Annotated in this window: 40 protein-coding genes and 2 pseudogenes; 13 read left to right on the top strand and 29 right to left on the bottom strand. The window is 70.4% G+C overall.

Going from position 1 to position 45,249, the window contains the following annotated elements:
- On the top strand, positions 1-1,168 hold a 1,168-nt coding region (locus EFK10_RS45565; protein WP_164836463.1), incomplete at its 5' end, for a galactose oxidase.
- Here the strand turns inward: EFK10_RS45565 and EFK10_RS45560 are convergent.
- The 20 genes from EFK10_RS45560 to EFK10_RS45465 all read right to left on the bottom strand — a co-directional run bounded on the left by EFK10_RS45560 (position 1,158) and on the right by EFK10_RS45465 (position 24,651).
- On the bottom strand, positions 1,158-2,054 hold the full coding sequence (locus EFK10_RS45560; protein ID WP_127361508.1) for an ABC transporter permease: 897 nt from the start codon (positions 2,052-2,054) through the stop codon (positions 1,158-1,160). The genes EFK10_RS45565 and EFK10_RS45560 overlap by 11 nt on opposite strands.
- Positions 2,041-2,988 carry an ABC transporter ATP-binding protein gene (locus tag EFK10_RS45555; RefSeq protein WP_127361507.1) on the bottom strand — a complete coding sequence of 316 codons (948 nt, stop codon included), beginning with the start codon at positions 2,986-2,988 and terminating at the stop codon, positions 2,041-2,043. The genes EFK10_RS45560 and EFK10_RS45555 overlap by 14 nt, the downstream gene beginning before the upstream one ends.
- Before the next feature lie 36 nt (positions 2,989-3,024).
- Positions 3,025-4,215: a LolA family protein gene (locus EFK10_RS45550; RefSeq protein ID WP_127361506.1), complete on the bottom strand. Its 1,191-nt coding sequence runs from the start codon at positions 4,213-4,215 to the stop codon at positions 3,025-3,027.
- A 240-nt stretch (positions 4,216-4,455) separates the two neighbouring features.
- Entirely contained in the window at positions 4,456-5,478 is a 1,023-nt protein-coding gene (locus EFK10_RS45545; RefSeq protein ID WP_127361505.1) for a polyprenyl synthetase family protein, read from the bottom strand.
- A 575-nt stretch (positions 5,479-6,053) separates the two neighbouring features.
- Entirely contained in the window at positions 6,054-7,250 is a 1,197-nt protein-coding gene (locus EFK10_RS45540; RefSeq protein ID WP_127361504.1) for an NAD(P)-binding domain-containing protein, read from the bottom strand.
- Entirely contained in the window at positions 7,247-8,425 is a 1,179-nt protein-coding gene (locus EFK10_RS45535; protein WP_240677872.1) for a carboxylate--amine ligase, read from the bottom strand. Before EFK10_RS45535 ends, EFK10_RS45540 begins: the two co-directional genes overlap by 4 nt.
- Before the next feature lie 270 nt (positions 8,426-8,695).
- The gene (gene nuoN / locus EFK10_RS45530; protein WP_164836461.1) at positions 8,696-10,345 is read right to left on the bottom strand and encodes an NADH-quinone oxidoreductase subunit NuoN; all 1,650 of its coding nucleotides are present in this window, start codon (positions 10,343-10,345) and stop codon (positions 8,696-8,698) included.
- The gene (locus tag EFK10_RS45525) at positions 10,342-11,937 is read right to left on the bottom strand and encodes an NADH-quinone oxidoreductase subunit M (protein ID WP_127361502.1); all 1,596 of its coding nucleotides are present in this window, start codon (positions 11,935-11,937) and stop codon (positions 10,342-10,344) included. The genes nuoN and EFK10_RS45525 overlap by 4 nt, the downstream gene beginning before the upstream one ends.
- A gap of 94 nt (positions 11,938-12,031) precedes the next feature.
- Entirely contained in the window at positions 12,032-13,930 is a 1,899-nt protein-coding gene (gene nuoL, locus EFK10_RS45520; protein ID WP_127361501.1) for an NADH-quinone oxidoreductase subunit L, read from the bottom strand.
- Between the two features lie 13 nt (positions 13,931-13,943).
- Positions 13,944-14,243: an NADH-quinone oxidoreductase subunit NuoK gene (nuoK, locus tag EFK10_RS45515; RefSeq protein WP_127361500.1), complete on the bottom strand. Its 300-nt coding sequence runs from the start codon at positions 14,241-14,243 to the stop codon at positions 13,944-13,946.
- The gene (locus EFK10_RS45510) at positions 14,240-15,064 is read right to left on the bottom strand and encodes an NADH-quinone oxidoreductase subunit J (RefSeq protein WP_206305845.1); all 825 of its coding nucleotides are present in this window, start codon (positions 15,062-15,064) and stop codon (positions 14,240-14,242) included. The genes nuoK and EFK10_RS45510 overlap by 4 nt, the downstream gene beginning before the upstream one ends.
- Positions 15,061-15,678 (bottom strand): NADH-quinone oxidoreductase subunit NuoI, encoded by a 618-nt coding sequence (gene nuoI, locus EFK10_RS45505; protein WP_127361499.1) that lies wholly within the window; start codon positions 15,676-15,678, stop codon positions 15,061-15,063. The genes EFK10_RS45510 and nuoI overlap by 4 nt, the downstream gene beginning before the upstream one ends.
- Complete coding sequence (gene nuoH, locus EFK10_RS45500) at positions 15,671-16,984, bottom strand: NADH-quinone oxidoreductase subunit NuoH (protein ID WP_127361511.1); 1,314 nt, start codon at positions 16,982-16,984, stop codon at positions 15,671-15,673. The genes nuoI and nuoH overlap by 8 nt, the downstream gene beginning before the upstream one ends.
- 32 nt (positions 16,985-17,016) lie before the next feature.
- Positions 17,017-19,479, bottom strand: a complete 2,463-nt coding sequence (locus EFK10_RS45495; RefSeq protein ID WP_127361498.1) for an NADH-quinone oxidoreductase subunit G — start codon at positions 19,477-19,479, stop codon at positions 17,017-17,019.
- Positions 19,476-20,807 (bottom strand): NADH-quinone oxidoreductase subunit NuoF, encoded by a 1,332-nt coding sequence (gene nuoF, locus EFK10_RS45490; protein WP_127361497.1) that lies wholly within the window; start codon positions 20,805-20,807, stop codon positions 19,476-19,478. Before nuoF ends, EFK10_RS45495 begins: the two co-directional genes overlap by 4 nt.
- A gap of 2 nt (positions 20,808-20,809) precedes the next feature.
- Complete coding sequence (gene nuoE, locus EFK10_RS45485; RefSeq protein ID WP_206305846.1) at positions 20,810-21,625, bottom strand: NADH-quinone oxidoreductase subunit NuoE; 816 nt, start codon at positions 21,623-21,625, stop codon at positions 20,810-20,812.
- Between the two features lie 26 nt (positions 21,626-21,651).
- The gene (locus EFK10_RS45480; protein ID WP_127361495.1) at positions 21,652-22,986 is read right to left on the bottom strand and encodes an NADH-quinone oxidoreductase subunit D; all 1,335 of its coding nucleotides are present in this window, start codon (positions 22,984-22,986) and stop codon (positions 21,652-21,654) included.
- A complete protein-coding gene (locus tag EFK10_RS45475; protein WP_127361494.1) occupies positions 22,983-23,720 on the bottom strand; it encodes an NADH-quinone oxidoreductase subunit C in 738 nt (245 codons plus the stop codon). Before EFK10_RS45475 ends, EFK10_RS45480 begins: the two co-directional genes overlap by 4 nt.
- Positions 23,717-24,271: a NuoB/complex I 20 kDa subunit family protein gene (locus EFK10_RS45470; protein ID WP_127361493.1), complete on the bottom strand. Its 555-nt coding sequence runs from the start codon at positions 24,269-24,271 to the stop codon at positions 23,717-23,719. The genes EFK10_RS45475 and EFK10_RS45470 overlap by 4 nt, the downstream gene beginning before the upstream one ends.
- Before the next feature lie 20 nt (positions 24,272-24,291).
- Positions 24,292-24,651: an NADH-quinone oxidoreductase subunit A gene (locus EFK10_RS45465; RefSeq protein ID WP_127361492.1), complete on the bottom strand. Its 360-nt coding sequence runs from the start codon at positions 24,649-24,651 to the stop codon at positions 24,292-24,294.
- A 555-nt stretch (positions 24,652-25,206) separates the two neighbouring features.
- On the opposite strand from EFK10_RS45465, the gene EFK10_RS45460 reads away from it, so the two are divergent.
- The 7 genes from EFK10_RS45460 (at position 25,207) to EFK10_RS45430 (ending at position 33,338) form a co-directional block, all read left to right on the top strand.
- Positions 25,207-26,013 (top strand): C40 family peptidase, encoded by an 807-nt coding sequence (locus tag EFK10_RS45460; RefSeq protein WP_127361491.1) that lies wholly within the window; start codon positions 25,207-25,209, stop codon positions 26,011-26,013.
- A gap of 116 nt (positions 26,014-26,129) precedes the next feature.
- Positions 26,130-27,239, top strand: a complete 1,110-nt coding sequence (locus EFK10_RS45455; protein ID WP_127361490.1) for a baeRF3 domain-containing protein — start codon at positions 26,130-26,132, stop codon at positions 27,237-27,239.
- Between the two features lie 260 nt (positions 27,240-27,499).
- Positions 27,500-28,744, top strand: coding sequence for a cytochrome P450 (locus tag EFK10_RS45450; protein WP_127361489.1), 1,245 nt, complete (start codon positions 27,500-27,502; stop codon positions 28,742-28,744).
- A gap of 19 nt (positions 28,745-28,763) precedes the next feature.
- Positions 28,764-29,972, top strand: coding sequence for an aminotransferase class I/II-fold pyridoxal phosphate-dependent enzyme (locus EFK10_RS45445; protein ID WP_127361488.1), 1,209 nt, complete (start codon positions 28,764-28,766; stop codon positions 29,970-29,972).
- Entirely contained in the window at positions 29,969-31,138 is a 1,170-nt protein-coding gene (locus tag EFK10_RS45440; protein ID WP_127361487.1) for a GNAT family N-acetyltransferase, read from the top strand. The genes EFK10_RS45445 and EFK10_RS45440 overlap by 4 nt, the downstream gene beginning before the upstream one ends.
- A 10-nt stretch (positions 31,139-31,148) precedes the next feature.
- Entirely contained in the window at positions 31,149-32,054 is a 906-nt protein-coding gene (locus EFK10_RS45435) for an NAD-dependent epimerase/dehydratase family protein (RefSeq protein WP_127361486.1), read from the top strand.
- A 24-nt stretch (positions 32,055-32,078) separates the two neighbouring features.
- Positions 32,079-33,338 carry a condensation domain-containing protein gene (locus EFK10_RS45430; protein WP_127361485.1) on the top strand — a complete coding sequence of 420 codons (1,260 nt, stop codon included), beginning with the start codon at positions 32,079-32,081 and terminating at the stop codon, positions 33,336-33,338.
- Here the strand turns inward: EFK10_RS45430 and EFK10_RS45425 are convergent.
- Entirely contained in the window at positions 33,304-34,590 is a 1,287-nt protein-coding gene (locus EFK10_RS45425) for a geranylgeranyl reductase family protein (protein WP_127361484.1), read from the bottom strand. The genes EFK10_RS45430 and EFK10_RS45425 overlap by 35 nt on opposite strands.
- A 62-nt stretch (positions 34,591-34,652) precedes the next feature.
- Positions 34,653-35,345: a demethylmenaquinone methyltransferase gene (locus EFK10_RS45420; RefSeq protein ID WP_127361483.1), complete on the bottom strand. Its 693-nt coding sequence runs from the start codon at positions 35,343-35,345 to the stop codon at positions 34,653-34,655.
- 72 nt (positions 35,346-35,417) lie between these two features.
- Between EFK10_RS45420 and EFK10_RS45415 the strand changes: the two genes are divergently transcribed.
- Positions 35,418-35,603, top strand: a complete 186-nt coding sequence (locus EFK10_RS45415) for a hypothetical protein (protein ID WP_127361482.1) — start codon at positions 35,418-35,420, stop codon at positions 35,601-35,603.
- Positions 35,604-35,802: 199 nt separating this feature from the next.
- Here EFK10_RS45415 and EFK10_RS45410 read toward each other — a convergent pair whose 3' ends face one another.
- From EFK10_RS45410 to EFK10_RS45395, 4 genes are read right to left on the bottom strand one after another with little or no spacing between them, the layout of a single operon-like run.
- Positions 35,803-36,318: an imidazolonepropionase-like domain-containing protein gene (locus tag EFK10_RS45410; protein ID WP_127361481.1), complete on the bottom strand. Its 516-nt coding sequence runs from the start codon at positions 36,316-36,318 to the stop codon at positions 35,803-35,805.
- 17 nt (positions 36,319-36,335) lie between these two features.
- Positions 36,336-37,535, bottom strand: coding sequence for a cyclic dehypoxanthinyl futalosine synthase (gene mqnC / locus EFK10_RS45405; protein ID WP_127361480.1), 1,200 nt, complete (start codon positions 37,533-37,535; stop codon positions 36,336-36,338).
- A 52-nt stretch (positions 37,536-37,587) separates the two neighbouring features.
- On the bottom strand, positions 37,588-39,105 hold the full coding sequence (locus tag EFK10_RS45400; protein WP_127361479.1) for a serine/threonine-protein kinase: 1,518 nt from the start codon (positions 39,103-39,105) through the stop codon (positions 37,588-37,590).
- Positions 39,105-39,956, bottom strand: a complete 852-nt coding sequence (locus EFK10_RS45395) for a menaquinone biosynthetic enzyme MqnA/MqnD family protein (RefSeq protein ID WP_127361478.1) — start codon at positions 39,954-39,956, stop codon at positions 39,105-39,107. The genes EFK10_RS45400 and EFK10_RS45395 overlap by 1 nt, the downstream gene beginning before the upstream one ends.
- Positions 39,957-40,243: 287 nt before the next feature.
- Here EFK10_RS45395 and EFK10_RS45390 point away from each other — a divergent pair, with 287 nt between their 5' ends.
- On the top strand, positions 40,244-40,447 hold the full coding sequence (locus tag EFK10_RS45390) for a cold-shock protein (protein ID WP_003984261.1): 204 nt from the start codon (positions 40,244-40,246) through the stop codon (positions 40,445-40,447).
- Between the two features lie 59 nt (positions 40,448-40,506).
- Here the strand turns inward: EFK10_RS45390 and EFK10_RS45385 are convergent.
- The 3 genes and pseudogenes from EFK10_RS45385 to EFK10_RS45375 all read right to left on the bottom strand — a co-directional run.
- Positions 40,507-41,211 (bottom strand): annotated as a pseudogene (locus EFK10_RS45385) (AMP-binding protein); the annotation flags it as partial.
- Positions 41,212-41,270: 59 nt separating this feature from the next.
- The gene (locus EFK10_RS45380) at positions 41,271-41,564 is read right to left on the bottom strand and encodes a DUF4229 domain-containing protein (RefSeq protein ID WP_127361510.1); all 294 of its coding nucleotides are present in this window, start codon (positions 41,562-41,564) and stop codon (positions 41,271-41,273) included.
- An 84-nt stretch (positions 41,565-41,648) separates the two neighbouring features.
- Positions 41,649-42,176: a GNAT family N-acetyltransferase gene (locus EFK10_RS45375; RefSeq protein WP_127361476.1), complete on the bottom strand. Its 528-nt coding sequence runs from the start codon at positions 42,174-42,176 to the stop codon at positions 41,649-41,651.
- Between the two features lie 391 nt (positions 42,177-42,567).
- Between EFK10_RS45375 and EFK10_RS45370 the strand changes: the two genes are divergently transcribed.
- The 3 genes and pseudogenes from EFK10_RS45370 to EFK10_RS51680 all read left to right on the top strand — a co-directional run.
- Positions 42,568-43,884 carry a DUF6716 putative glycosyltransferase gene (locus EFK10_RS45370; protein WP_127361475.1) on the top strand — a complete coding sequence of 439 codons (1,317 nt, stop codon included), beginning with the start codon at positions 42,568-42,570 and terminating at the stop codon, positions 43,882-43,884.
- A complete protein-coding gene (locus tag EFK10_RS45365; protein ID WP_127361474.1) occupies positions 43,881-45,077 on the top strand; it encodes an acylneuraminate cytidylyltransferase in 1,197 nt (398 codons plus the stop codon). The genes EFK10_RS45370 and EFK10_RS45365 overlap by 4 nt, the downstream gene beginning before the upstream one ends.
- Positions 45,074-45,249: pseudogene (locus EFK10_RS51680) on the top strand (N-acetylneuraminate synthase family protein); the annotation flags it as partial. The gene EFK10_RS45365 and the pseudogene EFK10_RS51680, both read left to right, overlap by 4 nt.

Genomic DNA, 45,249 nt, shown 5'->3' with positions numbered 1-45,249 from the left:
GGCCTTTGCGGCCGGGGCCGCGGCCGCGCCCTTGGTGGGGGCCGGGGCCGCTAGCCCGGCGGCGGCCGCCGCCGAGGGCACCGGCAGGCCCGCGTTCCGCCGGTTGCCGGACCTGCCGCCGAACAGGACGGCATGTAACGCGGCGATCCCGGTCCGGGAGGACTACTGGCGGCAAATCGGCCTCGCCGGAATGGTGGTGGGCGCCCACGGCGGCTACCTGATCGCGGCCGGAGGGGCCAACTTCCCGGAGCCGGCGCTCACGGCGAGCAGGGCGAATACGTTGGGCAAGATCTATTGGGCCGACGCCTTCGTGATGGGCCCGGACCGGACGTGGCTGGACCGGAGCCTGAGCCTGCCGGACGCGCTGGCATACTCCGCGTGCGTCAGTACGGCCGACGGGGTCCTGGTGGTCGGAGGCGAGGGCTTCCGTGGCGGCCCGAACGGCGCGTCGCTCGCGACGGTGACGAAGTTCGCGGACGTGTTCCGGCTCCGCTACGACCCGGCCGCGCACCGGCTCGTACGGGAGAACCTGCCGGACCTCCCCCGCCCGATGTCGTACGCCGTGGCCGCGCTGATCGGAAGGAAGCTCTACGTCGCGGAGGGCGCCGACTTCTACTCCCTCGACCTGGCCCGCCCGGGCGACGGCTGGCGCACCCTCCCCACCTGGCCGGGGCCGGCCAGGAGCGTGGCCGTCGGAGCGGCGGTCGGCGGCAGGTTCTACCTGCTGAGCGGCCGTGCCGCCGACGCCGACGGCACGTGGCACTTCTACCGTGACGCCTACGCCTACGACCCCCACACCGCCACCTGGCGCACCCTCACCGAGCTGCCCTGGTGTGTCACCGCGGGCCTTGCGTGGCCGGTGGGCGACGGCCGCCACCTCCTCCTCGCGGGCGGCGACAAGGACCTGGCCCGCTGGAATCTGATCCAGCGGCAGACGGCGGCAGGCCACAAGGACGTGGTGACCTGGATCTACGACCATCACACCGGCTTCAACCGCGAGCTGCTGCTCTACGACACCCACCGCGACCGCTGGCGCGTCGTGGGCGACTTCCCCGGCCCCTCCCAGGTCACCACCCCCGCCGTGCGGTGGGGCGACGACCTCGTCATCGTCAGCGGCGAGGTCCGGCCCGGCATCCGTACGCCCGCGGTGTGGGCCGTCAGGCCGTGATGTCGCGGGTGGTGAAGCGCGCCCAGGCGGCCGACCCGAAGACGGCCACGTACAGGCCCTGGAGTCCGAAGTTGCGCCGCAGTTCGTCCCAGTAGACGGGGTCGCGGAGCAGGTCGGCGAAGCTGAGCCAGTAGTGGGGGAAGAGGTAGGGCTGGATGGCGTGCAGCTGGGGGATCTGGTCGACGATCTGGACGGTGATGAGGAGGCCGACGGTGGTGGCCATGGCGGCGATGCCGCTGTTGGTGAGGGTGGAGATGAACAGGCCGAGGGCGGCTATGCCAGTGAGCGAGAGGGCGACGGTGGCGGCGATGAGGAGGGCGCGCCAGAGGCCTTCGGTGAAGGAGATGGTGGTCCCGGACAGGAGGGTGACGTCGCCGAGCGGGAAGAGGATGGCGCCGACGATCAGCCCGGAGGCGGCTACGACGAGGGTGGCGACGACGCAGAAGGCCAGTACGGAGGCGTATTTGGCGAGGAGCAGGCGGGTCCGGCCGGCCGGGGCGACGAGTAGGTAGCGCAGGGTGCCGGAGTTGGCTTCACCCGCGATGGAGTCGCCCGCGATGACGCCGATGGCCATGGGGAGGAAGAAGGGGAGGGTAGCGGCCAGACCGGTGAAGACCAGGAAGAGGCCGTTGTTGGTGATCTGGGCGATGAAGGCGGGGCCGCCGCCGTCACCGCCGCTTCCACCTCCGCCGGCTCTGCCCCCGCCGCCGTTGGTGTCGATCTTGACCGCGATGCCGATGAGGACGGGCACACCGGTGAGGACGGCCAACAGCGCGAGGGTGCGCCAGCGGCGCATGACGGTGATGAATTCACTGCGGAAGAGACCGAGCTGCCAGAGAACGCCGGGCCTTGGCGCCGGCGTGGGCAGCGTTTCAGCCTGCGACATCGAAGCCCTCCCCGGTCAGGGCGAGGAACGCGTCCTCCAGCGAGGCCCGTTCAAGGCCGAAGCCACGCACGCGGACGCCGGCGGCGACCAGGGCGGCGTTGAGGTCGGCCAGGTCGGGTACGGGGTCGGGCGGGAGGTCGCCGGTTACCTTGCCGTCGGCGGTGGTCTCCAGGTCCGTCACGCCGAGCTCCTTGAGGACCCGTACAGTGTCGGCGGTGTCCGGCGTGGTGACGGCGAGGCGGCTGCGCGCCGCGAGGGCGTCGACGGGGCCTTGGGTGATGAGGCGGCCGCGTGTCATGACGGCGGCGTGGGTGCAGACCTGCTCGATCTCGTCGAGGAGATGCGAGGAGAGGAAGACGGTCGTGCCGTCGGCGGCCAGGCTTCTGACCAGGGAGCGGATCTCCCGCATGCCCTGCGGGTCCAGGCCGTTGGTGGGCTCGTCCAGGACCAGCAGGTCGCGCGGCCGCAGCAGGGCGGCGGCCAGCCCGAGACGCTGCTTCATGCCGAGCGAGTAGGCGCGGGCCTTCTTGCTCGCGGCCGCCGCGAGTCCGACCCGGTCCAGCGCCTCGCCGACCCGGTCCCGGCGGGTGCGGGGGTCGGCGGTGGGGTCGGCGGAGTCGTAACGCAGCAGATTGTCGCGGCCGGAGAGGAAGCCGTACAGGGCGGGGCCCTCGATGAGGGCCCCGACTCTGGGCAGTACGGTGCGCACCGCGCGCGGCATGGGTTCGCCGAGGACGCGCGCGGTGCCGGAGGTCGGCTCGATCAGGCCCATCAGCATGCGGATGGTCGTGGTCTTGCCCGAGCCGTTGGGGCCGAGGAAGCCGAAGACGCTGCCGCGTGGCACGGTCAGGTCGAGCCCGTCGACGGCGAGCTGCCCGCCCCGGTAACGCTTCGTGAGCCCATGGGTTGAGATCACGGCGGGCAACTCCTCCATCGCGCTCCTTCGTCCGTGCCTGCTAGGCCATTGGGCCTACTTGCTCGCGGCCTTGACCAGCGCGTCCTGGCTCACCGCGCCGACGTAGACCTTGCCGCTGTCGGTGATCAGGGCGTTGACCACGCGGGTGCTGACGAACGTGCCCGAGCCGAAGCTGCCCTTGACCGTCTTGCCGAAGCTGCTGATCAGGGACTGGGTGTCGAAGGTGCTGCCCTTGGTGTTGCTCTGTTGCCCGGTCAGGCTGCCCTTGGGGGTCTTCAGTTCGGCGATCGAGTCCCAGCCGGTGCCGATGACGTTCAGACCGTCGAGGGCGGACTTGGCGTTGTCCTGCGCCTTCGTGCCGTCCTTCTTCGCCGCGTCCGCGCCGGACTTCTCCGTGGTCACCTTGGCGCCCTTGGGCGGGGTGAAGGTGAACGTACTCGCCGCGGGCTTGCCGAAGTCCACCTTCGTGAAGCCGATGTCGACGGCCGGCTTCGCGCTGCCCTTGGGCGTGAGCGTGAACTTCAGCGGGACACCCGTCGCCGAGTCGACGGCGATACGGATCGAGCCGACCGTCGTGTCGGCCTGCGTCGGCTTGATGAGCAGTTGGTACGCGTCCCGTCCGGCGACCTTCGCCGTGCCGTCGACGGTGACGGAGGTGGTGCTGTCCACCGCCTTGAGCGCCTGGTCCGCGGCCTGCTGCGGGGTGAGCGTGGAAGACGTGTGGTCCGTCCCGGCGCCGCTCTTGGCCCCCTGCGGGGCGGTCGAGTGGTACGCCTGGTTACTGCCGCTGTCGTACGCCCACACATCGTTGCCGTTGTGGATGACGCTGTACTCGGCGGCGGACTCGACGATCGAGACCTTCTGCCGGTCCGGGCCGTCGGCCGCCACCTGGAGCGTGTGCGTGCCGGTGAGCAGCTTGGTGAGCTGGTCGTTCGGGTTGGCGCTCGCGCTGCCGCCCGTGCCGCTGCCGCCCAGACTGCTCCCGAACGCACTTGCGATGGCCGGGAGTCCGAAGTCCGTACTGAACTTCACCGAGCCGGAGATCGTCTGCGTATCGGAAACCGCGATCTTCTCGATCAGCTTCTTCGCGGTGATGTCCGGCAGATTCGGGCTGCCCGCGCTGGCAAGTGCCGGTACGAGTCCGATCGTCGCCGCCGCCACACCCGCCGCGAGGACGGGTACGGCGTAACGTATCGCCTTCCTTCGCCTCTCGGGGCTGTCGTCTGTCGCTGGGATTCGTGCCATTGCTGTCCGTCCCTACCTTCGTCGTCGCCGGCGGGCCTGCTTGCGTCGCACTCGTCCACCTCTAGGGCCCATTGTCACCCGATCCGCCGTGTGATGGTGGTTCCATCACACCAAACCGGCCGGACCCGCGCATCAGCCGACGGGATCAACCACGCGTACGCCCCTGGGATGACAGACCCCCAGGAACGTATGGGGGTTGGGCTGTTGCCGCGTCGTCGGGGGCGAGCCGGGCGGGCGGCTTCAGCCTGCGCGATGGACCACCGCGTCGCACAGGCCTTCGAGGGCGAGCTTGGCCGCACAGGCGGGCAGCGGCGCCAGGCTCGCCCGGGCCTCGTCCGCGTACCGGATCGTGTCCCGGCGGGCCTGCTCCAGCGCGGGGTGGGCGCGCAGCAGCGCGAGCACCTCCGCGTGCCGGGCGTCGTCGCTGAGGTCGCCGTCGAGCAGCTCGCAGAGCCGGCTGTCGTCGGCGGAGGCGGAACCGTTGGCCTTCGCGACCTGCGCACGCAGGTGCAGCACAGGCAGCGTCGGCACACCCTCGCGCAGATCCGTGCCGGGGGTCTTGCCGGACTCGTGCGAGTCGCTGGCGATGTCGAGGACGTCGTCGGCCAGCTGGAAGGCGATACCGAGCCGCTCTCCGTACTGGGTGAGGATGTCGACAACCGTCTCGTCCGCACCGGACATCATCGCGCCGAACCGGCAGGACACAGCGACCAGCGAGCTCGTCTTGCCGGCCAGGACGTCGAGGTAGTGCGCGATCGGGTCCCGCCCGTCCCGCGGCCCGACGGTCTCCAGGATCTGGCCCGTGACCAGCCGCTCGAAGGCCTCCGCCTGAATACGGACGGCCTCCGGCCCGAGGTCGGCCAGTATGTGCGAGGCCCTCGAGAACAGGAAGTCGCCGGTCAGAACCGCCACCGAGTTGTCCCACCGGGCGTTGGCGCTCGGGACGCCACGGCGCACCTCGGCCTCGTCCATCACGTCGTCGTGGTACAGCGTCGCGAGGTGGGTCAGCTCCACGACCACAGCCGACGGCACGATCCGCGGTGCGTGCGGGTCGCCGAACTGCGCGCTCAGCATCACCAGCAACGGCCGGAACCGCTTGCCGCCAGCCTGCACCAGGTGCCGGGCCGCTTCCGTGATGAACGGGACGTCGCTCTTGGTGGCTTCCAGCAGGCCTTCCTCGACGGCCGACAGCCCGGCCTGGACGTGGGCCTCTAGGGCCTGGTCCCGCACGCTCAGCCCGAAGGGCCCGACGACGGTCGTCACGAGGGATTCTCCTGTCGCTGAGATCGCTTCCGCGGCTTCTGGCGTGGCGCTGTCTACACCGGCAGCGTAACCCGTCGCTTCTCGATCGCTGCGGGGGCATGGCCCCCTCGCCTCGCTACGTCCGCATTTGCCCCAACGCCCGCCGCTCCTAAGCCTGCCCCGCCCTCCACCGCGCATGCCCCCGGCTCGTCCTCAGGGGTTCCGTCCCCCACCCCACCCCTTCCCGAAACCGGGGGGGCTCTCCCCCAAACCTTCGTTTGGGTGGGGGAGTGCCCCCACCCCCTGGACCCTCCCCCAGAGGGGGTACCCCCAGGGTCCTCAAACGCCGGACAGGCTGAATTTGCCCGTCCGGGTTGTGGGTAGGCCGTCCGCCTGAGGAGGAACGGCTGGCACAACCCGGCCACGGACCCGCACCCGACAGCGCACGCGCCTGGGGGTACCCCCTCTGGGGGAGGGTCCAGGGGCAGCGCCCCCGGTTTCGGGAAGGGGCGGGGTGGGGGAAACGAACCCTGCCACGGGCCCGCAGCCGCCCACGGACCGCAACCACCCACCCGGCAGGGGCGCGGAGGCGGGAATCAGCCCGCGGCCACCGCCTTCGCGAGCCGCGGGGACGCCCACTCCGTGCCGCAGACAAACCGCAGCACGGGCCCGAACGTGGCGGCGGCCGGGAGCCCCGTGAAGTAGAGGCCGGGGACGGAGGAGGCGAGGTCGGGGCGGAGCCGGGGGGAGGCGCCGGTGCGGGTGAGGGCGGTGCGGAGGGAGGGGGCGAGGAAGCCGAGGGCTTCGAGGTCGACGCGGTAGCCGGTGGCGGCCAGGACGTGGTCGGCGGCGAACTCGGCGGCGCGGCCGCCCGGGGCGGCGGTGGAGAGGACGACCTTGCCGGAGGCGGAGTCCACGCGGGCACCCCGCAGCGCGTGGCCGGAGGACACCCGGACGCGCCCCTCGAAGCGCTCACGGAGCCACCACGCGCCCAGGGGACCGAGTACGCGCCGCACCAGGTAGAGCCGGGTCGGCGCCGGCAGGTAGCGGAAGGCCTGCGCGTAGTAGCTGAAGGCGTACAGCGAAAAGGCCCGCCCGAAGGGGGAGCCGGGGCGGAAGCGGGGCTGATGGTCGGGGGCGTCGCCGAAGCCGACGGCGCCCCGGCGGCGGGCGAGCAACCGGACCTGGGCGCCGGATTCCGCGAGCAGCGCGGCGGACTCGAGCGCGGACTGGCCGGCGCCGACCACGATGACCTCGCGCCCGGCGAAGCGCCGCAGGTCGGGGTGGTGGGAGCTGTGCGAGACGGGGCCGACCGCCGACGGCCCGTCGGGGGCGAGGCTCCGCAGCGGCTCGGGGACGTATGCGAAGCCGTGCAGCCCGGTGGCGACGACCACCGCCCGCGCCTGGAACTGCTCGCCCGAGTCGAGCTTCAGGTCGAAGCCGGGGCCGCGCTGGTCGACGGAGACGACCCGCACCTGCTCCAGGTCCGGCACCAGGCGCTCCTGGAACCACTGTCCGTAACGGATGAAGGTGTCGACCGGGATGATGTCCCAGTCCGACACCAGCGGCTGCTCCCCCATCGCGCGCCCGAAGTCCCCCAGGGTGTGGCCCGGCTCGGCCGCGGAGATGTTCGAGGCGGCCGGAGTGGACTTCAGCAGCATCCCGGTCGGCATCTGCTCCGCCCAGCTCACCATGGGGCTGCCGAAGACCCGTACGGAGACGCCGAGCGCCCGCAGGTGAGCGGCGGTCGAGAGGCCGTAGGGTCCGGCCCCGATCACAGCTACGGGGTTCATGTGCCGTCCTTTCGAGAGCGGTGAGAGCGGTGAGAGCGGCGTGAGCGGTACATGTGCAACAGGTGCGCGGCGCCCGGCCGCACGAACCGGGCGAGCATCACGGCGAAGGGCTTGAGGTCGTCCCGGGCCAGCCACGCCAGCTCCGTGCCGGAGGCCCGGGCGGGGGCGTGCGGGGTCGTGTAGCCGCTGCGGCGGTACGCGAGCAGCGCGGGCAGGTCGATGTTCTCGACGACGAAGCGGCGGCCCTCGCGCTGCGGGGCGCGCGGGATGTCCCGCCCGGTCAGATCCAGGTGCTGGGCGCGTACGACATCGATCCCGGCTGCCGATTCGAAGAGCCGGAACTGTGCGCCCATACGGGGGTTGAAGTCGAGCAGCTTGTAGCGGCCGTCGCGGCGGTCGTAGCGCCAGTCGAGGTCGGCGATGCCCTGGAAGCCGATCGACTTGCAGAACTGGGCGGCCAGCTCGGCCAGTTCGGGGTTGGCCACGACATACGCGCAGGCGGTCATCCCGGCGTGCGGCGGCCAGGAGCGGACCTTCACGCCGGTGAAGAGCACGGGCTCCCGGGAGCCGAAGTAGGCGTGCACGATCCAGTCCTCGGCATGCTCGCGCGGCAGATACTCCTGCAGGATCACCCCGGGCCGCCGGCCCCACCCCCGGGCGAGTTCCAGCAGCTCGCGTGCCCCGGCGATCCTGGTGGTCCCCCGCACGGCCGGCGCACGGCGGCGTTCGAAGGCCTCGCGGTTCTTGGCCACCACCGGGAAGCGGGCGGTGGCGGCGTACGTCTCGATCTCGGCGTACGAGTCGGGAAAGGCGGCCCTCGGCGACGGCACCCCGTACTGCGCGCACAGCTCGTGCAGCCCGCGCTTGCTCGCCAGCCGACGCGACAGGCCCGGGTCGTCCATCCGGGGGAAGAGAAAGTGCGGCGACAGCTCGTCGGCGTGCTCGGCGATGAGGACCGCGGCCTCTTCGTCGGTCGGTATCAGCACCGCAGTCCGTCCGATGGCCCGCCCGATCCGCCGTAGCCCCTCGACCAGCTTCTCCGCCGGCTCGAGCCCTGTCGTCGGCCACACGAAGCGGCCGCGCAGATAGCGGGAGGCGGCGGCGGGCGTATGTCGGTCCTCGGTGACGGCGTACATCGGCACGCCCAGCCGCCCCAGGCTGCGGATCGCCCCCACGCCGCCATGGTGCAGCGGATAGTTACCGATTTTTACGATCAGCCCAGGAACGGAAGCATTGATCGCAAACGCGGAACTCCGCACTCTTCCCCCCAATGGTCATGGTATCCACGGCCCCACCCCGACCATGACCACTAAGGAAGTTAAGCCCGAATTGAGCATTCCGGCAAGACTTTTTCGGACATTGCGAGCTCTTTAGACACGCACGGCGCCCCGGGATCCACGGATCCCGGGGCGCCAACACGCCTGTGCCACAAGGCGGTTACTTCACTACCTCACGAACACGCCCGCCTGGCCCGCCAGGTCCAGGAAGTACTGCGGCGCGAGCCCGAGCGCCAGCGTCACCGCGACGCCGACCGCGATGGCCGTGGAGGTAAGAGCCGAGGGCACGGCGACGGTCGGGCCGTCGGCCTTCGGCTCGCTGAAGAACATCAACACGATCACCCGGATATAGAAGAAGGCCGCGATCGCCGAGGAGATCACACCGACGATCACCAGCGGCACCGCCCCGCCCTGCGCCGCCGCCTTGAAGACGGCGAACTTACCCGCGAAGCCGGAGGTCAGCGGAATGCCCGCGAAGGCCAGCAGGAACACCGCGAAGACCGCCGCCACCAGCGGCGAGCGCCGGCCCAGCCCCGCCCACTTGGACAGGTGTGTGGCCTCGCCGCCCGCGTCGCGGACCAGCGTGACGACGGCGAAGGCACCGATCGTCACGAAGGAGTACGCGGCCAGGTAGAACAGCACCGAGGAGACACCGTCCGGCGAGGCTGCGATGACGCCGGCCAGGATGAACCCGGCGTGCGCGATGGAGGAGTACGCGAGCATGCGCTTCACATCGGTCTGGGTGACGGCGATGATGGCGCCGACCAGCATCGTCAGGATGGCGACGCCCCACAGCACCGGCCGCCAGTCCCAGCGCAGGTCCGGCAGGACCACGTACAGCAGTCGCAGCAGCGCGCCGAAGGCCGCGACCTTGGTGGCCGCCGCCATGAAGCCGGTGACCGGCGTCGGGGCACCCTCGTAGACGTCGGGGGTCCACATGTGGAAGGGGACGGCGCCGACCTTGAAGAGCAGGCCCATGCCGACCAGCGCCGTGCCGATGAGCAGCAGGGCGTCGTTGGCCGAGGAACTGGCCAGGGCCGGGGTGAGCTTGGCGGTGCCGTCGATGACGGAGGCGATCCCGGAGTACGTGACCGTGCCCGCGTAGCCGTAGAGCAGGGCGATCCCGAAGAGCAGGAAGGCCGAGGAGAAGGCGCCGAGCAGGAAGTACTTGACCGCCGCCTCCTGCGACATGACGCGCCGGCGGCGGGCCAGAGCGCACAGCAGGTAGAGCGGGAGGGAGAAGACCTCCAGGGCGACGAACAGGGTCAGCAGGTCGTTGGCGGCCGGGAAGACCAGCATGCCGCCCACCGCGAAGAGCAGCAGCGGGAAGACCTCGGTGGTGGTGAACCCGGCCCTGACCGCTTCCTTCTCCTGCTCGCTGCCGGGGATCGCCGAGCCCTGCGCGGCGAAGGAGTCGACGTGCCGGCCGTGGGCCTTGGGGTCGAGCCGCCGTTCGGCGAAGGTGAAGACGCCGACGATGCCGACCAGCAGGATCGTGCCCTGCAGGAAGAGCGCCGGGCCGTCGACCGCGACCGCGCCCATGGCCGCGATGTGCGCCTTCTTGCTCGCGTAACCGTCGGCCGCGAGCGCCACGACGGCGGCGAAGGCGGCCGCCATGCCGAGGACGCTGACGCCGATCTGGGCGAGGTAGCGGGAGCGGCGCGGCAGGAAGGCCTCGACCATGATCCCGACGACCGCCGCGCCGAAGACGATCAGCACGGGGGCCAGTTGGGCGTACTCGATCTTGGGGGCCGGGATCTTGTCGGCGGTGGTGGCCGCCGTTGTCCACAGGCTGTGGACAGCCATGGTGCTGCTCACTTGGAGGCCTCCAGCGGCGGCTTGGGGTCGGTCTTGTGCACATCGGAGAGCGTCTGCCGGACCGCCGGGTTCACGATGTCGGTCACCGGCTTCGGGTACACGCCGAGCAGGAGCAGCAGCGCGATCAGCGGTGCCACGACGGCGAGTTCACGGACCTTCAGATCGGGCATCCCCGCGACCCCGGCCTTCACCGGGCCCGTCATCGTCCGCTGGTAGAGGACGAGGACGTACAGCGCGGCGAGGACGATGCCGACGGTCGCGATGATCCCCAGGGCCGGATAGCGGCTGAAGGTGCCGACCAGGACCAGGAACTCGCTGACGAAGGGCGCGAGCCCCGGCAGCGACAGGGTGGCCAGACCGCCGATCAGGAAGGTCCCGGCCAGCACCGGGGCGACCTTCTGCACGCCGCCGTAGTCCGCGATGAGGCGGGAGCCGCGCCGGGTGATCAGGAAGCCCGCCACCAGCATCAGGGCGGCCGTGGAGATCCCGTGGTTGACCATGTAGAGGGTCGCGCCGCTCTGGCCCTGGGAGGTCATGGCGAAGATGCCCAGGATGATGAAGCCGAAGTGCGAGATGGAGGCGTACGCGACCAGTCGCTTGATGTCCCGCTGGCCGACGGCGAGCAGCGCACCGTAGATGATGCTGATCACCGCCAGCACCAGGATCACCGGCGTCGCCCACTTGCTGGCCTCCGGGAAGAGCTGGAGGCAGAAACGGAGCATCGCGAAGGTGCCGACCTTGTCGACGACCGCGGTGATCAGGACGGCGACGGGGGCGGTGGACTCCTGCATCGCGTTCGGAAGCCAGGTGTGCAGCGGCCACAGCGGCGCCTTGACGGCGAAGGCGAAGAAGAAGCCGAGGAACAGCGCCCGTTCGGCCGTCGACGACATGTTCAGCTTGCCGGCGGCCCGCGCCTGCAGGATCTCCTGGAGGGAGAAGGTTCCGGTGCCGAGCTGGTTGGCGGTGACGGCGTACAGCCCGATGACGGCGGCCAGCATGATCAGGCCGCCGGCCAGGTTGTAGAGCAGGAATTTCACGGCCGCGTACGAGCGCTGGCGGGCCGCCTCCTCTTCCCCGTGCTCATGGGCACGGTCCCCGAAGCCGCCGATGAGGAAGTACATCGGGATGAGCATGGCCTCGAAGAAGATGTAGAAGACGAAGACGTCGGTGGCCTCGAAGGAGATCAGCACCATCGCCTCGACCAGCAGGATCAGCGCGAAGAAGCCCTGCGTCGGCCGCCAGCGGCGGTTGGGGTTGGCGTCTTCGAGCGGGTCCGCGTCATGCCAGCCGGCGGCGATGACGAAGGGGATCAGCAGTGCGGTGAGACCGATCAGCGCGACCGCGATGCCGTCGACGCCCAGCTCGTAGCGGACTCCGAAGTCCTTGATCCAGGCGCGCGATTCGGTCAGCTGGTAGCGCGCCCCGCCCGGGTCGAACCGTACGACGACGATCGCGGCCAGCACGAGCGTCGCCAGCGAGAAGCCCAGCGCCAGCCACTTGGCCGCTACGCGGCGAGCGGCTGGTACGGCGGCCGTGGCGATCGCGCCTACCGCCGGCAAGGCGGCGGTAGCCGTCAGAAGGGGGAAAGACATCACGCCACCGTCCTGTTGCGGGCGTTGTTAAAGCGGATCGGCCACCGCGATGCCGGGGGGCGGGTGGCCCCCGCGGCGGACAGTTCGGCCCTCATCACGCCACCCCCCTCATCAGCAGCGTCGCGGCGATCAGCACGGCGGTCCCGCCGAGCATCGACACGGCGTAGGACCGTACGTAACCGTTCTGCAGGCGGCGCATGCGCCCCGACAGGCCGCCGACGGAGGCGGCGGTGCCGTTCACCACGCCGTCGACGACGCTGTGGTCCAGATAGACGAGGCTGCGGGTGAGGTGCTCGCCGCCGCGCACCAGCACCACGTGGTTGAAGTCGTCCTGGAGCAGGTCGCGGCGTGCGGCCCGGGTCAGGAGCGAGCCGCGCGGAGCCGTACGCGGGACGGGCCGGCGCCCGTACATCAGCCAGGCCAGGCCCACACCGAGGACGAGGACGACCATGGTGCCGGCTGTGACCGTAGCGGCACTGACCGGCGAGTGGCCCTCCGCGTGCCCGGTGACGGGCTCCAGCCACTTCAGGAAGGACGAGTTGAGGCTGAACAGCCCGCCCGCGAAGACCGACCCGAAGGCCAGCACGATCATCGGGATCGTCATGGACTTCGGCGACTCGTGCGGGTGCGGCTCGTGGCCCTCGGCGTCGGGCTCCCAGCGCTTCTCGCCGAAGAACGTCATCAGCATCACGCGGGTCATGTAGAAGGCCGTGATGGCCGCGCCCAGCAGGGCCGCACCACCCAGGATCCAGCCCTCCGTACCGCCCTTGGCGAAGGCGGCCTCGATGATCTTGTCCTTGGAGAAGAAGCCGGAAAGACCCGGGAAGCCGATGATCGCCAGATAGCCGAGCCCGAAGGTCACGAAGGTGACCGGCATGAACTTCCGCAGGCCGCCGTACTTGCGCATGTCGACCTCGTCGTTCATGCCGTGCATGACCGAACCAGCGCCGAGGAAGAGCCCGGCCTTGAAGAAGCCGTGCGTGACCAGGTGCATGATCGCGAAGACGTAGCCGATGGGGCCCAGCCCGGCCGCCATGATCATGTAGCCGATCTGCGACATCGTGGAGCCGGCCAGCGCCTTCTTGATGTCGTCCTTGGCACAACCGACGATCGCACCGAAGAGCAGCGTGACCGCGCCGACCGTGACGACCGCCGTCTGCGCGTCCGGGGCGGCGTTGAAGATGGCACCCGAGCGGGTGATCAGATACACGCCCGCCGTCACCATCGTCGCCGCGTGGATCAGCGCCGAGACGGGGGTCGGGCCCTCCATCGCGTCGCCGAGCCAGGACTGCAGCGGCACCTGGGCCGACTTGCCGCACGCGGCGAGCAGAAGCATGAAGCCGATGCCGGTGAGGATCCCCGTGTGCGCCTTGCTCACGGCGTCGAAGACCGGCCCGAAGGAAAAGGTCCCGAAGGTCGTGAACATCAGCATGATCGCGATCGACAGGCCCACGTCGCCGACGCGGTTGACGATGAAGGCCTTCTTCGCCGCCGTCGCCGCGCTCGGCTTGTGCTGCCAGAAGCCGATCAGCAGGTAGGAGGCGAGGCCGACGCCCTCCCAGCCGACGTACAGCAGCAGGTAGTTGTCGGCGAGGACGAGCAGCAGCATCGCCGCGAGGAAGAGGTTGAGGTAGCCGAAGAAGCGGCGGCGCCGCTCGTCGTGCTCCATGTAGCCGATCGAGTAGATGTGGATCAGCGTGCCCACACCCGTGATCAGCAGGACGAAGGTCATCGACAACTGGTCGAGCCGGAAGGCGACATCCGCCTGGAAGCCGCCGACCGGCACCCAGCTGAAGAGGTGCGACTGCAGTGTCCGGCCTTCGCCGGAGCGTCCGAGCATTCCGGCGAAGAGGACGACGCCGATCACGAAGGACGCGGCCGCCAGCGCGGTGCCGATCCAGTGGCCCGTGCGGTCCAGCCGCCGGCCGCCGGTCAGCAGCACACCGGCGCCCAGCAGCGGGGCCAGGACGAGCAGTCCGATCAAGTTCTCCACTTTGCGCTACCCCTCAGAGCTTCATCAGGCTGGCGTCGTCGACCGAGGCCGAGTGGCGGGAGCGGAAGATCGTCACGATGATCGCCAGTCCCACGACCACTTCGGCGGCGGCGACGACCATCGTGAAGAAGGCGATGATCTGGCCGTCCAGATTTCCGTGCAGCCGGGAGAAGGTGACGAACGCCAGGTTGGCGGCGTTCAGCATCAGCTCGACGCACATGAAGACCACGATCGCGTTGCGCCGGATGAGCACCCCGGCCGCGCCGATGGTGAACAGCAGCGCCGACAGATACAGGTAATTGACCGGATTCACTTCCCGACCTCCTTACGCGAGGGCTTGCGGCCCAGTCGCTCCGCCGTACGCTGCTCCAGCTCGGCCAGATCGCTCAGCGCCTCGCCCGACACATCGCGGACCTGCCCGCGTGCCCGCAGCGTGTCGCTGACCGTCAGCGCGGACGGCGTGCCGTCCGGAAGCAGCCCGGGGATGTCCACCGCGTTGTGCCGGGCGTACACACCCGGGGCGGGCAGTGGCGGGACCTGCCGGCCCTCGCGCACCCGCTGCTCGGACAGCTCGCGCTGGGTCGACCGGCGCTCGGTCCGCTCGCGGTGGGTGAGGACCATCGCGCCGACGGCCGCGGTGATCAGCAGCGCGCCGGTGATCTCGAAGGCCCATACGTACTTGGTGAAGATCAGCGCCGCCAGGCCCTCGACATTGCCCTTGGCGTTGGCCTGGCCGAGCCCGGTGAAGTTGCCGAGCGAGGCATTGCCGATGCCGACCATCAGCAGGATGCCGAAGCCGATGCCGGTGAGGGCCGCGAGCCAGCGCTGGCCCTTCAGCGTCTCCTTGAGCGAGTCGGCGGCGGTGATACCGACCAGCATCACGACGAAGAGGAAGAGCATCATAATCGCGCCCGTGTAGACCACGATCTGCACGACCCCGAGGAAGTACGCGCCTTGTGCCAGGTAGAAGACGGCCAGGACGATCATCGTCCCCGCCAGCGACAATGCGCTGTGCACCGCCTTCTTCATCAGTACGGTCCCGAGCGCGCCCAGCACCGCGACGGTGCCGAGCACCCAGAACTGGAACGCCTCCCCGGTGGAGGTGGTGTACGCGGCGGCGAGTGGGGTGATCATGCTTCGCCTCCCGTTCCGGCGGGTGTGGTGTCCCCCGTGGCGGGCACCGACACCTCGTCGGGCTTCTCGCCCTTGCTCCGCGCCACCTGGCGCTCGGTGCCGGGCGCGGCCTCGGTGACCAGGCCCCGGTAGTAGTCCTGCTCGTCCGTCCCTGGAAAGATCGAGTGGGGGCTGTCGACCATGCCCTCTTCGAGGCCCGCGAGCAGCTGCTCCTTGGTGAAGATCAGGGATTCGCGGCTGGAGTCGGCGAGTTCGTACTCGTTCGTCATCGTCAGCGCCCGCGTCGGGCAGGCCTCGATGCACAGGCCGCACAGGATGCAGCGGGCGTAGTTGATCTGGTAGACGCGGCCGTAGCGCTCGCCCGGGGAGTAACGCTCCTCCTCGGTGTTGTCCGCGCCCTCGACGTAGATGGCGTCCGCCGGGCAGGCCCACGCGCACAGCTCGCAGCCGATGCACTTCTCCAGCCCGTCCGGGTGGCGGTTGAGCTGGTGCCGCCCGTGGAAGCGCGGCGCCGTGGGCTTCTTCTCCTCCGGGTACTGCTCGGTCAGCCGCTTCTTGAACATGGCCTTGAAGGTCACGCCGAAGCCTGCGACCGGGCCGAGGAACTCAGGCATCGTCGGCCTCCTTCTCGTTGTCGGCGGCGCCGACGAGTTGGCGTTCCGCACGCGAACGGCGACGCGGCACCGGCGGCAGGGTCTGCCCCGGCAGTGGCGGCACGGGGAAACCGCCCGCCAGCGGGTCGAACTCCTGTGGTGGCGCGTCCTTCTCGGCCGCCGCCCGTTCCTTGCCCTCGCGATCGTGGAACACGTCGAACACGAGCGAGGCCAGGAGTACGAGGACCACCGCCCCGCCGACGTAGAGCACGATCTGCTGGAAGTCGTAGTTCTCGTTGCGCAGCGCCCGCACGGTGGCGACCAGCATCAGCCAGACCATCGAGACCGGGATCAGGACCTTCCAGCCGAGCTTCATCAGCTGGTCGTAGCGCACGCGCGGCAGGGTGCCGCGCAGCCAGATGAAGAAGAACAGCAGCAGCTGCACCTTCACCACGAACCACAGCATCGGCCACCAGCCGTGGTTGGCCCCCTCCCAGAAGGTGCTGATGGGCCACGGGGCCCGCCAGCCGCCCAGGAAGAGCGTGGTCGCGACGGCCGAGACCGTCACCATGTTCACGTACTCGGCGAGCATGAAGAGCGCGAACTTGATCGACGAGTACTCGGTGTTGAAGCCGCCGACCAGGTCGCCCTCGGACTCCGGCATGTCGAAGGGAGCGCGGTTGGTCTCGCCGACCATGGTGCCGATGTAGATGATGAACGACACCGGGAGCAGCACGATGTACCAGCGGTTCTGCTGCGACTCGACGATCGTCGAGGTCGACATCGATCCGGAGTAGAGGAAGACCGAGGCGAAGGCGACGCCCATCGCGATCTCGTACGAGATCATCTGCGCGCACGAGCGCAGGCCACCCAGCAGCGGATACGTCGAGCCCGACGACCAGCCGGCGAGCACGATGCCATAGATCCCGATCGAGGCCGTGGCCAGGATGTAGAGGATGCCGATCGGCAGGTCGGTGAGCTGGAGCGCCGTGCGGTGCCCGAAGATCGACACCTCGTTGTCCGCGGGGCCGAAGGGGATCACCGCGATCGCCATGAAGGCCGGGATCGCGGCGACGATCGGCGCCAGGATGTAGACGACCTTGTCGGCGCGCTTGACGATGATGTCTTCCTTGAGCATCAGCTTCACACCGTCGGCGAGCGACTGGAGCATGCCCCAGGGGCCGTGACGGTTGGGGCCGATGCGCAGCTGCATCCAGGCGACGACCTTGCGCTCCCAGACGATCGAGAACAGCACGGTCACCATCAGGAACGCGAAGCAGAAGACCGCCTTGACGACCACCAGCCACCACGGGTCGGTGCCGAACATCGTCAGGTTCTCTGCGGCGAGTGTGTGCGTGGTCACCGCTGCACCTCCAGCTTGACGACCTGGCCGGGGACGGCGCCGGTGTCGGACGCCACTCCCCCGCCCACGGAGTTGAGCGGGAGCCAGACGACGCGATCGGGCATCGCCGTGACCTGGAGCGGCAGCCGTACGGACCCGGCCGGTCCGGACACCTCCAGCACCTGGCCGTCGGCCACGCCGACCTCCTCGGCCGTGGCGGCGGAGAGCCTGGCCACCGCCGGATGCCGGGTGCCGGCCAGCGCGTCGTCGCCGTCCTGCAGCCGCCCCTGGTCCAGGAGCAGCCGGTGGCCGGCGAGCACCGCCTCTCCGGGCCCCGGCTGGGGCAGGGTGGCGGGCGTCTCCAGCGGCGGCGAGGCGTGCGGCCCGTCGTAGGGCGCGAGCCGCGAGAGCTCGGCCCGGGTGGACGCCACGTCCGTCAGGCCCAGGGATACGTCGAGCGCGTCGGCCAGCATGGTCAGCACTCGCGCGTCCGGCATCTGGAGCCGGCCGACCGCCTGGTCGGGCTTGAGCGCGGCCTCGAAGAGCCGGGCGCGGCCTTCCCAGTTGAGGAAGGTGCCGGCCTTCTCGGGGACGGCGGCGACCGGGAGGACGACGTCGGCCCGGTCGGTCACCTCGCTCGGCCGCTGTTCGAGGCTGACGACGAAGCCGACCTCGTCCAGGGCCTTGCGGGCGAGCACCGGGTCGGGCAGGTCCGCGAGTTCGACGCCGCCCACGAGCAGCGCCGCCAGGTCGCCCTTGGCCGCCGCCGCCAGGATCGCGCCGGTGTCCCGGCCGAAGCGGTGCGGCAGCAGGTCGACGCCCCAGACCTGGGCGACCTCGTCCCGGGCCCGGGGGTCGGTGACCGGGCGGCCGCCGGGCAGCAGCCCGGGCAGGGCGCCCGCCTCCACGGCGCCGCGCTCACCGGCACGGCGGGGGATCCACGCGAGGGTGGCGCCGCTGGCCTGGGCGAAGCGGATGGCGGCGGTCAGCGCGCCGGGGATGGCGGCCAGCCGTTCGCCGACCAGGATCACCGCGCCCTCGGCCCGCAGCGCGTCGGCGGCCTGCTGGCCCAGCTCGTCCAGTCCGACGCCACCGGCAAGCGCGTCCAGCCACTCCGATTCGGTGCCCGGCGCGGCCGGCAGCAGCACGCCGCCCGCCTTCTGCAGGCCCCGGGTAGTGAACGGCGCCAGCGCGTAGGCCTGCTGGCGGCGCTTGCGGTGGGCCTTGCGCAGCCGGAGGAAGACCCCGGGCGCCTCCTCCTCGGCCTCGAGCCCGGCCAGCAGCACGGCCGGTGCGGCCTCCAGCAGGCGGTACGTGACCCCGCTCCCGTCCAGATCACGCCCGCGGCCGGCCACAGCGGCAGCCAGGAAGTCGGCCTCCTCGGCGGAGTGCGTACGGGCCCGGAAGTCCACGTCGTTCGTGTCGAGCACGACCCGGGCGAACTTGGCGTACGCGTACGCGTCCTCCACCGTCAGCCGCCCGCCGGGCAGGACGCCGGTCCGCCCCCGCTGGAGGCCGCGTGCCGCCGCCTCCAGGGCCTCGGGCCAGCTGGCGGGCTCCAGCTCCCCGCTCTCGGCGTTCCGTACCAGCGGATGCGAAAGGCGCTCCGGCCGCTGCGCGTAGCGGAAGCCGAAGCGGCCCTTGTCGCAGATCCACTCCTCGTTGACCTCCGGGTCGTCGGCGGCCAGCCGCCGCATGACCTTGCCGCGCCGGTGGTCCGTACGCGTGGCGCAGCCGCCGGCGCAGTGCTCGCAGACGCTGGGCGACGAGACGAGGTCAAAGGGCCGCGAGCGGAAGCGGTAGGCCGCCGACGTCAGCGCCCCGACCGGGCAGATCTGGATGGTGTTGCCGGAGAAGTACGACTGGAAAGGGTCGCCCTCGCCGGTACCGACCTGCTCCAGCGCGCCGCGCTCCAGCAGCTCGATGAAGGGGTCACCGGCGATCTGCTGCGAGAAGCGGGTGCAGCGCGCGCACAGCACGCACCGCTCACGGTCGAGCAGCACCTGCGTGGAGATGGGCACCGGCTTCTCGTACGTCCGCTTCTTTCCCTCGAAGCGGGTGTCGGACTGGCCGGCGCTCATCGCCTGGTTCTGGAGCGGGCATTCGCCGCCCTTGTCGCAGACCGGGCAGTCCAGCGGGTGATTGATGAGCAGCAGCTCCATCACCCCGCGCTGCGCCTTCTCGGCGACGCCGGACGTGAGCTGCGTCTTGACGACCATCCCGTCCGTACAGGTGATGGTGCAGGACGCCATGGGCTTGCGCTGGCCCTCGACCTCGACGATGCACTGCCGGCAGGCGCCGACCGGGTCGAGCAGCGGGTGGTCGCAGAAGCGCGGGATCTCGATGCCGAGCAGCTCGGCGGCCCGGATCACCAGGGTGCCCTTGGGTACGGAAAGCGGGATGCCGTCGATGGTGACGGACACCAGGTCTTCGGACGGTACCGCCGCCTCTCCGGAGGGGGCGTTGGTCGTGACGGTCACGCGGTCACCTCCAGGTGAGACTTGTCGGCCCACACGGTGGACTTGGCCGGGTCGAAGGGGCACGCGCCGAGCTCGATGTGGTCCTCGTACTCCGCGCGGAAGTACTTGAGGGAGGAGAAGATCGGGCTGGCGGCGCCGTCGCCGAGGGCGCAGAAGGACTTGCCGTTGATGTTGTCGGCGATGTCGTAGAGCTTGTCGAGATCGGAGAGCGCGCCCTTACCGGCCTCGATGTCGCGCAGCAGCTGGACGAGCCAGTACGTGCCCTCGCGGCAGGGCGTGCACTTGCCGCAGGACTCGTGGGCGTAGAACTCGGTCCATCGGGTCACGGCCCGCACGACGCAGGTCGTCTCGTCGAAGCACTGCAGCGCCTTGGTGCCGAGCATGGACCCGGCGGCGCCGACGCCCTCGTAATCCAGCGGGACGTCCAGGTGCTCGTCGGTGAACATCGGGGTCGAGGAGCCGCCCGGCGTCCAGAACTTGAGCCGGTGGCCCGCCCGGATGCCGCCGCTGATGTCGAGCAGCTGGCGCAGGGTGATGCCGAGCGGGGCCTCGTACTGGCCGGGGTTGGTGACGTGGCCGCTGAGCGAGTAGAGCGTGAAGCCCGGGGACTTCTCGCTGCCCATCGAGCGGAACCACTCCTTCCCCTTGACCATGATGGCCGGGACGGACGCGATGGACTCGACGTTGTTCACCACCGTCGGGCACGCGTACAGGCCCTCGACCGCCGGGAAGGGCGGCCGCAGGCGGGGCTGGCCGCGCCTGCCTTCGAGGGAGTCGAGCAGCGCGGTCTCCTCGCCGCAGATGTACGCGCCCGCGCCGGCGTGGACGGTCAGCTCCAGGTCGAAGCCGGAGCCCTGGATGTTCGGGCCGAGGTAGCCGGCCTGGTAGGCCTCGGCGACGGCGTGGTGCAGACGGCGCAGCACCGGGACGGTCTCGCCGCGCAGATAGATGAAGGCGTGGTTGGAGCGGATCGCGTGGCAGGCGATGACGATGCCCTCGATCAGCGCGTGCGGGTTGGCGAACAGGAGCGGGATGTCCTTGCAGGTGCCCGGCTCGGATTCGTCCGCGTTGACCACGAGGTAGTGCGGCTTGCCGTCACCCTGCGGGATGAACTGCCACTTCATGCCGGTCGGGAAGCCTGCGCCGCCACGGCCGCGCAGCCCGGCGTCCTTCACGAAGGCGATAACGTCGTCGGGCGGCATCGCGAGGGCCTTCTTCAGCCCTTCGTAACCCTCGTGACGGCGGTAGGTCTTCAGGGTCCAGGACTGCGGGTCGTCCCAGAACGCCGACAGAACCGGCGAGAGCAGCTTCTCTTCCGAGTCCACCATGGTCACTTGTCCTCCCCGTCCTCTTCCGTGACCGGCCCAGCCTGGTGGTCCGGGTCGGAGACCGCGGACCGTAGCGGGGCATCGTGCGAGCTGGGGTGGGCCGGCGGCGTCTCGTCCTGCGGCGGCGACGAGGGCTGGCGCGGTACGCCCGCCCCGGCACCCGGCAGCGATTCGCCGCGGGCCAGCCGCAGTCCGGCGAGGGAGGCGTGGCCCGCCCCGCCGGTGGCTTCGACGGCGCCGGGGCGCTCGTCGGGGAACCCGGCGAGGATCCTGGACGTCTCCTTGTATGTGCACAGTGGAGCGCCCCGGGTCGGTTCGACGGTTCGGCCTGCCAGGAGGTCGTCGACGAGCCGCTTGGCGGACTCCGGGGTCTGGTTGTCGAAGAACTCCCAGTTGACCATCACCACGGGCGCGAAGTCGCAGGCCGCGTTGCACTCGATGTGCTCCAGCGTGACCTTGCCGTCCTCCGTGGTCTCGCCGTTGCCGACGGAGAGGTGCTGCTTGAGCTCGTCGAAGATCTGGTCGCCGCCCATGACGGCGCACAGCGTGTTGGTGCAGACCCCGACCTGGTAGTCGCCGCTCGGCTTGCGGCGGTACATGGTGTAGAAGGTCGAGACCGCCGTGACCTCGGCCGTCGTCAGCTCCAGCAGCTCGGCGCAGAAGCGGACGCCGGTGCGGGTGACATAGCCCTCCTCGGCCTGCACGAGGTGCAGCAGGGGCAGCAGGGCGCTTCGGCTGCTCGGATAGCGCGCGATGATCTCGCGGGCGTCGGCTTCGAGCCGCTGCCTTACGTCGGCCGGATAATCCGGCGCGGGCATCTGCGGGATGCCCAGGCTCACGTCTGTCACCGGTCGACGCCTCCCATCACGGGGTCGATGGACGCGACGGCGACGATGACGTCAGCGACCTGGCCGCCCTCGCACATCGCCGCCATGCTCTGCAGATTGCTGAACGACGGATCCCGGAAGTGCACCCGGAAGGGCCTGGTCCCGCCGTCGCTGACCGCGTGGACGCCGAGTTCGCCCTTGGGCGACTCCACGGCGACGTACGCCTGTCCGGCCGGGACCCGGAAGCCCTCGGTCACCAGCTTGAAGTGGTGGATCAGGGCCTCCATGGAGGTGCCCATGATGTTCTTGATGTGGTCCAGCGAGTTGCCGAGTCCGTCCGGGCCGAGCGCGAGCTGCGCGGGCCAGGCGATCTTCTTGTCGGCGACCATGACCGGGCCGGGCTGGAGCCGGTCCAGGCACTGCTCGACGATCCGCAGGCTCTGCCGCATCTCCTCCAGGCGGACGAGGAAGCGGCCGTAGGAGTCGCAGGTGTCGGCGGTCGGGACGTCGAAGTCGTAGTTCTCGTAACCGCAGTACGGCTGCGACTTGCGCAGGTCGTGCGGGAGGCCTGCGGCCCGGAGGATGGGCCCGGTGGCGCCGAGCGACATGCAGCCGGCCAGGTCCAGGTAGCCGACGTCCTGCATACGGGCCTTGAAGATCGGGTTGCCGGTGGCGAGCTTGTCGTACTCGGGGAGGTTCTTGCGGAACTTCTTCACCAGCTCGCGGATCTGGTCGACGGCGCCCGGCGGGAGGTCCTGGGCGAGGCCGCCGGGCCGGACGTACGCGTGGTTCATGCGCAGGCCGGTGATCAGCTCGAAGGCGTCCAGGATCAGCTCGCGGTCCCGGAATCCGTAGATCATGATCGTGGTGGCGCCGAGCTCCATGCCACCGGTGGCGATGGCCACCAGATGGGAGGAGATGCGATTCAGCTCCATCAGCATCACGCGGATGACGGTTGCCCGGTCCGGGATCTCGGTGGTGATGCCGAGCAGCTTCTCCACCGCGAGGCAGTACGCCGTCTCGTTGAAGAACGGCGTCAGGTAGTCCATGCGGGTCACGAAGGTGGACCCCTGGGTCCAGGTCCGGAACTCCATGTTCTTCTCGATACCGGTGTGGAGATAGCCGATGCCGCAGCGGGCCTCGGTCACCGTCTCGCCGTCGATTTCGAGGATGAGCCGGAGCACGCCGTGGGTGGAGGGGTGCTGGGGACCCATGTTGACGACGATGCGCTCGTCGTCGGCCTTGCCGACGGTCTCCGAGAGCTCGTCCCAGTCGCCGCCGGTGACGGTGAAGACCCGGCCTTCGGTGGTCTCGCGCTCTTCGGCTTGCTGGGGTGCGTGGTGGGTGGTCACGAGTACGACCTCCGCTGGTCCGGAGCCGGGATCTGGGCGCCCTTGTACTCGACGGGGATGCCGCCGAGGGGATAGTCCTTGCGCTGCGGGTGGCCCTGCCAGTCGTCCGGCATCATGATCCGCGTGAGCGCCGGGTGACCGTCGAAGATCAGGCCGAAGAAGTCGTAGACCTCGCGCTCGTGCCAGTCGTTGGTCGGGTAGGTCCCGACGATCGACGGGATGCGCGGATCGGCGTCGGGCGCCGACACCTCCAGGCGGATCAGCCGGTTGTGGGTGATCGACCGCAGGTGGTAGACGGCGTGCAGCTCGCGGCCCTTGTCCTCCGGGTAGTGGACGGCGCTCACGCCCGTACAGAGCTCGAAGCGCAGGGCGGGGTCGTCGCGCAGGGTGGCGGCCACGAGTGGCAGGTGCTCGCGGGCGATGTGGAAGGTCAGCTCGTCGCGGTCGACGACGGTCTTCTCGATCGCGTTCTCCGGGAGGAGGTCCTGCTCCTCCAGCGCGCCTTCCAGTTCGTCCGCGACCTCGTCGAACCAGCCTCCGTACGGGCGGCTGGTGGCCCCGGGCAGCCTTACGGTCCGTACGAGGCCGCCGTAGCCGGAGGTGTCGCCGCCGTTGCGGGCGCCGAACATGCCGCGCTGGACGCGGATGGCCTCGCCGTGGTCGGCGCGCTGGCCGGGGAGGTTCTCGGCCTGGACGTCGCGGTCCGGGTTGGGGGTGTTCGGGGAGTCGGTCACCGCAGCAGCCCCTTCATCTCGATCGTGGGGAGTGCCTTGAGGGCCGCTTCCTCCGCCTCGCGGGCCGCCTGCTCGCGGTTCACGCCGAGCTTCTCGTGGCGGATCTTCTCGTGGAGCTTGAGGATCGCGTCCATCAGCATCTCGGGCCGTGGTGGACATCCGGGCAGATAGATGTCAACCGGGACAACATGGTCAACTCCCTGCACAATGGCGTAGTTGTTGAACATGCCGCCGCTCGATGCGCAGACGCCCATGGAGATGACCCACTTGGGGTTCGGCATCTGGTCGTAGACCTGGCGCAGGACAGGGGCCATCTTCTGGCTGACCCGGCCGGCGACGATCATCAGATCCGCCTGCCGCGGTGAGCCGCGGAAGACCTCCATGCCGAAGCGGGCCAGGTCGTAGCGCCCGGCGCCGGTGGTCATCATCTCGATGGCGCAGCAGGCCAGGCCGAAGGTGGCCGGGAAGACCGACGCCTTCCGCACCCAGCCGGCGGCCGTCTCGACAGACGTCAGCAGGAATCCGCTCGGCAGTTTCTCTTCAATACCCATGCTGTGTTACTCCCGCCCCTTCAGTCCCATTCCAGGCCGCCGCGACGCCAGACATAGGCGTAGGCGACGAAGACGGTGAGCACGAAGAGGAGCATCTCCACGAGCCCGAAGATCCCCAGGGAGTCGAAGGTGACGGCCCAGGGATAGAGGAAGACGATCTCGATGTCGAAGACGATGAAGAGCATCGCCGTGAGGTAGTACTTGATCGGGAAGCGGCCACCACCGGCCGGATGCGGAGTGGGCTCGATACCGCACTCATACGCCTCAAGTTTGGCCCGGTTGTACCGCTTTGGGCCGATCAACGAGGCCATGAGCACGGAGAAGATCGCGAAGCCGGCCGCGAGGCCGCCCAGCACGAGGATGGGCGCGTAGGCGTTCACCGTCCCCGCTCCTTCCAGTCGACGATGACTGATGACGGACCGTGCCCGGGTGTGTGAGCCACGTCACGAAGATCGTGCCTATGTGAGGCAGTTCACAAGCCCGAACCGCCTGCATCCTACGTCTCCCGGTCTGTGATCTGCGACACGGGGTTCACTCTCGCCTTTGTGATCTACGCCACCCGGTGAATGATCATGAAGTCGGATGAGCGGTGATCTTCTCACTCGTCACACTCAAATGATCACCAGAAGTCACATTTCGGCGCGTTACCGCTGGTCGCAGCGGTTGTTGCATTATCAAGAATCTTGCAACGCAGGCAAATTGGAGATGGACGGCGCGACGTGGTAGCACTCCGCCGCCCGTGCGGGTGAGACGGCAACCCCCGTACTGACGGGCCCGGGAGGCACGTGAACGCGCGCACGAGCAAATGGACTTGATGTCGTGTATGCCGGTTATAAGGAAGATCAAAAAACGGATGATAGCGGTACAGCGCCCTCAACTGTGGCGGATCGCACTTTTGTTGAGCGGAACCGCTGACGCCTGATACCCAAGAGTCCATGTCTCCTTCTCAGACCGATACGACCTCGCATATACGCCGTCGGCGACGTGCCTCGCAGACCGTGCCCAACCCCAACTGGGTGCGCCGCGCAGGAATCGCCGGCGGCGTCATCGGCACGCTTGCTCTGACCGGAATGTCGGCTCCGGCGAACGCTGACACCGCCACGACGAACGACCCGGCCACCACCGGCAGCATCCCGGTGGTCCCCCTGTCGACGGCCACCACGGCCGCGCAGGCCGTCGACGCGCTGGACCAGACCGCGCTCGACCTCCAGGTCCAGGCTGAGAAGGACGACGCGTACCAAGCGGCCCTCAAGCAGGCCGAGAAGGCCAAGCGCACCGCCGACCGCAAGGCCGCCGCCGCAAAGGCCGCCGCCAAGGCTCGTGACACCGCCGCCGCCTCCCGCTCCTCCGCGCGCACCACGCTCACCTCCACCTCCTCGTCGGCGACCGGAAGCATCGCCGCGGTGATCGGCTTCCTCCAGGCCCAGGTCGGCAAGTCGTACGTCTACGGCGCCTCGGGCCCCTCCTCCTACGACTGCTCCGGCCTCACCAAGGCCGCCTTCGCGGCCATCGGCGTCGACCTGCCGCGCACGGCCGCCGAGCAGTCGACCGTCGGCACCGCGGTCTCCGTCTCCAACGTCCAGGTCGGCGACCTGCTCTTCTGGGGCGGACGCGGCTCGGCCTACCACGTCGCCGTATATGTCGGTAATGGCGAGTACCTGGACGCCGCGAACCCCAGCAAGGGCGTCGTCATCCAGAAGATGGCCTACTACATGCCCACCTCGGCGGTACGCGTCGCCTGACGTTTTTGTGCGGGGCCGCCGGTTTTGGAAAAAGTCGGCGGCCCCTCCCCCTTCACCGCGCGGGCCCGCGGCAGGTGCGTGATGCTTGGGGGAAGAGCCACCGTCGGGAGGCGCTGATGCACATCACTGACCTGACATCGGGCACACTCGTGGAGCTGCGCGCACGGCGGCCTTATCCCGCTGTCACTGTGGCGCTGCCGGTCCATCGCCGCCAGCGGCTGAACTCGGAGGATCCGGTCCGGCTGCGCAACCTCGTCGCCGAGGCCAAGCGCCGCCTCGAAGCCGATCCCGCGGTGTCCCGGGAGGCGCGCTTCGAGGTCGCGGGCCAACTGGACCGGGCCGTCGCCGAGGTCGATTTTCGGCACAGCCTGGACGGGCTGGTGCTCTTCGCGGCGCACGGCGAGAACCACGTCTGGGACCTGCCGCGCACCGTGCCCGAACGGGTCGTCCTCAGCGACACCTTCGAGACCCGCAATCTCGTCGCGGCCCGCGAGCAGGCGCACCCGTACTGGGTGCTGGCGGTGTCGCTGAACCTCACGACGCTGTGGAGCGGCAGCTTCGACGAGATTCGCAAGGCCGAGACCGGCGACTTCCCGATGGAACCCGACGTCCCCCAGCCCGACCCCGAGCACCAGGAGCGCGTCGGTGACCGTTTCGACCCGCTGCGGGGTGAAGAGGCCCGGCGCTACTTCCGTCAGGTCGACGTGGCCCTGCACGCACTGCTCGCCGAGAACCCCCGGCCCTTCCACCTGGTCGGCCTGCCGCAGGAGCTGAGCCTCCTCGACGACGTCGGCACGACAGCCAAGTCGGCCACCGGGCGCGTCCACAGCGGCGGCCTGGCCAACGGCCCCGCCCCCGCTCTGGCACAGGAGCTGCGGCCGGTGCTGGCGGCCGAGGCCGTGCACGAGATCGACCGGGTGACCCAGCGGATCGAGAACGCCCAGGGCCGCAAGGTCTTCGCCGCCGGTCTGGACGAGGTCTGGCAGACCGTGCGCGAGGGCCGCATCGACCTGCTCGCGGTCGAGGACGGCTTCCAGCGGACCGTGGTCGTCACCGACAGCCACCTGCTGCCCTCCGACTCCGAGGCCGCCGTCGACCTCGCCGTCCGCGAGGACATCGTCGACGAGATCATCGAGGCCACGCTCGACACCGGCGGCGAGGTGGTCTTCCTCCCCGACGGCACGCTCTCGGCGCACGATCACATCGCCGCGGTGCTCCGCTTCTGAGGCTGCTCGGACTGCTCGGACTGCTGGGCTTCCTGGGGCTGTTGGGGCGAGTGCGGTGGTGGCCGGCGAGGGGGTCTGACCGGCGGCGGGTCACCAGGGGCCGGGTAGGTGCACGCGGTCGGATGCCGTACTGACTTGCGCGGTGAAAAGCGAACTTAGTCCACGTACAGGTGAAAAGGGCGCTTTCGGCTGGCCCGGAGTGCGGTCGGCGGAGCAGGCTTCCATATCCGACTTCAGGCCGAAGCCCGTTCCGACGACAGATGAGTCAGAAGCTTTTGCTGAGTATCCCGAGTGCCCCGACTCTGGACGCCCGCGCCACCGCCGGTCTCGTACGACGGTGGCGCCATGTCTCGGACCCGCGGAATCTGGCCGTCGTCTACGACGAGCTGCGCGCCGCGGGACCGCTGGTGCCCACCCCCTGGCGCGCGCTGCTCGTCACCGGCTACGACGACTGCCGACAAGTGCTCGCCGAACGGAACTGGCGCACCCTCAGCGCGTCCTGGCGGGACCGGCACCGGCCCGGCTGGCGCGACAGCCCGAGCACGGCAGGCCTCTGCGAGACGCCGCTGCAGCAGGATCCGCCTGAGCACACGGCACGGCGCCGCCCGCTGGCGGCGGCGCTCACTCCCCGGGTGGTGGCGGACCTGGCGGCGTCCGTCGTGGAGCCGCTGGCCGACGAGTACGTGAGCGACTTCGCGGCCCGGGTCCGCCGGGAGGGCTCCGCCGACATCGTGGGGGCGGTCTGCCGTCCGCTGCCGACCGCCGTGCTCGCCGGGCTGCTCGGGCTGCCCGCGGCGGTCGACCAGGCATGGCTGACCGCTGAGAGCCTGGCCATGGTTCGGGTCGAGGAGCTGGCCAGCCCGCCGAGTGTCGTACGCCGGGCCGACCAGGCCGCCGAGGCCCAACTGGCCTGCTACGAGCGGATCCTGGCCGACCGCCGGCGGCGGCCGACCGGCGATCTGCTGTCCCGCTGGGCGGCCGACGATCCGGAGGGGGCGCGCTATCTGCTGCTGACGCTGTTCTCGGCCGGGGTGCCCACCACCGCCGCGCTGCTGGCCGGCCTGGCCCAGGCACTGGCGACCCTCCCGGGGCTCGCGGCGAGGATCGGCCGGGAGCCGGACTTCGCCGACCGGCTCGTCGACGAGATGCTGCGCTGGGATCCACCGGGCCGGGTGGTGACCCGGGTCGCCGGCGCCGACACGGAACTCGGCGGGCGGCCGCTGCCCGGGGGCCAGATCGTCCACGCCCTCATCGGCGCCGCGCACCGCGACCCGGAGCTCTTCGCGGACCCGCACACCTTCGATCCAGACCGTCCGCCGCAACGACTGCTGGCCTACGGCTCAGGACTGCACTACTGCCTGGGCGCCCTGCTCGCCCGTGCCCAGGCCACCGCTTTCATGCGGGGCTTCGCCCGCGAACTGCCGGGCGCCCGACTCGCCGCGCCACCGGTACGGCAGCCCGGGCCGAGCATGGCCGATATCACCCGCCTCCCCATCGCGCTCTGAGGATCTGAGGAGAGAAACCATGGCGGACATCTTCGCCAAACATCTGCCGCCGCTCGCCCGGGCCATGACGGAGGCCGGTCCACGACCCTTCTACCGCCCCATGGCAACGGCCGGGGACGGGGAGGTCCTGGTCGACGGCGTACGGGTGGTCATGACCGCCTGCAATGACTACCTCGGGCTGTCGGGCGACCCGAGAGTGCGGGCGGCCGCCGCCCGGGCGCTGGACCGTTACGGCACCTCGTGCTCCGGGAGCCGCCTGGTGTGCGGGACGCTGCCGCTGCACGAGGAGCTGGAGGCCCGGCTCGCCGCGTTCCTCGGCCGCGAGGCGGCGATCGTGACCACGACCGGCTTTCAGGCGAACCTGGCGCTCACACCGCTGTTCGGCAGGGGCGACCTCGTCTTCAGCGACATGGCCAACCACGCCTCGATGGTGGACGCCATCCGGCTCGGAGCCGCCGAAAAGCGCCTGTACCGGCACTCCGACATGGCCGATCTGGAGCGGCAGCTCACGGCCGATACCGGCGCCGCCAAGGTCATCGTCACGGACGGACTGTTCTCCATGGAGGGCGACCTGTGCCGGCTGCCCGAACTCACCGCGCTCGCCCGGCGCCACGGCGCCCGGCTGGTGGTCGACGGCGCTCACGACATCGGGCTGCTCGGCGCCCACGGCCGGGGCGTGGCCGAGCACTTCGGACTGCCGGACGCCGTGGACCTGTACACCGGCACCCTGTCGAAGTGCTTCGGCTCGGTCGGCGGCGTGCTCGCCGGTCCGGCCGACATCGTCGGCTACCTGCGCTACAGCGCACGGCCGGTCATCTTCACCGCCTCGATGCCGCCGGCCACGGTCGCCGCCGCGCTCGCCGCGCTGGACATCATCGAGACGGAACCCGAGCGCCGTACACGGGTGTTCGAGCTGGCGAGGCGGCTGGAGGGCGGGCTGCGGGCGCTCGGCTTCGACACCGGGGACGCGGGCGAGTCCGTCACCCCGATCGTCCCCGTGCACATCGGCGACGCCGAGTTGTGCGGGCGGATGTGGAAGGAGGTCCTGGACGAGGGCGTGTTCACCCATGCCGTGGTCGCCCCCGCCGTGCCGATGGGCCGGGCGCTGATCCGGCTGTCCCTGCAGGCCACTCACACCGACGACCACATCGCCCGGATCCTCGACGCCTTCGCCGCCGCCGGCCACCGCCTCGGCCTGCGGGACCGGGAAGCGGTGGGTGTCCGATGACCGCGATCACCGGCACGCCCGTCGCCATCGCGCCTGTCACCGTCACGCCCGTCCGGGGTCGCGCCGACACCACCGCCTTCATCCGCCGCCCGTACGCACTCCACCGTGACGACCCGCACTGGGTCGCCCCGTTGGAGCGGGAGCGGCGCGCCTTCCTCGATCCGCGCCGCAACCCCTTCCACGACGTGGGTACGGTGCAGCTCTTCCTGGCCCGGCGCGGTGCTGCGGTCGTCGGCCGGATCGCCGCCATCGTCGACCCGCGCTTCAACGAGCGCCACGACCCCAAGTGCGGCCACTTCGGGCTCTTCGAGTGCGCCGACGACGCCGGGGTCGCCGGCGCGCTCCTCGACACGGCGGCCGGCTGGCTGGCCCAGCGCGGCCTGAGCCGGATGCTCGGCCCGCTCAGCTTCTCCACGAACGACGAGTGCGGAGTGCTGGTGGACGGCTTCGACGGCCCGCCGACCATGATGATGCCGTACAACCCGCCGTACTATCCGGCGCTGCTGGAAGGCTGCGGCTTCACCAAGGCCAAGGATCTGCTCTCCTGGCGGATCCCGATGTCCCCCGACGGCGAGCCGCCGGCCGTCATCCGCCGCGTCGCCGACCGCGCCCTGGCCGACCCCGGCGTCCGCGTCCGGCCGCTCGACATGGCGCGCTTCGACGCCGACCTGGCGGCCGTCAAGGGCATCTACAACGACGCCTGGGCCGAGAACTACGCCGCCGTCCCCATGACCGATGCCGAATTCGACTATTCGGTCCGGCAGTTGAAGCCCATCCTGAAGCCCGAGCTGCTCCAGATCGCCGAGGTCCACGACGAGCCCGTCGCCTTCACCCTCTGGCTCCCCGACACCAACCAGGCCCTGCGCGCCGCCCGCGGCCGGCTCACCACCTGCGGCCTGCCCATCGGGCTGATCCGCATCAGCCGGGCCGCCCGCCGCATCAACCGCACCCGCGCCATCACCTCAGGCATCAGGAAGGAGCACCGCAACCGCGGCCTGGCTGCCGCCATGTACCTCCAGACCCAGCGAGCGGCCTTCCGCCTCGGCTACACCGAGAGCGAGTTCTCCTGGATCCTGGAGGACAACCGCGACGCCAACCGCTACGCCAAGGCCGTCGGCGGCATCGTCTTCCGCACCCACCGCCTCTACGAGCGGGCTTCCGTATGAGGTGCTCCGTATGAGGTATCTCGTCACCGGCGCGACCGGCTTCATCGGCCGGAGAATGCTGCGCCACCTCACCGACGGCGGCCACGACGTCACCGCTCTGGTACGCGCGATCCCGGCCCTCCCAGGCGTGCGGACGGCGTACGGCGACCTGGCCACCGGCGCCGGGCTGCTCGCCGCGGTCCAGGGCGTCGACCGCGTCATCCACCTCGCCGGGGTCACCAAGGCGCCGAGCCACCACCTCTACGACCGGGTCAACGCCGAAGGCACCCGACGGCTCTGCGCCGCCCTCGCCGCGCTGCCGGAGCCACCGCGTCTGGTCCACTGCTCCTCGCTCGCCGCCGCCGGCCCCGGACGGCAGCGCCGCGAGGAGGAGGAGCCGGCGCCGGTCTCCGCGTACGGCCGCAGCAAGCTCGGCGGCGAACACGCGCTGCGCGAGGTCGCCCACCGCGTGCCCGGCGTGATCGTGCGGCCGCCGATCGTCTACGGCCCCGGTGACCGCGAGTTCCTGCCCCGCCTGGTGACGGCGGTGCGCACCGGGCTGCTGCCCGCCATCGGCCGCCGCGGGCCGCGCCACTACTCGCTGATCCACGTGGACGACCTGTGCCAGGCCCTGCTCACTGCCGCCGACTCCGGTGCTCCCGGCGCGATTTACCACGTCAGCGACGGCACTGAGCATCTCTGGGCCGACATCGGTGCGGCGGTCGCCGCGGTGCTGGGGCGGCGGGCGCCCCGGGTGGTGCACATCCCGGGGGGCGTGGCGGTGGCTGCGGCCCGGGTGTTCGGCCGCGGGTCCGTCCTCAACCCGGACAAGGTCGCCGAGGCGCTGCACCCCGCCTGGACCAGCGCGCCGGGCCGGCTGCCGTTCACCCCGGAGATCACACTGCCCGAAGGACTGCGGGCAGCCCTTACCGCGTAGCGGACTTCGTAGAGGAGCAACAGCATGCGCCGCCGACTGTCACCGACCGAGCGCTTCGTGTGGGCGGCCGGCGAGGTGCTCCCCGTCAACATCGCGCTCACCGGCCGCATTCACGGCCGGACCACGCCCAACCTGCTGCGCGCGGCGCTGACCGCCGCCCGCGAGCGGCACCCGCTGCTCGCCGCACGCATCGCCGACGCCGGTCCCTGGCAGGCCCGGCTCACCACGGAGGGGGTGCCGGACCCGGACCTGCGGGTGGTCAGGGTGACCGGCCCGGACCACTTCGGCCGTACCGTCGAGATCGTCGAGGAGGAGCTGCAGCGCCCCTTCGACACCGGCACCGGGCCGCTGGCCCGCTTCGTCATGGTCGACGCCGGCGACTCCTTCGACCTGGTGGGGATCTACCACCACCTCGTCGCCGACGGCCTGTCGCTGTGCGTCGTCCTGCGGGATCTGCTGCGCCGCCTCGCCGACCCGGCGGCCGACATGTCCCCCGTCCTCGCCGCTCCCGCCGACGACCTGCTCCCCGGCCGCCGCGTCGATCCCGCCGACCTGCGCAGGATGGCCCGCGAACTGCGCGGCAAGGGCCGCCCGCCACACCCGGGCGGCGGCCCGCTCTGCCACGCCACCTGGTCTCTCGACGCCTCCGCGACCTCGGCTCTCCTCACCCGCTGCCGCGCCGAGGGCGCCACCCTCCAGGCCGCACTCAGCACCGCCTTCGCCCGCGCCCTCGCCGACCTCGCCGACTTCGGCCACCCGGCCCCGGCCGCCATCGCCGTACCGGCGGATCTGCGGCGGGTGCTGGACCCGTCCCCGGGCGAGGCGGTCGGCCTCTACGCGGCCACCCTCCTGACGGAGGTCGACGGAAGCAGCCCCGACGACTTCTGGGACGTGGCCCGAAGTGTCAGAGCCGACATCCACCGCCGCCTGCGCCCCGACGAGCTCGTTCCGCTGGTCCGGGTCCTCCGCCTGCTCCCGTTCCTCCCCCGCGCGGCCATCAGTTCACTGCTGCTGCGCAGCGAGCGCCGGCAGAGCCTCTTCGACGTCTCCATCAGCAACATGCGTCTGTCGTCGGTCCCGGTCGACTACGGACCGCTGCGCCTCGACGCCCTATACCCGGCCGCCCACACGAGCCTGTCCGGCACGCCCCTGGTGTTCGCCGTCGGGCACGCCGGACGGCTCTTCTTCACCGTCACCTCGACGGACGACGGCCGCAGCGCAAAGCTCTGCGACCGAGCCATGTCTCATCTCACGAACGCGGAGCGACCTTTGTCAGTCCGTTGATCACGCGGTCCATCGCGTCGCCACCGACCGGGTCGGTGAGGTTGGCAAGCAGCTTGAGCGTGAACTTCATCAGCATGGGGTGGGTCAGGCCGCGCTGGGTCGCGACCTTCATGACCTTGGGGTTGCCGATCATCTTCACGAAGGCGCGGCCGAGCGTGTAGTAGCCGCCGTAGGTGTCCTTGAGGATGCGCGGGTAGGCCTGCAGGGCGAGTTCGCGCTGCCCGGACGTCTGGCGGGCGTGCGCCTGCACGATGACATCCGCGGCGATCTGCCCGGATTCCATCGCGTAGGCGATGCCCTCGCCGTTGAACGGGTTGACGAGACCGCCCGCGTCACCTACCAGCAGCAGGCCTCTGGTGTAGTGCGGCTGCCGGTTGAAGGCCATGGGCAGCGCCGCGCCCCGGATGGGACCGATCTGGTTGTCGTCGGTGTAGCCCCAGTCCTCGGGCATGGAGGCGCACCAGGACTTGAGGACCTCGCGCCAGTCCAGTTCCTTGAAGGCGGAGGACGAGTTGAGGATGCCGAGCCCGACGTTCGACGTGCCGTCGCCCATGCCGAAGATCCAGCCGTAGCCGGGCAGCAGCCGGTCCTCGGGACCGCGCTTGTCCCACAGCTCCAGCCAGGACTCCAGATAGTCGTCTTCGTGGCGCGGCGAGGTGAAGTACGTCCGTACGGCGACGCCCATCGGGCGGTCCTCACGCCGGTGCAGGCCCATCGCGAGCGACAGCCGGGTGGAGTTGCCGTCGGCGGCCACCACCAGCGGCGCGTGGAAGGTGACGGGGGTCTTCTCCTCGCCGAGCTTCGCCTCGACGCCGGTGATCCGGCCGGTCCGCTCGTCGCGGATCGGGGCGCCGACATTGCAGCGCTCATAGAGGCGGGCGCCGGCCTTCTCGGCCTGACGGGCGAGGAGTTCGTCGAAGTCCTCGCGCTTGCGTACGAGTCCGTAGTCCGGGAAGGAGGCGAGTTCCGGCCAGTCGAGCTGGAGGCGGACACCGCCGGCGATGATGCGCAGGCCCTTGTTGCGCAGCCAGCCGGCCTCTTCGGAGATGTCGATGCCCATGCCGACCAGTTGCTTGGTCGCGCGCGGGGTCAGCCCGTCGCCGCAGACCTTCTCGCGCGGGAAGGTGGTCTTCTCCAGGAGCAGGACGTCAAGCCCGGCCTTGGCCAGGTAGTACGCCGTGGTCGAACCGGCGGGACCGGCCCCTACGACGATCACATCGGCGCTGCGTTCGGAAGCGACGGCTTCTGTCACGGTCGGGATCTCCCGTTTCGTAAGAGTCGGACTGCGGAGAACTGCGGAGAGTCGGACGCGGACTACGGCTTGGTGGCGCGGTGCAGGGCGACGATGCCGCCGGTCAGATTGCGCCAGGCGACCTTCGCCCAGCCGGCCTTCTGCAGCTTCGCCGCGAGCGCGGGCTGGTCGGGCCAGGCGCGGATGGACTCGGCGAGATAGACGTACGCGTCCGGGCTGCTGCTGACCGCGGTCGCGACCGGCGGCAGGGCGCGCATGAGGTATTCCGTGTAGACGGTGCGGAAGGGTGCCCAGGTGGGGTGGCTGAACTCGCAGATGACGACCCGGCCGCCCGGCTTGGCGACCCGGAACATCTCGCGGAGCGCGGCGTCGGTGTCGTGGACGTTGCGCAGCGCGAAGGAGATGGTGACGGCGTCGAAGACCCCGTCCGCGAACGGCAGCCGGGTCGCGTCACCGGCGGTCAGCGGGAGGAAGGGGTTGCGCTTCTTGCCCTCCCGCAGCATCCCGAGGGAGAAGTCGCACGGCACGACCTTCGCCCCTGCGGCGGCGAACGGCAGGGACGACGTCCCGGTGCCCGCCCCGAGGTCCAGGACGCGCTCTCCCGGGCGTACGTCCAGGGCCTGGGCCACCGCCTTGCGCCAACGGCGGTCCTGGCCGAGCGACAGCACGTCGTTGGTCAGGTCGTAGTTGGCCGCGACGTCGTCGAACATCGCGGCGACTTCGTGCGGCTGCTTGTCCAGGGATGCTCGGGTCACGCCCCCATTCTGGACCCCGCCCGACCACGCCCCCGCCGCAGGGGTCGTGTCGGCGGCCAATACCATCAGCGCGTGTCCTTACGAGCGAAGCGGTATCTGGTCGGCGGCTGGCTGCTGCTCGTCGTGCTGGGGGCGGGGCTTACGCAGTGGCTCAACGCCTCGTCGGAGGCGGCGGACGAGCCGGGGGGCGCCACGTGGGGGCAGTGCCCGACGCCCTCCCCGCTCCCCACGCCCGACGAGAACGGCATCGTCGCTTAGAGGCCGCGCAGATAGGTGGTGCGGCGTCGCGTGCCGATGGCTCTCGCCTGGCGGCGTTGTCGTCGGTCGCCGCAGCTCCGCTGCGTCTCCCTCCTCCGCCTTGCCAGACTCGGCCCTCGACCCGCTCCTTCCTCCACCCCACCTATCTGCGCGGCCTCTTACTCCTGCATCGTGATCGGGCCCTGACGCGCGAGCGGTTCTACGCCCGCCGGTGCACCAGCCGGCCGCCCAGCACGGTGGCCAGGCAGCGGCCGTCCCCGGCGAACACCGCGAAGTCGGCGACGTCGGCCGGGACCAGCGCCCCGGGCCGCGCGGCGCCGACCCGGATGGCCGACCGCTCGACCGCGGACCGCACAGCGGGCCTGGTGAAAGGGCCGGCGACGGTGGTGGTCCCGGCCGCCAGCAGCCGCTGCACCCCGCGCCGGGCACTGGCAGCCCAGCGGGTGTCGGTCATCCCCAGCGCGGTGAGCGCGGCGCCGGTCAGCGGATCGGTGCCGAGTTCCTCCGCCTCCCGGGGGTCCGGCCAGTAGGCGGCCTCCAGCAGCGCGACGGCGTCCGGCTCGTGGCGCCCCGGGGTGAGCACCCCGTCCCACTTCCGGACCCGGGCCCGCTCGCCGTACTCCGCGAGCAGCTCCTCGTACGGTCCGACGGCCGCGAAGCGGTCGCCGGACACCACGACGGCCTGCCCGTCGGAACCGGCGTGCAGCGTGAGCATCAGGAATCCGACAGCCGTCAGGACGCGTCGATGAGCTTCAGCTCGGGGTGCGCGGTGCCGCCCTCAATAGCCGTGGAGGAGAGGTGGGAGACAACGTGGTCGTTGACCGGGTCGTTCGCCGGGTCGTCGTGGACGACGAGGTGCTCGTAGGTGGTCGCGCGCTGCGCCGGGACGCGGCCGGCGGTCCGGATGAGGTGGATGAGCTCCATGCGGTTCGAGCGGTGCTTGGCGCCGGCGGAGGAGACGACGTTCTCCTCCAGCATCACCGAGCCGAGGTCGTCGGCGCCGTAGTGCAGCGAGAGCTGGCCGGCCTCCTTGCCGACGGTGAGCCAGGAGCCCTGGATGTGGGCGACGTTGTCGAGGAAGAGCCGGGCGACCGCGATCAGGCGCAGGTACTCGAAGATCGTGGCCTGCGTCTGGCCCTTCAGGTGGTTGTTCTCGGGCTGGTAGGTGTACGGGATGAAGGCGCGGAAGCCGCCCGTACGGTCCTGGACGTCCCGGATCATGCGCAGGTGCTCGATGCGCTCGGCGTTGGTCTCGCCGGTGCCCATGAGCATGGTGGAGGTGGACTCCACACCCAGCCCGTGCGCGGTCTCCATGATTTCCAGCCAGCGTTCGCCGCTCTCCTTCAGCGGGGCGATCGCCTTGCGCGGCCGTTCCGGCAGCAACTCCGCGCCGGCGCCCGCGAAGGAGTCCAGCCCGGCCGCGTGGATGCGGCTGATGGCCTCCTCGACGGTGACAGCCGAGATACGGGCCATGTGCTCGACCTCGGACGCGCCGAGGGAGTGGATGACCAGCTGCGGGAAGGCCTGCTTGATGGCGGAGAAGTGCTTCTCGTAGTACTCGACGCCGTAGTCCGGGTGGTGGCCGCCCTGGAACATGATCTGGGTGCCGCCGAGTTCGACGGTCTCGGCGCAGCGGCGCAGGATGTCGTCGAGGTCGCGGGTCCAGCCCTTGTCGGTGTCCTTGGGGGCGGCGTAGAAGGCGCAGAACTTGCACGCCGTGACGCACACGTTCGTGTAGTTGATGTTCCGCTCGATGATGTACGTCGCGATGTGCTCGGTGCCGGCGTAGCGGCGTCGGCGAACGGCGTCGGCGGCCGAGCCGAGCGCGTGGAGGGGCGCGGACCGGTAGAGGCCGAGGGCCTCCTCCGGGGTGATGCGGCCGCCCGCCGCAGCACGGTCGAGAACGGACTGAAGATCGGCGGTCTCGGGCACCGGGCATCCCTTCCGGAGGGTTTGACGGACCTGCTCAGCGTACGCCAGGGGGTCAGCCGCCCGACTTGGTGAGGTCGCCTTCGGGCTTGCCGGCCAGGCTGTCGCCGGATTTGTAGTACAGGGTGCCGTCGGAATTGAGTGTGAAGCGTTCGTTGTTGGAGCCGTCGGAGCAGATTCCGGGGTGCGGGTTGGTGCCGCCACTGGTGTCGAGGACGATCTCCTTGGCCGTGACCTTGCTGAGCTTCCAGTCCCCGCTGCAGTCGTAGGTCGTGCCCAGGAAGTCCAGAACGCTGTGGTCACGGCCGACGACCGCCCCGACCCGGCCGTCCTTGATGGTGATGTCCATGGTTCCAGGCGCCCCGAGGTTCGAGGTTGTCGTGTCGCCCTTCCAGCGGCCGATGAAGGCGGCTGGTACGGATGCGGGCGTGCCCGTGGCCGACTCCGTCGCCGCTACCGGGCCACTGCTCTTGCCGTCGCGGGGCAGCAGCCACACCGCGAGCCCGGCGGCCACCGCCAGTGTCACCACCACGGCCGCCGCAACCGCGATACGCCTCCGCCGAGGCTTCTCCGGGCCCGGCTCCGGCTCCGGCCATGGCTCCCGCTCCCGCGCCAGCGGCACGTAGTCGCTGGGCGCCGGCCCGAAGCCGGCCGGTGCCGCTTCCTGCGGCGCAGCGGCCTCCAGGTTGAGCAGTTCGACCGCCCGGGCAGCCAGTTGCCCGGTGAGGGCGGCCGGCAGCCAACCCTGCCGTACGAGAGCGGAGGCGCCGCCCGGCACGAGGCGCCGCGCGACCTCGACGGGACTCGGCCGCGCCGCCGGGTCCTTGGCGAGGCAGGCTTCGGCGACCTCGCGCAGGCCGGCGGGCATGCCGTCCAGCTCGGGTTCCTCGTGGGCGACCTTGTAGAGGAGGACGGCTGCGCTGTCCCCCCGGAAGGGCCCGCGTCCGGTGGTCGCGTATGCCAGCACCGCGCCCAGCGCAAAGACGTCGGACGGCGGGCCGATCGGCCGGGCGAGCACCTGCTCGGGGGACATGTAGCCGGGGGAACCGACGACGACCCCGGTACCGGTGGCGCCGGCGGCCGTGGCGTCCATGGCGCGGGCGATGCCGAAGTCGATCAGGCGGGGCCCGTCGAGGGCGAGGAGTACGTTGGCGGGCTTGAGGTCGCGGTGGACGAGCCCGAGGCCGTGCACATGGGCCAGCGTCTCGGCCAGCCCGGCGCCCAGAGCCAGCGCCCCTGTTTCCGGCAGCGGTCCGATCTCGGCGACCGCGTCGGACAGCGCGGGCCCGGCCACGTACCCGGTGGCGATCCAGGGCACCGGAGACTCGGTGTCGGCGTCGAGCACGGGGGCGCTCCAGGCACCGCCGACTCTTCGGGCCGCGTCGACCTCACGCCGGAATCTCGTACGGAACTCGGCGTCGTCGGCGAGTTCGGAGCGTACGACCTTGACCGCGACGGTCCGCCCGCCGGGGCTGCGGCCCAGGTACACCCGGCCCATGCCGCCCGCGCCGAGCCGCCCCAGTAACCGATAGGTGCCGATGACGGTCGGGTCGTTCGCTTCCAGTGGCTGCATTACAGCAGTTCTACCCTCGCCTCCGGCGGGAAGCCGACGCGTCGGGCGAATTCGGCGATGCCGGTGAGCTGCTCGGCGCCGAGGGAGAAGTCAAGGGTGGTGAAGTAGCGCTGGAGGGTGTCGGAGTCGAAGGTCTCCCAGCGGGCGGCCTGCTCGGCGACCTTGGGGACTTCCTCCAGCGAGAGGTCGCGGGAGGCCAGGAAGGCCTGGTGGACCTGGTGCACGGTCTCGGGCTCGCGGGCCAGGAAGTCGCGGCGGGCGGCCCAGACGGCGAAGACGAAGGGCAGCCCTGTCCACTCCTTCCACATCAGGCCGAGGTCGTGAACCTCCAGGCCGAGCTGCGGCCCGTCGTGCAGATAGGCGCGCAGCGCCGCGTCGCCGATCAGGACGGCCGCCTGGGCCTCGCGCATCATCAGGCCGAGGTCGGGCGGGCAGGTGTAGTACTCCGGGGCGACGCCGTAGCGGTCGGCGAGCAGCAGCTCGGCGAGGCGTACAGACGTACGACTGGTGGAACCAAGGGCGACCCGGGCGCCGTCGAGCCGGTCGAGGGGGACCTGGCTGACGATCACGCACGACATGACGGGGCCGTCGCAGCCGACGGCGATGTCGGGGAGGGCGATCAACTCGTCGGCGTGCTTGAGGTATTCCATGAGGGTGATCGGTCCGATGTCCAGGTCGCCCCGGACCAGCTGGGCGCTGAGCTTCTCCGGGGTGTCCTTGGTCAACTCCAGGTCGAGCAGGGCACCCGTCCGGGCGAGGCCCCAATAGAGGGGGACGCAGTTCAGGAACTGGATGTGCCCGACTCGGGGGCGGGTGGGTCGGCCGGCGGCATCAGGCGCAGATTTTTCCACATCAGGAGGCTAGTCCCGGCGCTCGTGGATCTTGCGGCGGGGCCTGGCGACACCGCTTCGCAACCCCCGCGCGAAGTGATCGTTACCGCCGCGACACCCGTTCAGAAATCCGATCTTGTTGGTCTTCCCCGGCGCTGATCCTGCGTGCTACTGTCATCGCAAGTTGCAGTTTGGTTTCCCTTGCAGTACAGAGCCTGCGGAGCATGTAACCCGCAGGCTTTTGTAGTTTTCAGACTTCGCAGTAGCAGGTTCTGGAGCAGGGCAACCCTTTGGCCCAAGGAGGGCTTATGGCTACCGGAACCGTCAAGTGGTTCAACGCTGAAAAGGGCTTCGGCTTCATCGCCCAGGACGGCGGCGGCCCGGATGTCTTCGTTCACTACTCCGCGATCAATGCCTCTGGCTTCCGCTCCCTGGAGGAGAACCAGCAGGTGAACTTCGATGTCACCCAGGGCCCGAAGGGTCCTCAGGCGGAGAACGTCACGCCGGTCTGATCGCGGCCTGCTAGTAGTACCCAAGGAGCCCCGCAGTTCGGTGCGGGGCTCCTGCTTTTTTACGCTCGGCGTCGCGGGGCGTAGAGCGCCTCGATCTCCTGGGCGAAGTCGGTGAGGACGGCCTGTCGCTTCAGCTTCATGGACGGGGTGAGGTGCCCCGAGTCCTCGGTGAACTCCACCGGGAGGACCACGAAGCGGCGGATGGACTCGGCGCGGGAGACCGTCGCATTGGCGGTTGTCGACCGCGCGCTGGATGGGGCGACGTTCTTGCCGCCCGCGGTGATGATGATCTCCTTGTTGCGGCCGTTGATGGTGAGGTAGCCGTCGGCGTCCAGCTCACCGATGTCACCGGTCGCGAACCAGCCGTGCTGGAAGGCGCGTTCGGCGCCGACGGAGGTGTTCCAGTAGCCGCCGAAGACCTGGCCGCCGCTGAGCAGCACCTCGCAGTCCTCGGCGATCCAGACGGCCGAGCCGGGCAGCGGCCAGCCGACGGTGCCGAGGCGGGGTGCCAGGGGCGGGGTGACGGTGGCGGCGGCGGCGGCGGTCTCCGTCAGGCCGTAGCCCTCGAAGACCTGGATGCCGGCGCCTGCGTAGAAGGCGGTGAGGCGGCGGCCGAGCGGTGAGCCGCCGCAGATGACGTACCGGACGCGGCCGCCGAGGGCGGCTCGGATGCGGCGGTAGACCAGCGGGTCGTACAGCTTGTGCGCGGCCTTGAGCCTGAGGGAGGGGCTGTGGCCGGTGGCGAGCGCCTTGCCGTGCGCGGCCAGGACCGGCTGCACGTCAGGGGGCCGTCAGCCCCGGCTGAGCAGGTGCGATGGCCGGGTCAGCTCTGCGCGGCCCGAGCGGCGTCGTCCGCCGCGTCCTCGTGGGAGGCGGTGGCGTCGAAGTTGCGCCGGGCGCGCTCGACGCGCTGGGAGACGTGCACCGAGGCGGCCTCGCGGGGGCCGCGCAGCAGGACGAAGCTGAGCGGGGCGCTGATGACGAGGGCGAGCAGCATGACCCAGAGCAGGTTGGAGTTGCCGAGGCCCGCGGGGAGGACCCGTACGTAGACCAGGCCCCAGAGGACGGCGAAGCAGCCGACGAAGAGGCCGAGGCGGAGCAGCGTGTAGCGGAGCATCGGACTCGGCTTCCAGCTCACGACGGATTCCCCATTTCGGTTTCGTGGTTTGTGCCCACCCAGTGAAGCATGCGGCCCGGACGGTCAGGTCAGCGGGAGCCACATCATGATGTCGTCGCGGTAGTCGTCGGCGGAGACCCGCAGACCGCCCGGCACGCGGCCGACCTCCTTGTAGCCGCAGCGCCCGTAGAAGTCCTCCAGGCCCATACCGCCCCGGCAGGTGAGCCGGAGCGCTTCGAGGCCCAGGTCGCGGGCGTGTCGCTCGGCCTCGACGAGCAGGGCGCTACCGTGGCCGCCGCCCTGGAGGGAGGGGTGGACCATGACGGTGTAGAGCCAGCACCAGTGGCCCTGGAGGCGGTGGGTGTTGAAGCCGAAGAAGGCGGTGGCGACCAGCCGCCCGTCCTCGTCGAAGCCACCGAGCAGCCGGGTGCGGCCCTCGGCGAGGGTCGTGGCGTAGCGCTCCACCTCGGGCCGTACGAGCTCACGGGGCACCGGGAGGTCGGCGAAGCCGACGGCGCCGCCGGCGTTGGAGACGTCGGCCCAGAGGTCGGTGAGCTGGTCCAGGAGTACGGGGGTGGGCTCGGGGTCGAGTACATAGGTGAGCGTCGCCATAGGTAGCGAGCGTAGACGCGAACGGCGGGCGGCTCCCGTCGGGGCGGGCCTCCTGGTTCCCCATATGCCCGCCTGGCAAGGGTAGTTGGGATGGCCACCGACCTGGGAGTGACCAACTCAACAATCGCGACGTCGCAGGTCACAGACCCATGACACGAGCCGTCCAGACCTGGTTTCCCTAAACGTCACTTTGTTGGTCGAGCATGCGTCAACACCGAGGAGGTCTGTTCGCTCATGAGGCGAACACTCAGATTCTCCTCATCCGGGGCTAAGGCGGTCCTCAGGCCTGCCTCATGCCCAGTCCATAGCTTCAGCTCACTCCCGTATCGGGAGTACCCCCACAACCACATCATCACCGGGCGTCGCACCGCCCGCCCGGAAGGGCCCACACGTGACAACAACCCCGAAGCGCGTCGTCGTGCTGGCCGACTCGGACACCCGCTGGAAGTGGGGTGCCTCGGTCGCTCGCCAGATCGCCCCCGAGCACAGGCTCGACGCGTACTTCCTGCGTGCCCGTTCGACGCCCACCGAGCGTCAGCTGGCCGAGGTCGGTATCCAGCCGGACACCCAGCGGGAGGTGATCGCCGCCGAGCTGGTGGACGACGAGGAGCTGGCCGCCGCCGACATCCTGGTCTTCGCCACCGCGGGCGGCACGACGCTGGCCCTGGCCCACAGCCTCGGGCAGAACTGGGACGGTCGTCCGCACCGGCCGATCACTGTAACCGGATATGTCGGAGTTGTCTACGAGAAGTTGATCGACGGCCTGCTCACCCGGGCCGGCATCGACATCGTGATCGCCAACAGCGCCTTCGACGCCGACCGCTTCCGCACCGCGTTCCGGGGAGTCAACATCGACCCGGACACCGTTGTCGAGGCCGCCCTGCCCTTCCTCGGCGGCGACCCGTACGACCCTCCCGCGGTGTACAGCGCCGACCGGCCGTTCACGCTCTGCTTCGCGGTCCAGCCGTCCGTGCCCAAGGGCCGAAATGCCCGAATACGCCTGCTGGAGCGTGCCGCCGCGCACGCCCGCCGCCACCCCGAGCGCCTGGTGCTGTTCAAGCTGCGCAGCCTGCCGGGCGAGCACACCACGCACGTCGAGGCGCACCCGTACCAGGTCCTCATCGAGGAGCTCGATGAGGCGGCGCCGCCGAACCTCCAGCTGGTGTACGGCAACATGGGCGAGGTCCTGGACCACACCGACCTGCTGGTCACGGTCAGCTCCACGGCCGCCCTGGAGTCCCTGCACCGCGGCATCCCGACCGCGATCCTCACCGACTTCGGTGTCCGCGAGGCCCACGGCAACCACTACTTCGTCAACTCCGGCTGCCTCGCCTCCTGGGACGACCTCGACAACGGGGTCGTGCCCGTCCCCGACGCGCAGTGGGTGGCTTCCCAGGGCGTCGGCAAGAGCAACCCGTACGCCGCCGCCCGTGCCCGCATCTCCGTGCTGCGCGAGAACGGCCCGCTGCCGGTGCTGCGCACCTTCCACACCCCGCAGCGCAGCAGCTTCTACCTGCCCGAGCTCCTCGCCCGGCACGGCCTGGACGAGAAGGGCCGCCCGCTCCCCGTCCCGCTCGGGGACGGCAGCGGCTTCGCCGGGGTCATCAGCCGCCCGCTGCGCAAGGCGGTACGCAGCAGCGCCAAGGGCCTCTACCGGGTCGGCCACCAGCGGGTGGCCCCCATGATCCGCCGCTGGGGACAGATATGAGCACCGGTCAGCAGCCTCGCGTCCTCGCGGTCATCCCCGCCCGGGGTGGCTCCAAGGGCGTACCCGGCAAGAACCTCGCCCCGGTCGGTGGCGTCCCGCTGGTCACGCGGGCCGTACGGGCCTGCCGCGAGGCGCGCCTGGTCACCGACGTCGTGGTGTCCACGGACGACCCGTCGATCGCCGAGGCCGCCCGTGGCGCCGGCGCCGAGGTCGTGCTGCGGCCCGCCGCGATCGCCGGCGACACCGCCACCAGCGAGGCGGCCGTGCTGCACGCGATGGACGACTACGAGGCCCGGCACGAGGCCGTGGTGGACGTGGTCCTGCTCGTGCAGTGCACCAGCCCCTTCATCACCCACGAGGAAGTCCAGGGCGTCGCCGCCGCCGTCGTGGAGGAGGGCGCCGACTCGGCCCTGACCGCCGCGCCCACCCACGGCTTCATTTGGCGCACGGATGAGGAAGGTGCCTTCGGCGTCAACCACGACAAGTCCTCCCGCCCGCGCCGCCAGGACCGCCCGCAGGAATTCCTGGAGACCGGCACCGCCTACGCCATGCGTGCCGACGGCTTCCGCACCGCCGGGCACCGCTTCTTCGGCCGCACCACCCTCGTACGCACCGACCCGGACCGCGTGCTGGAGATCGACGAGCCCGGCGACCTCGACCGGGCCCGCGCCCTCGCCCCGCTGCTGGACGCCGACGCTCCGGGGGCGCTGCCCACCCGCGACGACGTCGACGCCGTCGTCCTGGACTTCGACGGTACGCAGACCGACGACCGCGTCTGGATCGACCAGGCCGGCCGGGAGACCGTGGCCGTGCACCGCGGCGACGGCCTTGGCATCGCGGCGCTGCGCCGCGCGGGCCTGAAGATCCTGATCCTGTCCACCGAGACCAACCCGGTCGTCGCCGCCCGCGCACGGAAGCTCTCCATTCCCGTGCTGCACGGCATCGATCGTAAAGACCTCGCACTCAAAAAGTGGTGCGACGAGCAGGGGGTCGATCCCCAAAGGGTGCTCTACGCCGGAAACGACGTAAACGACCTGCCCTGTTTCAACATCGTCGGCTGGCCGGTAGCGGTCGCCGACGCCCAACCAGAAGCCCGTGCCGCCGCCAGGACTACCACGACCAAAAACGGCGGACACGGAGCTGTCCGGGAGATAGCCGCCTGGCTTCTCGGAAAGGAACTGTACAAGCGATGACCTCCTCTCCTATCAAGGTGCGCCGGATCGGCGACCGCCTGGTCGGCACCGGCCACCCCGTCTACGTCACGGGTGAGATCGGCATCAACCACAACGGCAGCCTGGAGGACGCCTTCGCCCTGATCGACGCGGCCGTCGAGGCCGGTGCCGATGCGGTGAAGTTCCAGAAGCG

This window comes from Streptomyces soli (assembly GCF_003999195.1).
Lineage (GTDB): Bacteria > Actinomycetota > Actinomycetes > Streptomycetales > Streptomycetaceae > Actinacidiphila > Actinacidiphila soli.
The sequence above is the reverse complement of the archived record's forward strand: the minus strand, read 5'-3'. Positions and strand labels throughout refer to the sequence as shown.

Coding starts and splice junctions, on each gene's coding strand:
- EFK10_RS45560 (WP_127361508.1), bottom strand. CDS start 2,054: ATGTCGCAGGCTGAAACGCTGCCCACGCCGGCGCCAAGGCCCGGCGTT.
- EFK10_RS45555 (WP_127361507.1), bottom strand. CDS start 2,988: ATGGAGGAGTTGCCCGCCGTGATCTCAACCCATGGGCTCACGAAGCGT.
- EFK10_RS45550 (WP_127361506.1), bottom strand. CDS start 4,215: ATGGCACGAATCCCAGCGACAGACGACAGCCCCGAGAGGCGAAGGAAG.
- EFK10_RS45540 (WP_127361504.1), bottom strand. CDS start 7,250: ATGAACCCCGTAGCTGTGATCGGGGCCGGACCCTACGGCCTCTCGACC.
- EFK10_RS45525 (WP_127361502.1), bottom strand. CDS start 11,937: ATGTCTTTCCCCCTTCTGACGGCTACCGCCGCCTTGCCGGCGGTAGGC.
- EFK10_RS45510 (WP_206305845.1), bottom strand. CDS start 15,064: ATGATCACCCCACTCGCCGCCGCGTACACCACCTCCACCGGGGAGGCG.
- nuoI (WP_127361499.1), bottom strand. CDS start 15,678: ATGCCTGAGTTCCTCGGCCCGGTCGCAGGCTTCGGCGTGACCTTCAAG.
- nuoH (WP_127361511.1), bottom strand. CDS start 16,984: ATGTTCGGCACCGACCCGTGGTGGCTGGTGGTCGTCAAGGCGGTCTTC.
- nuoF (WP_127361497.1), bottom strand. CDS start 20,807: ATGGTGGACTCGGAAGAGAAGCTGCTCTCGCCGGTTCTGTCGGCGTTC.
- nuoE (WP_206305846.1), bottom strand. CDS start 21,625: ATGCCCGCGCCGGATTATCCGGCCGACGTAAGGCAGCGGCTCGAAGCC.
- EFK10_RS45470 (WP_127361493.1), bottom strand. CDS start 24,271: ATGGGTATTGAAGAGAAACTGCCGAGCGGATTCCTGCTGACGTCTGTC.
- EFK10_RS45460 (WP_127361491.1), top strand. CDS start 25,207: ATGTCTCCTTCTCAGACCGATACGACCTCGCATATACGCCGTCGGCGA.
- EFK10_RS45455 (WP_127361490.1), top strand. CDS start 26,130: ATGCACATCACTGACCTGACATCGGGCACACTCGTGGAGCTGCGCGCA.
- EFK10_RS45450 (WP_127361489.1), top strand. CDS start 27,500: ATGAGTCAGAAGCTTTTGCTGAGTATCCCGAGTGCCCCGACTCTGGAC.
- EFK10_RS45445 (WP_127361488.1), top strand. CDS start 28,764: ATGGCGGACATCTTCGCCAAACATCTGCCGCCGCTCGCCCGGGCCATG.
- EFK10_RS45440 (WP_127361487.1), top strand. CDS start 29,969: ATGACCGCGATCACCGGCACGCCCGTCGCCATCGCGCCTGTCACCGTC.
- EFK10_RS45435 (WP_127361486.1), top strand. CDS start 31,149: ATGAGGTATCTCGTCACCGGCGCGACCGGCTTCATCGGCCGGAGAATG.
- EFK10_RS45430 (WP_127361485.1), top strand. CDS start 32,079: ATGCGCCGCCGACTGTCACCGACCGAGCGCTTCGTGTGGGCGGCCGGC.
- EFK10_RS45410 (WP_127361481.1), bottom strand. CDS start 36,318: ATGCTCACGCTGCACGCCGGTTCCGACGGGCAGGCCGTCGTGGTGTCC.
- EFK10_RS45400 (WP_127361479.1), bottom strand. CDS start 39,105: ATGCAGCCACTGGAAGCGAACGACCCGACCGTCATCGGCACCTATCGG.
- EFK10_RS45390 (WP_003984261.1), top strand. CDS start 40,244: ATGGCTACCGGAACCGTCAAGTGGTTCAACGCTGAAAAGGGCTTCGGC.
- EFK10_RS45380 (WP_127361510.1), bottom strand. CDS start 41,564: ATGCTCCGCTACACGCTGCTCCGCCTCGGCCTCTTCGTCGGCTGCTTC.
- EFK10_RS45375 (WP_127361476.1), bottom strand. CDS start 42,176: ATGGCGACGCTCACCTATGTACTCGACCCCGAGCCCACCCCCGTACTC.
- EFK10_RS45365 (WP_127361474.1), top strand. CDS start 43,881: ATGAGCACCGGTCAGCAGCCTCGCGTCCTCGCGGTCATCCCCGCCCGG.